A 56,182-nucleotide genomic window follows, 5' to 3' on the forward strand; every position below is an offset into this window, starting at 1 on the left:
CCATCATCACCATGCCGGGCCCACCCCCAAACGGGCGATCGTCCACACGTCGGTAGTTACCACTGGCAAAGTCTCTGGGGTTGGTCAGTTGCACCCGCACCTGCCCGGTCTCGTAGGCGCGGCGGGTGATGCCGACCTTGAGAAACGGCTCAAACAGCTCGGGAAACAGCGTGATGACGTCAAAGCGCATGCGCTTGTCGCTCAGTAGTCGGCAAGCCAGTCCACTCGGATGCGCTTGCCAGCCAGGTCCACCTCGTCCACATAGGCGGAGACGAACGGAATCATGCGTTCTTGGGGTTTGCCATCTTGCTGGTACTCGAGCACCAGCACGGTTTGCGGACCAGTGGACAGCAGTTCACGCACGACGCCCAAGTCCTCATCCTGACGATTGACCACGTTCAGGCCAATCAGGTCGACCCAGTAGTACTCGTCTTGGGCGGCAGTGGGAAAGCTGGCACGTGAAATAAAGATACGCGCACCGCGCAGTGCCTCGGCGGCATTGCGGTCATCGACGTCGTGGGCACAGGCCACCACGGTGTCGGAGTGTTCTTTCACTTCCTTGACAGCCACTTGCACCGTGCCCGTGAAGGTTTTGACACCTTTTTCAGTCGGCAACAGAAACCAGCGCTTGGAAGAGAAAAGCGCTTCAGGATCGGCGCTATAGGGCAGGACTTTGAACCAGCCCTTGATCCCCCACGCATCTGCGATGCGCCCTACTTCAATGGCGTCCGCTGGCAGTTCAGCAGCTTCGAGGCCAGCAAGCATGTTTGGGGGGAAATGGTGTCGGTCAGGCAGCTTGCACCGCGCGACCGACAGGACCCATTAGGCTGCTTTTTTAGCAGCTTGGTTGATCAGGCGTTCCACGGTGGGAGACGCTTGGGCGCCAACGCCCTTCCAGTACGTCAGGCGATCCTGGGCAATGCGGATGCTTTCTTCGTTGGCTGTGGCGATCGGGTTGTAAAAACCGATACGCTCAATGAAGCGGCCGTCACGACGGGTGCGCTTGTCTGCAACAACAATATTGAAAAACGGGCGAGCTTTTGCACCGCCACGGGCGAGTCGAATGACGACCATGATTTATCCTTTGGGTGACTGAAAAAAATTCAGCCATTAAATTCAGAGTTGAGACACGCAACTGACCACCCGGCCAGTGACACTCTGAATAGCTCCCCATTATAACGTTTTCCATCTTCATGACAAAAATTCGCCCCAGCACCGATGCCGACGTCGCTGCGATGACCGCTATTTACGCCCACCACGTGCTCCATGGCACCGGTACTTTCGAGATCACGCCCCCTACGGAAGCGGATATAAGCGGTCGCCGGGCCGACGTGTTGTCCAAAGGGCTGCCCTACCTGGTACTGGAAGATGCCACCGGCGTCATCGGCTTTGCCTACTGCAACTGGTTCAAGCCCCGCCCGGCCTACCGTTTCTCGGCTGAAGACTCGATTTACCTGGCACCGGCAGCTGCAGGGCGGGGTCTGGGGCGCCTGCTGCTGCAGGAGCTGATGGCCCAGGCCGAGCGCGCCGGCGTGCGCAAACTGATCGCGGTGATTGGCGACTCTGCCAACCAGGGCTCCATCGGAGTGCACCGCAGCTGCGGTTTTTCGCAGGTGGGCGTGCTCTCGTCGTGTGGCTGGAAGTTTGAGCGCTGGCTGGATGTGGTGCTGATGGAGCGCTTTATCGGTGCAGGCAACAGCACCCCGGCTGCGGATGTGGCCGCATGAAAAACAAGACACTGGCTGTGTGGCTGACTTTTTTGCTGGGCGCACTGGGCCTGCACCGCTGGTACCTGCTGGGGCGCTATGACACGTTGGCACGCCTGCTGCCCATTCCGACGCTGCTGGGGGCTTACGGGGTGTGGCGCGCACGCACCTTGGGCGTGGATGATCTGTGGAGCTGGCTGCTAATCCCAATGCTGGGCTTTACTTTAGCGGGCTGCGCGCTGAACGCCATCGTCTATGGGCTGATGGCGCCTGAGAAGTGGAACCAACGCTTCAACGCACAAGCCCCTGAGGATGCGCCAGCTGGCGCCACCCACTGGCTCACCATTGTGGGCGTGGGTGCCGCGCTGGCGGTGGGCACCACGGTGCTGATGGCCAGCATTGCCTTCAGCTTTCAGCGCTACTTTGAATACCAGATCGAGGGTGCCCAGTCGCTGTCGCAACCGGCTCCGGTTAAAAAATCTGCAGACTGAACCAGTAGGCAATCGCGGCAACAAAGGCTGCAGCAGGAATCGTCAGCACCCAAGCCCACACGATGTTGCCCGCCACGCCCCAGCGCACGGCGCTGGCGCGTTGGGTGGAGCCCACCCCCACGATGGCACCGGTGATGGTATGCGTGGTAGACACGGGCACGCCTAGCGCCGTGGCCAGGAACAGGGTCAACGCCCCACCGGTCTCGGCGCAGAAGCCGCCCACGGGCTTGAGCTTGGTGATTTTTTGGCCCATGGTTTTCACAATGCGCCAGCCACCAAACATGGTGCCCGCGCCGATGGCCATGTAGCAGGAGATGATCACCCAGGAAGGCGGCGACTTGTCTTCAGCGGCCACGTAGCCCGTGGCGATGAGCATCATCCAGATGATGCCGATGGTTTTTTGCGCGTCATTGCCGCCGTGTCCTAGGCTGTAGGCGCCGGCGGACAGCAACTGCAAGCGGCGGAACCACTTGTCGATGCGCGAAGGCCGGGTGCGCCGGAAAACCCAAGCCACCAACACCATCATCATCGACCCCAGGATGAAGCCCAGCAAAGGCGAGATGAAGATGAAAGCGACCGTTTTCAAAATGCCTTCGGAGACCAAAGCGCTCGCCCCGGACTTGGCAATCACCGCACCTACGATGCCACCAATCAGCGCGTGCGACGACGAACTGGGGATGCCGTAGATCCAGGTAATGACGTTCCAAGAGATGGCGCCCACCAGAGCACCAAACACCACGTGCACATCGACCACACCGGGCTGCACGATCCCCTTGCCCACCGTAGCAGCCACGCTCAGGTGGAAGATAAAAATGGCAATCAGGTTGAAGAAGGCGGCGAACAGCACCGCCTGACCGGGCTTGAGCACACCGGTGGAGACCACGGTGGCAATCGAGTTCGCGGCATCATGAAACCCGTTCATGAAGTCGAACATGATGGCCAGCGCCACCAGCAACATCACCACCCACAGGGCTGCCTGTACGTTTTGCATAACTAGGTACCGCAGTCGGGATCAGGAATTTTCGAGAATGATGCCTTCGATCACGTTGGCCACATCCTCGCACTTGTCGGTGATGGTTTCCAGCAGCTCGTAAATGGCCTTGAGCTTGATCAGCTCGCGCACATCGGGTTCTTCGCGGAACAACTTGCTCATGGCCGTGCGCATCACGCGATCGGCATCGGACTCCAGGCGGTCGATCTCTTCGCAGGTCTTGAGCGCAGCTTCGGCCGTGTGGTGGTCGGCAATGTGGTCCAACAGCTTGACGGCGTCACGCAGGCGCTCGCAGCACTTCACGCTCAGGTCGGTCAAGCGCACGATTTCTTCGGTCATGTGGCGCACGTCGTACAGCGCCATGGTTTCGGCCGAATCCTGAATCAGATCGGCCACGTCGTCCATGGTGTTGATCAGGGAATGGATCTGCTCACGGTCGATCGGCGTGATGAAAGTGATGTGGATGGCTTTGTTGACATCGTGCGTGACGCGGTCAGCAGCGCGCTCGGCGTCGTCCACTTCTTGGTTGTACTTGGCACGCAAGTCCAGGTCGTTGTAGTTGGCCACCAGCTTGGAGAAAGCGTGGGCAGCCTCCACGATGCGGTCCGCGTGCTGGTTGAACATCTCAAAAAAATTGCCTTCACGCGGCAACAACTTACCAAACAGCATCACGGGCTCCTAACGATGAAATATGTCGGTCTTGTGACCAAATCTAGACTGCGCGGAGTTTAACCGCCCGTAACCCGGGGGTATCTGGCGCGATTCAGGCGCTGCGGAAAATAAAGTAGACGGCACCCACCATGCACAGTCCGGCCCAGACGAAGTCCAGCTTGAAGGGCTGCTTCAGGTAAATCATGGCAAATGGCAAAAACACCGTCAGGGTGATGATTTCCTGCATGATTTTCAGCTGCGCCACCGAAAATCCAGCCTGCTGAAAGCCAATGCGGTTGGCCGGCACCTGCAACAGGTACTCAAACAGGGCGATGCCCCAGCTCACCAGCGCGGCGGTGTACCAAGGCACCGTGGCCAGGCTTTTCAGGTGGCCGTACCAGGCAAATGTCATGAACACATTGCTGGCCACCAAGAGCAAAATGGTTTGCAGAGAGAGGGGGATGCTGCTGAGAAAGTTCATCTCCCAATTATCTCCACCCAAGAAAAAAGCCCCCTGGTTTACACCACGGGGCTTTTGCGTCAGGAGACTCGCAGTCTTACGCAGCCACGCCTTCTGTGACCGTGGCAGCCGACTCGGTGTAGTCACCGATCTTGTCGAAGTTCAGGTACTGGTACACCGTGTCGCTGGCCGCGGTCAGCACGCCCATGTCGGTCAGGTACTCTTCCTTGGTGGGGATGCGACCCAGCTTGGAACAGATGGCGGCCAGTTCGGCCGAGCCCAGGTACACATTGCTGTTTTTGCCCAAGCGGTTGGGGAAATTGCGGGTGGAGGTGGAGAACACAGTGGCGCCCTCCTTCACCTGCGCCTGGTTGCCCATGCACAAACTGCAACCCGGCATTTCCATGCGCGCACCGGCACTGCCCAGCACGCCATAGTGGCCTTCGTCGCTGAGTTGCTTGGCGTCCATCTTGGTGGGCGGGGCCACCCACAGCTTGACCGGAATATCGCGCTTGTTTTCCAGCAGCTTGGACGCCGCGCGGAAGTGGCCAATGTTGGTCATGCAGGAGCCGATGAACACTTCATCGATCTTGGCGCCAGCGACGTCGGCCAAAGTCTTCACGTCGTCCGGATCGTTCGGGCAGGCCACGATGGGTTCGTGGATGTCGGCCAGATCAATCTCGATGACGGCTGCGTAATCGGCATCGTCGTCACCCTTGAGCAACTGGGGATCGCGCAACCAGGCTTCTTGCGCTGCAATGCGGCGGGCCAAGGTGCGGGCATCGGAGTACCCATTGGCAATCATCCACTTCATCATGGTGATGTTGCTGTTGATGTACTCAATGATGGGTTCTTTGTTCAGGTGCACGGTGCAACCGGCGGCAGAGCGTTCGGCGGAAGCGTCGGACAACTCGAATGCCTGCTCGACCTTCAGGTCTGGCAGACCTTCGATTTCGAGAATGCGGCCAGAGAAGATGTTCTTTTTGCCCTTCTTCTCGACGGTCAGCAGACCGGCCTTGATGGCGTACAGCGGGATGGCGTTGACCAGGTCACGCAGGGTGACGCCGTTTTGCATCTTGCCTTTGAAACGCACCAAGACGGACTCGGGCATGTCCAAAGGCATCACGCCTGTGGCAGCGGCAAATGCCACCAAACCGGAGCCTGCGGGGAAACTGATGCCGATGGGGAAGCGCGTGTGGCTATCGCCACCGGTGCCCACGGTGTCGGGGAGCAGCAGGCGGTTCAACCAAGAGTGAATCACACCATCACCGGGGCGCAGCGAGATACCGCCGCGCGTGCTGATGAAGTCGGGCAGCTCGTGGTGCATCTTCACGTCCACGGGCTTGGGGTACGCAGCCGTGTGGCAGAAGGATTGCATGACCAGGTCAGCGCTGAAGCCCAGGCAGGCCAGGTCCTTCAGCTCGTCGCGGGTCATGGGGCCGGTGGTGTCTTGCGAACCGACGGATGTCATCTTGGGTTCGCAGTAAGTACCGGGGCGCACGCCCTGCTGCACACCGTCGATAGCGGGCAGACCGCAGGCGCGGCCGACCATCTTCTGCGCCAGGCTGAAGCCCTTGTTGGTGTTGGCGGGGTTTTGCGGCAGGCGGAACAGCTCGGACGGAGGCAGGCCCAGGGTCTCGCGGGCTTTGGCGGTCAGGCCACGGCCAACGATCAGGGGAATACGGCCACCGGCGCGCACTTCGTCAAACAGCACGTCGCTCTTCACCTGGAAGGAGGCGATCTCTTTGCCGTCCTTGAAGGCCTTGCCGTCGTAGGGGCGCAGCTCCACCGTATCGCCCATGTTCATCTGGCTCACGTCGAGCTCGATAGGCAAGGCGCCCGCGTCTTCCATGGTGTTGTAGAAGATGGGCGCGATTTTGGTACCCAGGCAAACGCCACCGAAACGCTTGTTCGGCACAAAGGGGATGTCTTCGCCGGTAAACCACAGCACGCTGTTGGTAGCGGACTTGCGGCTGGAGCCGGTGCCCACCACGTCGCCCACGTAGGCCACCAGGTTGCCACGGGCGCGCAGGTCTTCGATGAACTTGACCGGGCCGCGCTTGCCGTCTTCTTCGGGCGCTGCTTCTACTGGTTGGCCATCGCGCTTGTTCTTCAGCATCGCCAAAGCGTGCAGCGGGATGTCGGGGCGGCTCCAGGCGTCGGGCGCGGGAGACAGGTCGTCGGTGTTGGTCTCGCCGGTCACCTTGAGGATGGTGACTGTGATGGACTGGGGCACTTCGGGGCGGCTGGTGAACCACTCGGCGTCGGCCCAGCTTTGCAGCACGGACTTGGCGTTGGGGTTGTCGGCCTTGGCTTTTTCGGCCACGTCGTGGAACTGGTCGAACATCAGCAAAGTCTTCTTCAGGCCATTGCCTGCGACAGCGCCCACATCGGGATCGTCCAGCAGCTCAATCAGCGGGCTGATGTTGTAGCCGCCCAGCATGGTGCCCAGCAGTTCGGTCGCTTTTTCGCGGCTGATCAGATCGCACTTTTGGGTGCCATGGGCCAGAGCGGCCAGGTAGCTGGCCTTGACCTTGGCAGCGTCATCCACGCCCGCGGGCACGCGGTAGGTGATCAGGTCTACCAGCGTGGCTGCTTCGCCGGCGGGCGGGTTCTTCAGCAACTCAATCAGTTCGCCGGTCTGTTGGGCAGACAGGGGCAGCGGGGGAATCCCCAGCGCAGCGCGTTCGGCCACATGGTCTCGGTAGGCTTTCAACATCATTTTCTCCTTCAGTAACAATAAAATACCGCGCTAGCCCCCGTGGGATATGCGCGAGCAGCTATCTATTTGGTAGCGGTTGCCACCGCTTCGGGTTGGGGTTCGGCAGCCGCCACAGCAGGTGCGTTGACCAAGGGCTCAAGCAAACTCGGTGCCGGTGTGCGCAGCAGGGCTTCGGCCACCACTGCCTGCCCGGAGTTCATGCACTCGTCCGCCAGACGCCGGCCCAACTTTTGGTCCATCAACATCGATTTATTGGCCAGCTGCAGCCACACGGCGCCGCTGACCGGATCTTCCAGGCGCACAGCGCCGGTGCTGGTGGGCACGGGGGCCATCTGGTACTTCTGGCGCCCATGCTCCAGTACAAAGCGCCCAGCCCAAGTCTGGTGCGCAGAAATCTTCACCTGCGCGCCCAGTTCGCAGGGCACGGTGCCCACAGCCACGCGCTGGGCCACGGCCAAGTGCTCAGGCGGCAGCTCGGCAGGTGCGGCCTCTGCCACCGCTGGCTGCACCACCACTAGGCGGGGCTTGGCAGCTTTCTTCACTTTGGCCACCGGGCCAGCGGCCTGCGCCAAAGGCGCCATCAGCAGCACCAGCAACACACCCGACAGTGACAACTTCAGCATGATGAACCCTGACCTCAATGGACTGACGTAGAAAAATAGGCCGCCGCGTCTGCGGGGAGCGCCCGGCCGGTCTGGTGCGCGCGCTCCAGTACCTGCCAGAAATACCGGTAGCTGGCGCGGTCGTGCAACTTGCCTGCGACGGAGATCGGCGCCCACTCCTGGCGCTGGGCTTGCTGCACGATGTGTGCGGCCAGCGCCACTTCGTCTTCCGTGGGGGCAAAAGCTTCCAGGATCGGGCGGATCTGGTCGGGGTGGATGCTCCACATCCGGGTGAAACCCAGGGCCTGGGCCGCCGTTGTGGCGGCGCGCAACAGTGCGGCGGAGTCCTTGAACTCGGTCACCACGCAGTGCGAAGGCACCTTGCCATGGGCATGGCAGGCGCTGGAAATATCTGTCTTGGCCCGCAGCACCAACGGGTGGTGAAACTGGTCCAGCGAGGTGCCGTCATCCGCGGCACGCACACCCATGGCGGACGAGGGAATTGCCCCCCCGTGGCTGGAGACAAAGTCCATCAGGCCAAAGCTGATCGACTGCACCCGAGGGTGGGCCGCGATCTCAAAAGCACGGTGTGCCGCGGCGGGCGACTCGATCAGCACATGCAGAGGTAAAGGCGGGACACCGGGTGCAGTGGCGGCATCGATTGCGGCAACAGCGCTATCCACATCCCTGACCGACTCCACTTTGGGCACCATGAGGTAGCTCAGCGCCGCACCGGCTAAGCCCACCACGGTTCGTACATCGGACGCAAACTCCGCATGGTCGACGGCGTGCACACGCACACCGACTCTGCGGCGCAGGCCTTTTGCTATTAAATTGGGAGCTGCTTGCGCAGCATTGGCGAGGGCTACGACCATATTTGCATGGTCATCTTCGCCCCCGACAGGGGCGCCATCCTCGCAGTCCAGGGTCACGTCAAAGACGCAGGCCCCGAACTCTTCCGTCATCTCGGCCTGCAGTTGCAGGCTTTTGACCATCCGCGCTTCCACGCCGCTGTAGTGGTCGCACACAGGCAAGCTGCCTGCCGCGCCCTGAGCGCCAAGAAGAACGTCACGCGGATGGGTCACGTCCGTCGATTACAGCAGGTGGGCGACGCCAGCTTGCTCGTCTTGCAGCTCTTTGAGCGTGATGTTGATGCGCTCTTGGCTGAACGCGTCCACTTCCAGGCCTTCCACCAGCTTGTACTCGCCACCTTCGCAGGTCACGGCAAAGCCGAACATGGTGTCCTTGGGGATGCCGTACTGGCCGTCCGAAGGAATACCCATGGTCACCCACTTGCCATTGGTGCCCAAGGCCCAATCACGCATGTGGTCGATGGCGGCGTTGGCTGCAGAAGCGGCGGAAGACACGCCACGGGCCGCGATGATGGCCGCGCCGCGCTTGCCCACGGTGGGAAGGAAGGTGTCTTTGTTCCACACTTCGTCGTTGATCAGGGTCTTGACGCTTTGTCCGTTGATGGTGGCAAAGCGGTAGTCGGCGTACATGGTGGGCGAGTGGTTGCCCCACACGGCCATCTTTTCGATGTCGGCCACGGCCTTGCCGGTCTTGGCGGCGATCTGGCTCAGGGCACGGTTGTGGTCCAGGCGCAGCATGGCAGTGAAGTTCTTGCGTGGCAGGTCAGGCGCACTCTTCATGGCGATGTAGGCGTTGGTGTTGGCGGGGTTGCCCACCACCAGCACCTTGACATTGCGGCTGGCCACAGCGTTCAGGGCCTTGCCTTGCGCGGTGAAAATTTCTGCGTTCACGGCCAACAATTCGGCACGCTCCATGCCGGGGCCGCGAGGACGCGAACCAATCAGCAGCGCGTAGTCCACATCTTTGAACGCAGCCAGGGGATCGCTGTGCGCTTCAATGCCCACCAACAGAGGGAATGCGCAATCTTGCAACTCCATGATCACGCCTTGCAAAGCCTGCTGCGCCTTCTCGACAGGCACTTCCAACAGGCTCAGAATGACGGGCTGGTCCTTGCCCAACATTTCGCCGGAGGCGATGCGAAACAGAATGGCGTATCCGATTTGGCCAGCTGCGCCGGTAACGGCAACGCGGACGGGTTTCTTGCTCATGGTAAAACTCCAGGAAGTGTGGTGAAAACGGCGTGGGACCAGCGCTTTTCGCAATCCGTGTTGCGCTGCAGAATGCGCCGGAGTTTACTCCCGAATTCCGCACTGCGTCAATTTGTCTTATGTCTTATATAAGATATGATTGCGCCAGTTTAAAGACTGACCCGACGCTGACTCCACCCCTCTGCACCATGGCCGCCACCCCACCCCATTCGAGCGATAGTTCTGCCTCCGCAGATGCCGATGCGGGCACGACCACGGGCGCCGGCCTCACGCCCGCTTTCAGCCCGCTGTACCAGCAAATCAAGGTGCTGATGCTGCAAAGCCTGCAAAGCGGTGAGTGGAAGCCCAGCGCCGCGATCCCCAGTGAACTGGAACTGGCTGCACGCTTCAAGGTGAGCCAGGGCACGGTGCGCAAGGCGATTGACGAACTGGCCGCAGAAAACCTGCTGGTACGCCGCCAGGGCAAAGGCACCTTTGTGGCTACCCATGCCGAGCACCATGTGCAGTACCGCTTCTTGAAGCTCTTCCCTGACAACGGCGACCCCAACAGCGAAGGCCCTGCCCAGCGCAAGATCATCGACTGCAAGCGCCTGCGCGCCTCGGCCGAAGTGGCGCGGGCCCTGGCACTGCGCCCGGCCGATGCGGTGCTGCAGGTGCGGCGCGTGCTGTCGTTCGCGGGCGTACCCACGATTCTGGAAGACCTGTGGTTGCCCGGCACCCCTTTCAAAGGGCTGACAGCAGAACGCCTGGCGGGCTACAACGGCCCGATGTATGCGCTGTTTGAAACCGAATTTGGCGTGCGCATGGTGCGTGCCGAAGAAAAAATTCGCGCGGTGCTGCCGGATGCTGAGCAATGCCAGCTGCTGCACACCACGCAACAAACACCGCTGCTGAGCGTGGAACGCACAGCGTTCACCTACAACGACACGCCCATGGAAATGCGCCGCGGCCTGTACCTGACCGACACACATTACTATCGAAATGCGCTAAATTGAGCGGCCTTTACCGTGCAAGTCCAACGTCAGATTGGTGCGGTGCAATAGAATTTTGGCTGGCTGCGCCAAAAATTACATACCAGTTACCACCAAGAAAGCCCATCCATGACTGAGCTCGCCTCTGCATCCAAACGCCCACGGCCCGAATTCCGCAACATCAACGCCCTCTCGGATCTACCCACCTACCGTTTGCCCCCCGCAGGCTGGGTGTCCATCCTGCACCGCGTCAGTGGCGTCATCATGTTCATCCTGATGCCTTTCATTATCTGGATGTTTGACACCTCCGTATCCTCGGAAATCTCATTTGCTAAGTTCAGCAGCGCATTCACTGTGGGCCTGGGTTTTGTTCCGGGCTGGTTCATCAAACTGGTGGCACTGGCCATCATCTGGGCCTACCTGCACCACTTCATCGCAGGCCTGCGCCATCTGTGGATGGACATCAACCACGCCGTGAGCAAAGAATTTGGTCGCTCCTCGGCCATCGTGACACTGACCTTGGGCTCGGTGCTGACACTGGCCCTAGCGCTCAAGCTGTTTGGCGCCTACTAATTCAAAAAAGGAAATCAAAAAATGGCAGTGAATTACGGTTCCAAGCGTGTCGTCGTTGGCGCGCACTACGGTCTGCGCGACTGGTTGGCGCAGCGCGTCACCGCGGTGTTGATGGCCCTGTTCACCCTGGTGGTGCTGGCCCAGGTGATCTTTTCCAAAGGCCCCATTGGCTACGACAAATGGGCAGGCATTTTCTCCTCCCAGTGGATGAAGGTTTTGACCTTCTCGGTCATCGTGGCCATGCTGTACCACGTGTGGGTCGGCATCCGTGATGTCTGGATGGACTATGTCAAACCCGTCTCTATCCGCCTGTCTCTGCAGGTGTTTGCCATTGTCTGGCTCGTCGGCTGCGCCGGCTGGGCCATCCAGGTCCTGTGGCGTCTCTGATCTCCCTTCCTAACAGGCAATCCATTCATGTCTTACTCCGTATCCAAACGTAAATTTGACGTTGTCATCGTCGGCGCAGGTGGCTCCGGCATGCGCGCGTCCCTGCAACTGGCCCGTGCCGGGCTGAACGTCGCTGTTCTCTCCAAAGTGTTCCCCACCCGTTCGCACACCGTGGCAGCCCAGGGCGGCATCGGTGCCTCGCTGGGCAACATGAACGACGACAACTGGCATTACCACTTCTACGACACCGTCAAGGGCTCCGACTGGCTCGGCGACCAGGACGCGATCGAATTCATGTGCCGCGAAGCACCCAAGGTCGTGTACGACCTGGAGCACATGGGCATGCCATTTGACCGCAACCCCGATGGCACGATTTACCAGCGCCCATTCGGTGGCCACACCGCCAACTACGGTGAAAAAGCCGTGGAGCGCGCCTGCGCGGCGGCCGACCGCACCGGTCATGCCATGCTGCACACGCTGTACCAGCAAAACGTTGCAGCCAAGACCAGCTTCTTTGTGGAGTGGATGGCACTCGATCTGATCCGTGACGCCGAAGGCGACGTGGTCGGCGTGACCGCACTGGAAATGGAAACAGGCGACATCCACATCCTGGAAGCTAAGACCACGCTGTTGGCCACCGGTGGCGCAGGCCGCATCTTTGCCGCCTCCACCAACGCCTTCATCAACACCGGCGACGGTCTGGGCATGGCAGCACGCGCTGGCATCCCGTTGGAAGACATGGAGTTCTGGCAGTTCCACCCCACTGGCGTCGCCGGTGCCGGCGTGTTGCTGACCGAGGGCTGCCGCGGCGAAGGCGCCATTCTGCTCAACAGCAATGGCGAACGCTTTATGGAGCGCTATGCGCCCACCTTGAAAGACTTGGCACCGCGCGACTTCGTGTCCCGCTCCATGGACCAGGAAATCAAGGAAGGCCGCGGCTGTGGCCCGAACAAAGACTACGTGCTGCTGAAGCTGGACCACCTGGGTGCCGACACCATCCACAAGCGCCTGCCTTCGGTATACGAGATCGGCGTCAACTTCGCCAACGTGGACATCACCAAAGAACCGATTCCTGTTGTGCCTACCATCCATTACCAAATGGGTGGCATTCCCACCAACGTGAACGGCCAGGTGGTCGTGCAAAACGGTGATGTGCACAACCAGGTCGTCAACGGCTTGTACGCCGTGGGCGAATGCTCTTGCGTGAGCGTGCATGGCGCCAACCGCCTGGGCACCAACTCGCTGCTCGACTTGCTGGTGTTTGGCCGCGCAGCCGGCAACCACATCGTCAACTACATCAAGACCAGCAAGTCGCACAAAGACTTGCCCAAGGATGCGGCAGACCGCACCCTGGCCCGCGTTTCCCGCCTGGACAATGCCACCAGCGGCGAATACGCCCAGGACGTGGCCAACGACATGCGCGCCTCGATGCAGCAACACGCGGGTGTGTTCCGCACGCAGAAGAGCATGGACGAAGGCGTGGAGAAAATCGCAGCCCTGCGTGACCGCGTCAATGCGATCAACCTGAAAGACAAGTCCAAGGTGTTCAACACTGCGCGCATCGAAGCGCTGGAAGTGGAGAACCTGATCGAAGCGGCACAGGCCACTATCGTGTCTGCCGCTGCCCGCCACGAGAGCCGTGGCGCGCACACGGTGGACGACTACAGCGACTCCGTCGAGCACCCCAACGGCCGCAACGACAAGGAATGGCACAAGCACACGCTGTGGTACAGCGAAGGCAACCGCCTCTCTTACAAGCCTGTGCAGATGAAGCCTTTGACGGTGGATTCCGTGCCACTCAAAGTCCGGACATTTTGAGGAATTGCAGGACAGATCTTTAGCTCTGTCCCCAACTGACTAAGGAACACTTATGACCAAACGCACTTTCTCCATCTACCGCTACGATCCGGACAAGGACGCCAAGCCCTATATGCAGGACATCGAGGTGGAACTCGATGGCCATGAGCGCATGCTGCTGGATGCTTTGATGAAGCTCAAGGCCGTGGATCCCACGATCTCCTTCCGCCGCTCTTGCCGCGAAGGCGTGTGCGGCTCGGATGCGATGAACATCAACGGCAAAAACGGCCTGGCCTGCCTGACCAACATGCTGACTTTGCCCGGCAAGATCGTGTTGAAGCCCCTGCCCGGCCTGCCTGTCATCCGCGACCTGATCGTCGATATGACCGACTTCTTCAAACAGTACAACTCGATCAAGCCCTACCTGATCAACGACACCGTACCGCCCGAAAAAGAACGTCTGCAAAGCCCAGAAGAGCGCGAAGAGCTCAACGGCCTGTACGAATGCATCTTGTGCGCGAGCTGCTCCACCTCCTGTCCCAGCTTCTGGTGGAACCCCGACAAGTTCGTGGGCCCCGCCGGTTTGCTGCAGGCCTACCGCTTTATTGCGGACAGCCGCGACGAAGCCACCGCCGAGCGCCTGGACAACCTGGAAGACCCCTACCGCCTGTTCCGCTGCCACACCATCATGAACTGCGTCGATGTGTGCCCTAAAGGACTGAACCCGACCAAGGCGATTGGCAAAATCAAGGAAATGATGGTCCTGCGGACCGTCTGACCTTTACCAGGCAAGTAGCACGTGACTGAAGCACTGATCGACGAACGGGCATTGAGCAAGCTGCAGTGGCGTTGCCGCCGCGGCCTGCTGGAAAACGACTTGTTCATCGAGCGCTTCTTTCAGCGGTTCAGCCCCACTTTGACGGCCCGCCAGGGCGATGCCTTGGCAGCCCTGATGGACCTGAGCGACAACGACCTGCTGGACGTGCAATTGGCACGCAAGTCGCTTGCCCAGGTGGACGCGCAATTGGACCGTGCGGACGTGCACGAAGTTTTGAAAATGTTGAGAGAACCTCTCTGAAAGGCGAAAGATGAAACTAGCTGACAACAAAGCCACCCTGTCGTTCAGTAACGGCAGCCCCAGCGTCGATTTGCCGGTGTACCACGGCAACGTCGGCCCCGATGTGGTGGACATCCGCAAGCTGTACGCGCAAACGGGCATGTTCACCTATGACCCAGGCTTTTTGTCAACGGCATCCTGCCAGTCCGCCATTACGTACATCGATGGTGACAAGGGCGAACTGCTGTACCGCGGCTACCCCATCGAGCAGTTGGCCACCAACTGCGACTTCATGGAAACCTGCCACCTGCTGCTGTACGGCAACCTGCCCAATGCCGCCGGCAAGGCCGACTTCACCAAGCGCGTGACCCAGCACACCATGGTCAACGAGCAGATGCAGTTCTTCTTGCGTGGTTTCCGCCGCGACGCGCACCCTATGGCCATCATGACCGGCTTGGTCGGCGCAATGTCTGCCTTCTACCATGACAGCACGGACATCAACAATCCTGAGCACCGCGAGATCTCGGCCATTCGCCTGATCGCCAAGATGCCCACGCTGGTCGCCATGGCCTACAAATACAGTGCAGGTCAGCCCTACATGTACCCCAAGAACAACCTGAGCTACGCAGGTAACTTCTTGCACATGATGTTCGCCACACCGTGCGAAGAGTATGTGGTGAACCCCGTGATCGAACGTGCGCTGGACCGCATCTTCATCCTGCACGCGGACCACGAGCAAAACGCATCCACCTCCACCGTGCGCCTGTGTGGCTCGTCCGGCACCAACCCGTTTGCGGCCATTGCCGCTGGTGTGGCCTGCCTGTGGGGCCCTTCCCACGGTGGCGCCAACGAAGCCTGCCTGAACATGCTGGAAGACATCCAGCGCATGGGCGGCATCTCCAAGGTCGGCCAGTTCATGGAACAGGTCAAGGACAAGAGCTCCGGCGTCAAGCTGATGGGCTTTGGCCACCGCGTGTACAAGAACTACGACCCCCGCGCCAAGCTCATGCAAGAGACTTGCAAGGAAGTGCTGACCGCCTTGGGTCTGGAAAACGATCCTCTGTTCAAGCTGGCCATGGCCCTGGAAAAGATCGCCCTGGAAGACGACTACTTCGTGCAGCGCAAGCTCTACCCCAATGTGGACTTCTACTCCGGCATCGTGCAGCGCGCCATTGGTATCCCGGTGAGCCTGTTCACCGCGATCTTCGCGCTGGCCCGCACCGTGGGCTGGATTGCCCAATTGAACGAGATGATTGGCGACCCCGAGTACAAGATTGGCCGCCCGCGCCAGCTGTTCACTGGCTCCGAAAAGCGCGACGTGGTGCCTATCGGCCAACGCTGATTTCCCAGGTATCCCGCTAGAACAACCGCCAGGTGGCAACACCGGGCGGTTTTTTTTACGTCCGACCCCGGATCCGAGGGCGATGGCGGGCATCGCGGCGCCATGTCAGCCATCGCAAAATGCGATGACAAAGTAACAATAGCCGTTGCAAAATCGCAATTCATCGCAAACCGCGATGCCATTAGTCCCATGAAAAGCACAGAACGCAGTTTTGCCCGCCGCATCGACCTGACATCGCTTCAGTTGTTCGTGGCCGTCTGCGAGTTGGGCAGCATTGCCAAGGCGGCGGAGCGTGAGTTCATCGCCCCTTCCGCTGTCAGCAAGCGCCTGAGCGATTTGGAGGCTACGCTGGACACCACGCTGCTGTACCGCCACACGCGCGGTGTGGACCTGACCCCGGCCGGCGAAAGCCTGCTGCACCATGCGCGTACCGTGCTGTTCAGCCTGGAAAAAATGCAAGGTGAGCTCAGCGAATACGCGGACGGCGTGCGCGGCCACGTGCGCATCCACGCCAGCATCTCCGCCATCGTGCAGTTTCTTCCCGAAGACCTGGGAGCCTTTAGCCGCGAGCACCGCGAAGTCAAAATCGACCTTGAAGAGCACCTGAGCAGCGAGGTGATTCGCGCCGTGCAGGAAGGCGCCGCGGACCTGGGCATTTGCAACACCGCAGGCGGCACCGGAGAGTTGCAGCGCCTGCCTTACCGCCAAGACCAGCTGGTGCTGATCGTGCCCGCCGGGCATCCGCTGACCGCGCACGACGCCCTCGCCTTTGAAGACGCCCTCGCGTTTGACTTGGTCGGCTTGCACTCCAACAGCTCCATTTACCTGACCATGCGCCAGGCCGCCGCCCAACTGGGCCGCACACTCAAACTGCGCATCCAAGTGACTGGCCTGGATGCCATGTGCCGCATGATCCACAACGGCCTGGGCATTGGCGTGATGCCGCAACAGGCTTTTACCCTCATGCAGGGCGTGGGCGCGCTGGTGTCCATCCCCCTGACTGACACCTGGGCTCAGCGCAGCATCGATTTGGTGGCACGCGATTTTTCCACCCTGCCGCGCACCGCGCGGCTGCTGGTCGACCACCTGACGCAACCCCCAACCATCCCCAGCCCCACGGCATAAAATCGAACACTCACAAGGAACACCATGGCAAGCACCAGCACGCAGACAAGTGGCCGTACGCTGTACGACAAATTGTGGGACGACCACGTCGTCCACACGGAAGAGGACGGCACGTCCATCCTCTACATTGACCGCCACCTGGTCCACGAAGTGACCAGCCCCCAAGCCTTTGAAGGCCTGCGCGTGGCCGGCCGCAAAGTCTGGCGCGTGAGCTCCATCGTGGCCACGGCCGACCACAACACGCCCACCACCGGCTGGGAACGCGGTTACGACGGCATCACCGACCCCACCAGCAAAGAACAGGTCATGACGCTGGACTCCAACATCAGCGAGTTCGGCTCTGCGGCTTACTTCCCTTTTCTGTCCAAACGCCAAGGCATCGTCCACGTTATCGGGCCTGAGAACGGCGCGACCTTGCCGGGCATGACCGTGGTCTGCGGCGACTCGCACACGTCCACCCACGGCGCATTTGGTGCGCTGGCCCACGGCATTGGCACCAGTGAGGTCGAGCACGTGATGGCAACTCAAACGCTGCTGGCAAAAAAAGCCAAGAACATGCTGGTGAAGGTAGACGGCGCGGTCGCCCACGGCATCACCGCGAAGGACATTGTCTTGGCCATCATCGGCAAGATCGGCACGGCCGGCGGCACGGGCTACACCATCGAATTTGGCGGCACCGCCATCCGTGCGCTGAGCATGGAAGGCCGCATGACCGTCTGCAACATGGCCATCGAAGCGGGCGCACGCGCGGGCTTGGTGGCTGTGGACGAAAAAACCATTGACTACGTCAAAGGCCGCCCACTGGCCCCCGGCGCGAACGCGGCCAGCCCCGAAGCCGCTGCCGTGGAATGGGACCAGGCTGTGGCGTTCTGGAAGACGCTGCATTCCGATGCGGGTGCGCATTTCGACACTGTGGTCGAACTGGATGCCAACCAAATCGTGCCGCAAGTGACCTGGGGCACCTCGCCCGAGATGGTGCTTGGGATCGACGCCCGCGTACCTGATCCGGACAAAGAAAAGGACGCCAACAAACGCGGCGCCATCGAACGTGCATTGACCTATATGGGCTTGGAGCCCGGCAAGGCGCTGGACGATCTGTTTGTCGACAAGGTCTTCATTGGCTCCTGCACCAACAGCCGCATCGAAGACATGCGCGAAGCTGCCGCAGTGGTGAAGAAGCTGGGCCAAAAAGTCGCCAAAAACATCAAACTGGCGATGGTGGTGCCGGGCTCCGGCCTGGTCAAGGACCAAGCGGAGCGCGAAGGCCTGCACGAAATCTTCAAGGCCGCGGGCTTTGAGTGGCGCGAGCCCGGTTGCTCCATGTGCCTGGCGATGAATGCGGACCGGCTGGAACCGGGTGAGCGCTGTGCCTCTACCAGCAACCGCAATTTTGAAGGCCGCCAGGGCGCCGGTGGTCGCACCCACCTGGTCAGCCCGGCGATGGCCGCCGCAGCCGCCATCCACGGCCACTTTGTCGACATCCGTAAGTTCAGCTAAGCCTTTGCACTCTAGGAGTACCCCTATGAAAACACTCATCACCCTGATCGCCGCATCGTTCCTGCTCATGCTGACCGCTTGCAATACCGTCAAAGGCGTGGGCCAGGACATCCAGAAGGCCGGCGAAAAAATTGAAGGCGCAGCCAAGAAATGAACAAATTCACCATCCACAAGGGCCTGGTTGCGCCCATGGACCGCGAGAACGTGGACACGGATGCCATCATCCCCAAACAGTTTCTCAAGTCCATCCGCAAGACAGGCTTCGGCCAAAACCTGTTTGACGAATGGCGCTACCTGGATGCGGGCTTTCCCGGTCAGGACCCGGCCAGCCGCAAACCCAACCCCGACTTTGTGCTGAACCAGCCGCGCTACGCGGGCGCATCCATCCTGCTGGCGCGCAAGAATTTCGGCTGCGGCTCCTCACGCGAACACGCGCCCTGGGCGCTGGACCAGTATGGCTTTCGCGCCATCATCGCGCCCAGCTACGCCGACATCTTCTTCAACAACAGCTTCAAAAACGGCATGTTGCCTATCGTGCTGACGGAAGCCCAGGTGGACCAGTTGTTCAACGAGGCCTTGGCGTTCCCCGGCTACCAGCTCACCATCGATCTGGAGCGCCAAGTCATCGTAAAGCCCCAGGGCGAAGAGATTCCTTTTGATGTGCAGGCCTTCCGCAAGTACTGCCTGATCAACGGCTTTGACGACATTGGTCTGACCCTGCGCCATGCTGACAAGATCAAGGCCTTCGAAGCCCAGCGTTTGGCACAAAAATCGTGGCTAGCCCGCACGATGACTGCGTGAGCAGCTACCAATTTAATAGCGAAATTTTGCGAGACAGATCTTTAGCTCTGTCCCCAACTGACCAGGAATATTTATGAAGATCGCAGTGTTGCCGGGTGACGGCATTGGTACCGAAATCGTCGCAGAAGCCGTCAAGGTGCTGAACGCGTTGGCCCTCCCCCTGGAAATGGAAACCGCTTTAGTGGGCGGTGTGGCTTACGACGCATATGGCCATCCCCTGCCCGAAGCCACTCTAAAGCTGGCCAAGGAAGCCGACGCCGTGCTGTTCGGCGCCGTAGGCGACTGGAAGTACGACAAGCTGGAGCGCCAGTTCCGCCCCGAACAGGCCATCCTGGGCCTGCGCAAGAACCTGGGCCTGTTCGCCAATTTCCGCCCCGCCATTTGTTACGAGCAACTGGTCGGTGCCTCCAGCCTCAAGCCTGAGCTGATTGCTGGTCTGGACATTCTCATCATCCGCGAACTGACGGGTGACATTTACTTCGGCCAGCCGCGCGGCCGCCGCATCGCCACCGATGGCCACTTCCCCGGTGCGGAAGAAGCCTTCGACACCATGCGCTACAGCCGCCCTGAGATCGAACGTATCGCCCACGTGGCCTTCCAGGCGGCCCAGAAGCGCAACAAGCGCGTGACCAGCGTGGACAAAAACAATGTGCTGGAAACCTCGCAGCTGTGGAAGGACGTGATGGTCGAAGTGGGCCAGCAGTACCCTGACGTAGAACTGGACCACATGCTGGTGGACAACGCCGCCATGCAACTGGTCAAGGCGCCCAAGAAGTTTGACGTGCTGGTGACCGGCAACATGTTCGGCGACATTCTCTCGGACGAAGCCTCGATGCTGACCGGCTCCATTGGCATGCTGCCTTCGGCCAGCCTGAACAGCAGCAACCAGGGCCTGTACGAACCCAGCCACGGCAGCGCGCCCGACATTGCCGGCAAAGGTATTGCCAACCCGCTGGCCACCATCTTGAGTGCCGCCATGATGCTGCGCTTCAGCCTGAACCAGGAAGCTGCCGCCTTGCGCATTGAAGCCGCGGTGAAAAAGGTGTTGGAGCAAGGGTTCCGCACGGCCGATATCTACAGCGAAGGCACCACCCGCACCAGCACCAAGGAGATGGGCGACGCCGTGGTGAAGGCGCTGGTGTAACGACCATCCGCAGGGCGACACACCGCGTTGTTGCCCTGCCACTTCAAAACCAATTCAGTCCGCGCGGGGCAAAAAATTCTTGTTTTGGGCTACAATAAACCCATGTTTGCCGCCCGCCCCCTCTCCTTGAGCATTGCTTCTGCCGCCCTGGCAAGCAAGGCCGCGCGCGCAACCATCACCAAAACCACGACCATTAAGGGCTGACCCAGCCTGGTTCGTCGTGCGCCCACCCGGCCAGACGAGCCGGGCAAACAGTCCATAAACACCCGTGTAAGAGCATCGTTTGTTTAACTATTTGAAAAGGCGTTGATATGAGCAAGTTGGTAGGTTTGGTCGGCTGGCGCGGCATGGTCGGCTCGGTTTTGATGGACCGCATGGTGCAAGAGAAGGATTTCGACCTGATCGAACCCCTGTTCTTCTCCACCAGCAACTCCGGCGGCAAGGCTCCGGCCTGGGCCAAGAACGAAACCACGCTGCAAGACGCCTTCAACATCGATGCGCTCAAGCGATGCGACATCATCATTTCTGCCCAAGGCGGTGACTACACCAGCGAAGTCTTCCCCAAGCTGCGTGCCGCCGGCTGGAATGGCCACTGGATTGACGCCGCCTCCACCCTGCGCATGGAAAAAGACGCGGTCATCATCCTGGACCCGGTCAACATGCCCGTCATCAAGGACGCGCTGGCCAAGGGCGGCAAGAACTGGGTCGGCGGCAACTGCACCGTGAGCTGCATGCTGATGGGTGTGGGCGCCCTCTACAAGGCCGGTCTGGTCGAGTGGATGAGCACCCAGACCTACCAGGCGGCTTCCGGCGGCGGTGCCCAGCACATGCGCGAACTGCTCACGCAATACGGCACGCTGAACGCCGAAGTCAAAGCCCTGCTGGACGACCCCAAGAGCGCGATTCTGGAGATTGACCGCAAGGTCATCGCCAAGCAGCGCGCGCTGACCAGCGCCGAAACCGCCAACTTCGGTGTGCCCCTGGGCGGCAGCCTGATCCCGTGGATCGACAAGGACCTGGGCAACGGCATGTCCAAGGAAGAGTGGAAAGGCATGGCCGAAACCAACAAGATTCTGGGCTTGGGCGAAGGCTTTGGCTCCAGCGCTATTCCTGTGGACGGCTTCTGCGTGCGTGTAGGTGCGATGCGCTGCCACAGCCAGGCCCTGACCTTCAAACTGAAGAAGGATGTGCCCGTGGCTGACATTGAGGCCATGATCGCCGCCGACAACGAGTGGGTCAAAGTGGTGCCCAACACCCGCGAAGCCACCATCCAGGACCTGACCCCCGTGGCGGTGACCGGCACCATGACCATTCCGGTGGGCCGCATCCGCAAGCTGGCCATGGGGCCGGAATACGTGGGCGCCTTCACCATCGGCGACCAGCTTTTGTGGGGCGCCGCAGAGCCTTTGCGCCGCATGTTGCGCATCCTGCTGGACGCGTAACAAGCTGTTACAGGACGTTGTCGCAAGGCAACATAAAGACCACCGGCAGATAGCGGACGGGGCAAGCTTTGAAAGTTAAAAGCTTTCTTAGCTTGTCAGCCTAAGACATTGATGTTATGGTACTTTTTACGTTTTGAGAGTCGGGCTTTATTGCCCGAAAACAGATAAGTAAATTGCCGCTCGCCTGAGCACCGGAGGCTAATAAATTGATCGCTAAGTCACATCGTTGGCAGAAGACCGCTGTTGCGGCTGCAGCCATTGCGCTACTCGGCTTGTCGGGAACCGGGGCATATGCGCTTTCGCTCGGTCGCCTTACGGTCCAGTCAGCGCTGGGCGAGCCCTTGCGTGCCGAAATCGAGATCCCGGACATCAACGCCGAAGAAGCTGCGTCCCTGAAAGCAGGCGTTGCCTTGCCAGACGCCTTTGTCGCTGCCGGGTTGGACTACAACCCCGCCATGTCCAGCCTGCAAGCCACGCTGGTACGCCGCGATGGCCGTTCTTTCCTGCGCCTGAGCAGTGACCGCACTATCAACGACCCCTTTGTCGATCTGATTTTGGAGGCCACCTGGTCGTCCGGGCGCATCGTGCGGGACTACACCCTGCTGTTTGACCCACCCGCCCTGCGCAAAGCACCCGCGGCACCCACGCTGGCCCAGACGCCTGCGGCACCAGCCACCAGCAACATCCCGCCGCGCACAGCACCTGCAACCAATGCCCAGCCTGCGGTCGAACCGGCTCCGCGCGTAGCAGCCACCAGCAAACCCAGCGCCCCACGTCCGGCCGCACCCGTGGCCGTCGCCAAAGCGCCCGCTGCCCCTGCAGACGGCGACAAGCAATTGGTTGTCAAAAAGGGCGACACCGCCAGCAAGATCGCTGGCAGCATTAAGCCCGCCGATGTGTCGCTAGACCAAATGTTGGTAGCCATGTTGCGTGCCAACCCCGATGCCTTTGTCCATGACAACCTGAACCGCATCCGCGCTGGCGCTGTCTTGAACGTGCCTACGGCCGAGAGCGCCCAAAGCGTGAGCGCCGCCGAAGCGTCCAAGCTGGTGGTGGCCCAAAGCAAGGACTTCAACGACTTCCGCCGCAACCTCGCGACCAATGCGCCCGCGGCTACCGTAGGCGCGGCCGACCGCAAAGCCAGCGGTGCCATCGAAGCCAAGGTTGAGGACAAAAAACCTGCGAGCACGACGCCCGACAAGCTCACGCTGTCCAAGGGCTCGGTCCAGAGCAAGGCCGATGAGGCCAAGATTGCCAAAGACCGCGAAGCCAAAGACGCTGCAGCGCGCGCCGCAGAAATCAACAAGAACATCAGCGATCTGAACAAGCTGGGCGCGGCCACCAAGCCCGCGGCAGCTGCACCCGCCGAGCCAGCACCTGCGGCCAAGCCAGCAACGCCCGCGCCTGCGGTTGCTGTGGCACCCGTACCCGCTCCAGTGGCAGCTACACCTGCGCCCGCAGCCTCTGCACCGGTAGCAGCCGTGTCGGCACCTGCTCCACAAGCAGCCGCTCCTGCCCCTAAGCCCAAAGTGGCCGTACCAGCGCCGGTGCAAGAAGAACCCGGACTGCTCGACGAGTTGCTGGCGGACCCCTTGGTGCCGGCAGGTGCTGTCGGTCTGCTGGCGTTGCTGGGCGGTTTTGCCGCCTACCGCATTCGCCAACGCAAGAAAAATTCCGCCCAGGTGGACAGCGCCTTCCTGGAAAGTCGCCTGCAACCAGACTCGTTCTTCGGCGCCAGCGGCGGACAGCGCATTGACACCAGCAACGGCCCTCCCAGCGCCTCCTCCATGGTGTACTCCGCCAGCCAACTGGATGCCGCCGATGACGTGGATCCGGTCGCTGAAGCCGATGTGTACCTGGCCTATGGCCGCGACCTGCAGGCTGAGGAAATCCTCAAAGAGGCGGTGCGTACCAACCCTGGGCGCCTGGCCATCCACACCAAGCTGCTGGAGATCTTCTCGAAACGCCGCGACACCCGCAGCTTTGAGACCACCGCAGCCCAAGCCTACAAGCTGACCGGTGCCAACAGCCCTGACTGGACCCGCATTTGCGAAATGGGCTTGGCGATTGACCCGACCAACGCGCTGTACCAACCAGGTGGCGCACCTGCGTCTGCCGGCGCAGCCCCAGCAGCCAGTGGAAACTCCAGCTTTGGTGCCAGCACCGTAGCCATGCCGGCCAGCGCGGCGGTGGCAGACAGCGGGGCCTCCGGCGTTGACCTCGATCTGGACCTGGACTTCTCGCTGGACGACGAACCCGCCAGCGCCATCAGCGATGTGACCGGTGGCACGATGAGCCCGTCCCCGTCCGCAGAACAGACGGTCAAGATGGAAGCCCAACCCCAGGACAACAGCCTGGACATGGACTTTGACCTGCCCGATACACCTGCCGTACAAGCAGCCCCCGTGCCCGTGCCCGTGCCGTCCATGCCCGAGATTTCCCTCTCGCTCGACGAGCTGGAAACCCCAATGTCGGCAGACGATGTACCCGCACCCAAGTTTGAACCCACAGGCCCCGCTCCCGTAGAGCCCGTGCTCGCGGCCAGCCCGACAGCGGACACCGGTTTGATGGAATTCGACCTGGGCTCCTTGTCCCTGGATCTGGATCCTCCGGCCGCTGCGCAAGCGCCTGACAGCGTTGGCGAAGACCCGCTGGAAACCAAGCTGGCGCTGGCCGAAGAGTTCATCTCCATCGGCGACGAAGATGGCGCCCGAGCGTTGATCGAAGAAGTGGTGTCCGAGGCCAGCGGCGACATGCGCGCCAAAGCCCAACGCGCCCTGGCCAAACTGAGCTAAGCCCTCCCCATGGAGGCTTGGCGCAAAACAGGATCCAGAGCTTGTGCGGATTGCCTTAGGCGTTAGCTACAACGGTGGGGCCTACCAGGGCTGGCAAAGCCAGTCATCCGGCCTCACCATCCAGGACAAACTAGAAACCGCGCTGGGCAAGTTCACTGCCCAGCGCGTTTCTACCTTGTGCGCTGGCCGCACCGATGCTGGGGTACACGGCCTGATGCAGGTGGTGCACTTCGACACCGAGCTGGACCGCGACACCTACTCCTGGGTACGCGGCACCAACGCCAACCTGCCGCGCGACATCGCGGTGCAGTGGGCCGTCAAAACCTCCCGAGAATTCCATTGCCGCGCCTCGGCCTTGTCGCGCCGCTATGCCTATGTGCTGCTCGAATCGACGATTCGCCCCAGCGTGGAATTTGGCCGCGTAGGCTGGACCTTTGGCGCCTTGGACCACGATGCGATGCGCCAGGCCGCTGACATTTTGCTGGGCGAACACGACTTCAGCTCCTTCCGTGCCTCGCAATGCCAGGCGCTCAGCCCGGTGAAAAACCTGCTGGAGATCAGCCTGAACAAGCGCGGCGCCTACTGGCGCATCGAGTTCGAGGCCAATGCCTTCCTGCACCACATGATCCGCAACATCATGGGCTGCCTGGTGCAGATTGGCCAGGGCAAGAAGCCGCCCGAATGGATGGCCGAGGTGCTGGCCGCGCGCGACCGCAAGGCCGCGGCGCCCACCTTTTCGCCCGACGGTCTGTACTTTCTGGGCCCACGCTACGACGCCCAGTGGGGCATGCCCGACCGCACGCCTGCGTATGATGCGTTGCCATGAGGACCCGAATCAAGATCTGCGGCCTGACCCGCGAACAGGATGTAGACGCTGCCGTGGCCGCGGGCGCCGATGCCATCGGTTTTGTGCTGTACCCCAAGAGCCCACGCGCCATCACGCCGCAGCGCGCGGCTGAACTGGCCAAGCGCTTGCCGCCCTTCATCACCCCCGTGCTGCTGTTCGTCAATGCATCTGCTACAGAAGTGATAGCTGCCAGCGCAATGATTCCGGGGGCCACCATCCAATTTCATGGTGATGAGAGCCCGCAGGACTGCCTGGATGCCACCGGCAACGGTGCACGCCCCTACCTGCGCGCGGCCCGTATTCCGCTGGGGGATGACGCGCAGGCCTTTGACCTCGTAAAATACGCACACGATTATTCGAACGCCCAAGCCATCCTGTTAGACGCCCATGTGGACGGCTACGGTGGTGGTGGCAAAACATTCAATTGGTCACTTCTTCCTCCAAGCGTCAACGCTCACCTCGTCTTGAGTGGTGGACTCACCAGTGCAAACGTGGGCGATGGCATCACGTCGGTACGGCCGCGCTGTAAAACGCTGGCCGTGGACGTGAGCTCCGGCGTGGAAGCCGTGGACGCTCAGGGCAAGCCCAAGAAGGGCATCAAAGACCCCGCAAAGATTTTCCAGTTCGTAGCCGCCGTGCGCGCTGCGGACCAGTCATTTCAATAATCTCCGGTACGGACGGCACCCAGTGCCAGATCCGTCCGGTCACGGATGGAAAACCATGTACGACTACCAGCAACCCGACGCCAAAGGCCACTTTGGTAAATACGGCGGCAGCTTTGTCTCCGAAACGTTGACGCACGCGATCAATGAGCTGAAAGATGCTTACGCCAAGTACCAGCACGACCCGGCCTTCCTGGCCGAATTCCAGTCCGAGCTAGCGCACTACGTAGGCCGCCCTTCCCCGGTCTACCACGCGGACCGCATGAGCCGTGAAATGGGCGGCGCGCAGATCTTTTTGAAACGCGAAGACCTGAACCACACCGGCGCCCACAAGGTGAACAACACCATCGGCCAAGCCATGCTCGCCAAACGCATGGGCAAGCCGCGTGTGATTGCCGAAACCGGCGCTGGCCAGCACGGTGTGGCTACCGCCACCATCTGCGCCCGCTACGGCCTGGAATGTGTGGTCTACATGGGCAGCGAAGACGTGAAACGCCAAAGCCCCAACGTCTACCGCATGAAACTGCTGGGCGCGACGGTTGTGCCCGTGACCAGCGGCAGCAAGACGCTGAAGGATGCTCTGAATGAAGCCATGCGCGACTGGGTCGCCAATGTGGACAACACCTTCTACATCATTGGCACCGTGGCCGGCCCACACCCTTATCCCATGATGGTGCGCGACTTCCAGAGCGTGATCGGCAACGAGTGTTTGGTGCAGATGCCAGAAATGCTGAAGGCAGCGGGTTGCAAGACCGAGCAGCCCGACGCGGTGATCGCCTGCGTAGGCGGTGGCTCCAACGCCATGGGTATCTTCTACCCCTACATTCCGTTCGAGAACACCCGCCTGATCGGCGTGGAAGCGGCTGGTGAAGGCCTGGACAGTGGCAAACACAGCGCCAGCATCCAGCGCGGCAGCCCGGGCGTGCTGCACGGCAACCGCACCTATGTGCTGCAGGACGACAACGGCCAGGTGACCGAGACGCACAGCATCAGCGCCGGCCTGGACTACCCTGGCGTAGGCCCGGAACACGCTTTCTTGGGTGATATCGGTCGCGCAGAGTACGTGGGCATCACCGACAAGGAGGCCTTGGACGCTTTCCACTACCTGTGCCGCACCGAGGGCATCATCCCCGCGCTCGAATCCAGCCACGCAGTCGCCTATGGCATGAAGCTGGCCAAGACCATGCGCGCGGACCAGTCCGTGTTGATCAACCTCTCTGGCCGCGGTGACAAGGACATTGGTACTGTCGCCGATCTGTCGGGTGATGACGTCTATGACCGCCCTTCGATGCGCGGCCACGTGGTGAAGGGAGCATGAGCATGGGACGCATTGACTCTACTTTCTCCGCCCTCAAAGCCCAGGGCCGCAAGGCGCTGATTCCTTTTGTTACCGCGGGCTACCCCTACGCGGACGTGACACCCGAACTCATGCACGCCATGGTGGCGGGCGGCGCCGATGTGATCGAGCTGGGCGTGCCCTTCTCCGACCCCAGTGCCGACGGCCCGGTGATCCAGAAGGCCGGCGACAAGGCGCTGGCCTTTGGCATTGGCCTAGTGCAGGTGATTGCCATGGTGCGCGAATTCCGCAAGACCAACAGCACCACGCCCGTCGTGCTGATGGGCTACGCCAACCCCGTGGAGCGCTACGACCAGAAACACGCCAAGGCCGGCATCAGTAGCCCGTTCGTCAAGGACGCAGCTGAAGCCGGTGTAGATGGCGTCTTGATCGTCGACTACCCGCCCGAAGAATGCGAGGCCTTTGCGGCCGACCTGCGCGCACATGGCATGGACTTGATATTTTTGCTGGCACCCACCAGTACCGATGAACGCATGGCCCAGGTGGCGCGTGTGGCAAGCGGCTATGTGTATTACGTGTCGCTGAAGGGCGTGACTGGCTCGGGTGCTCTGGATGTGGGCGCCGTGGAAGCCATGCTGCCACGCATCCGCCAGCACATCAGCACGCCCGTGGGCGTGGGCTTTGGCATCCGCGATGCGGCCACGGCACAGACGATTGCCAAGGTATCGGACGCCGTAGTGATTGGCAGCAAGATCATCCAGCTGCTGGAAGACCAGCCGCGCGACCAAGTAGGCCCTACAGCGCAGGCCTTCCTGCGCGAAATCCGCACGGCCATGGACCAGGGCTAAGCCCTAAAAAGCACCGGGGGCGGTTTCGCGGATAATCGCCCCCTGTTGGTTGGACGCCCGCTTGGGCACTGCAAGGAGACCTGAAATGAGCTGGTTGGAAAAACTGCTACCCCCGAAGATTCAGCAAACCGATCCTGCGGATCGCCGCAGCGTGCCAGAAGGCCTGTGGATCAAGTGCCCCAGCTGCGAAACCGTGCTTTACAAGACCGATCTGGAGCAAAACCAGAACGTTTGCCCCAGCTGCAGCCACCACCACCGCATTGGCGCCCGCGCGCGCCTCAACGCATTCCTGGACAACGAAGGCCGTTTCGAAATTGGCCAGGAAGTCCTGCCCGTGGATGCCCTGAAGTTCAAGGACAGCCGCAAATACCCAGAACGCCTGAAAGAAGCGCTGGAAAACACCGGTGAGACCGATGCACTGATCGTCATGGGCGGTGCCGTGCACGGCATCAGCCTGGTGGCCGCGTGCTTTGAATTCGAATTCATGGGCGGATCGATGGGTTCCGTGGTGGGCGAGCGCTTTGTGCGCGGCGTCGAAACCGCCATCGAACAAAAAGTGCCCTTCCTGTGCTTCACCGCCACTGGCGGTGCGCGCATGCAGGAAGGTTTGCTGTCGCTCATGCAAATGGCCAAGACCAACGCATCGTTGACCCGCCTGGCCAAGAAGGGCCTGCCCTATATCAGCGTGCTGACCGACCCGACTATGGGCGGCGTGAGTGCGGGCTTTGCCTTCCTGGGCGATGTGGTGATTGCCGAGCCCAAGGCGCTGATCGGCTTTGCGGGCCCGCGCGTGATCGAATCCACCGTGCGCGTGACGCTGCCCGAAGGCTTCCAGCGCGCTGAGTTTTTGCAGACCAAGGGTGCGATCGACTTCATCTGCGACCGCCGCGAACTGCGCAAGACCGTGGCCGACACCCTGGCCATGCTGCAGCGCCAGCCGGCGGATGCGGTGATCTAAACCAGATCGACACTACCAAAACAAAGAGGCCCAAATGGGCCTCTTTTGCTTGGCGCCAGGACGCCTATCCGGCCGTGGCCACCAGCACCATGGCCTGCAACGAGCCCAGCACGATCATGGCGATCTGGATCAGCACCAACAGAACCAGGGGCGACAGGTCGACACCGCCCACCAGCGGCAACACCCGGCGGATGGGGGTTAGCGGCGGCTGCACCAGGCGCTCCAGCACATCCGACAAATAGGACTGGGTTTGCACCCACGACAGCACGGCGTAGACCAGCACCAGGCCCGTCAGAGCGGACAGCCCCATGCGCACCACGCCGAACAGGGCGAGCACCACGACTGACACCAGGCTGGCGCCCAGGCCATTGAGTAGCCACAGGATGGAGAACTGCGCCAGCTGAATCAAAAAGGCGCCCACCAGGCTGGCCGTGTCCCACCGGCCCATAGCGGGCAGCACCCGGCGCAGCGGCAGCACCAACCAGTCGGTCAGGGCGAACACAAAGCGCCCCAGCGGGTTGCCCGAGCGCGCGGACAGGGGAATGCGCTGGTGCTGCATATACAGCCGCAGTAGACAGGTGCTGGTGAGCAAACCGGCGGCAACTTCGAGCAACAGGGAAATGATTTGGTAGAGCATGGCGAGATTGGGGCAGTGCGTGCGCATCATAGCGGCAGCCACCCCTCTTACAATGGAGGGTTACGGCCAAAGCCCCACGGCTTGGCTGGTTCTGCCACCGTACACCTACCACCCCATGTCTGACCAAAACCAAGCTGCTCCCGCCCCGCAAGACGAAAACCAGTTGATCCTGGAGCGCCGTGAAAAACTCAAGGTCTTGCGCCAGCAGCAGGCCGAGGGCAAGGGTGTGGCCTTCCCCAACGACTTCCAGCCCGAGAACAAGGCGGCGGAGCTGTTTGAGGCCTACAACGAGAAGACGGCCGAAGAGCTGGTGGCCCTGGGCACCACAGCCAAGGTGGCCGGCCGCATGATGCTCAAGCGCGTGATGGGCAAGGCCAGCTTCTGCACGCTGCAGGATGCGTCCTTTGGCCCCAGCGGTGGCCGCATCCAGCTCTATGTGCGCGGTGAAGACGTGGGCGTGGACCTGTACGCCGCCTTCAAACACTGGGACCTGGGCGACATCGTGGCCGCCGAGGGCACGCTGTTCAAGACCAAGACCGGCGAGCTGTCCATCCACGCCACCAGCATCCGCCTGCTGACCAAAAGCCTGCGCCCCATGCCCGACAAGTTCCACGGCATGGCGGACCAGGAAACCAAGTACCGCCAGCGCTATGTGGACTTGATGACCGATGTGGAGGCGCGCAAGCGCTTTGTGGCACGCAGCAAGGCCGTCAGCGCGCTGCGCGAGTTCATGGTCGGCCACAACTTCCTGGAAGTGGAAACGCCCATGCTGCACCCCATTCCCGGTGGTGCCAACGCCAAGCCCTTCAAGACCCACCACAACGCGCTGGACCAGGAAATGTTCCTGCGCATTGCGCCCGAGCTATACCTCAAGCGCCTGATCGTCGGTGGCTTTGACCGCGTGTTCGAGATCAACCGCAGCTACCGCAACGAAGGCATCTCGGTGCGCCACAACCCCGAGTTCACCATGATGGAGTTCTACGCGGCGTACTGGAACTACCAGGACCTGATGGACTACACCGAGAAGCTGATCCGCGACGCGGCCCAGCGCGCCACCGGCTCGCTGCAGCTGACCTACGCCGGCAAGCCGGTGGACCTGGCCCAGCCGTTTGAACGCCTGACGATTGTGGAAGCCATCCGCAAATACACCGAAGCGGGTGACAACGTCGAGAACGCCGAGTGGCTGACCAACGCGCTCAAGAAGCTGGGCCTGAACGAAGCCAAAAACAAGCTCGCCGGCCGTACGCTGGCCAGCCTGCAAGTGCTGTACTTTGAAGAGACCGTGGAAGAGAAGCTCTGGAACCCCACCTTCATCATGGAGCACCCCACCGAGATCTCGCCGCTGGCCCGCGCCAACGACGACCGCCCCGAGGTGACAGAGCGCTTTGAGCTCTACATCACGGGCCGCGAATTCGGCAACGGCTTCTCCGAGCTGAACGACGCCGAAGACCAGGCCGCCCGCTTCAATGCGCAGGTGGCCGCCAAGGACAGTGGCGACGACGAAGCCATGTTCTACGACCACGACTTTGTCCGCGCGCTGGAATACGGCATGCCCCCCACCGGCGGCTGCGGCATTGGTATCGACCGCCTGATGATGCTGCTGACAGACAGCGCCAGCATCCGTGACGTGATTCTGTTCCCCGCCCTGCGCCGCGAGGTTTGACTCAGGTTTGAAGCAAAATAGGCCCCTAGCCCCCGCGGAATCTGCGCGAGCAGCTATGAAAACGGTAGCAACGCCCACGCTGCGCTACCTGAATGGCTACCCCGCAGACGCGCTGGGCCAGGTGCAACGCATGTTGGAAGAAGGCCGCGTAGACAGCTGGCTGACCCAGCGCTACCCACAGGCCCATGGCGTGCGAACCGACAAGGTGCTGTACGACTATGTGCAGGACATCAAGTCGGATTACCTGCGCAGCGCCGAACCACTCTCCAAGGTCGCGTTTGACAGCAAGCTGCATGTGGTGAAGAACGCGTTGGGCACGCACACCACCGTCTCCCGCGTGCAGGGCAACAAGCTCAAAAGCAAACGCGAGATCCGCGTGGCCAGCCTGTTCAAGGATACGCCCGAACCCTTCCTCAAGATGATTGTGGTGCACGAGCTGGCCCACTTGCGTGAGCGCGAGCACGACAAGGCCTTCTACCAGCTCTGCACCCACATGGAGCCCAGCTACCACCAGCTGGAGTTTGAGGTGCGCATCTACCTCACGCACCTGGAAGCCACGGGCGAGCGGTTATGGACAGCCGCCTGATCTGCTTCAACAAACCCTATGGGGTGCTGAGCCAGTTCACGCCCGAGGGCCGCTGGCGCGGGCTCAAAGACTTTATCGATATTCCCGGCGTATACGTGGCCGGTCGGCTGGATGCGGACAGTGAAGGCCTGCTGCTGCTCACCAACAACGGCAAGCTACAGGCCCGCATCAGCGACCCGCGCCACAAGATGGAAAAGACCTACTGGGTGCAGGTGGAGGGCGAGCCCGATGAGGCCGCGCTGGAAGCCCTGCGCCGTGGTGTGCAGCTCAACGATGGCCCCACCCTGCCCGCCCACGCACAATTGATTGCAGAGCCCGCCCCACTCTGGGAACGCACACCGCCCGTACGTGTGCGCCAGTCCATCCCCACCCATTGGCTGGAGCTGGTGATCCGTGAGGGCCGCAATCGCCAGGTGCGCCGCATGACGGCAGCCGTGGGCTATCCCACGCTGCGGCTGATTCGCGCGGCGATTGGGCCCTACACGCTGGAAGGCTTGGCACCGGGAGCGCTGCGCGATGCGCCACTCCCTTAGAAGTTAGCGTGGCTTACGCAGCGGCGTGAGCAAGTCGCTCAGCCCGTTGTGGTCTATCTCGTGCATCAATTGCAGCAAGCGGCCGATCTCGCTCTTTGGAAAACCCTCGCGCGCAAACCAGTTCAGGTAGTCGCCGGGCAGGTCGGCAATCAGGCGGCCCTCGTACTTGCCAAAGGGCATGGCCCGCTCCACCAACCTCTGAAGATCTTCGGCTTGCATGCCTAGCCACCCGCCCGCTTGACCGTGTGGCCCTGCGCCTGCAGCAGCTGCATCACGCGCTCCACATGGTCGCCCTGTACTTCAATCACACCGTCTTTCACGGTGCCGCCCGAACCACAGGCCGCCTTGAGCTGCTTGCCCAGTGCCACCAGCTCGGCATCGTCCAGCGGCACGCCACGCACCAGGGTTACGCCCTTGCCGGCCCGACCCTTGGTCTCGCGCGACACGCGCACCACGCCATCGCCAGCCGGACGCTTGGGCGTGTTGCAGGTGCAAGCAGCGATGGCTTGACGGCACACCGGGCAGGTGCGTCCCACCTCAGTGGAGTACACCAGGCCGCCCAGATCGGACAAGGAAAGTTTCGCCATAGCGATGTGTGCCCCGAAAACGCCAAAATCAAAGATCGGCAATGGTAACGGATGCCCCTTGCGCTCACAGCGACCCAGCCGTCCTATTCACTATCATTTTGATAGCTGTCCGCGCACCAAAGACGTGTGCTGTGTGCGAAAATGGTGCCTACTCTGTCCGCTATGTCCAAAAACTCACCCACCTCCCGCCAAAGCGTTTGGGCCACCAAGGTCCTGGCCATCGTTCAAGGTGGCAACAGCCAGGCCGCGCTGGCACAAATCAAGGTCGCCCCGACCGTAAAAGACCTGCAACAGCTGCGCAAACTGATGCTTGCCAACAACCTGCTGGCCAAGCACCGCCTGCTGGAAGAGGCCATCGATGCCAACTTGGCGTTGTTGGCCGCACCGCGCCTCCACCGCTCCCCTTGACCATGTTCCAGACACCCCACCCCGACATCCTGCGGGGGCCCGAGCGCGCCGACCTGGTGCGCTCCGAAGTGCTGGCCGACCTGTTTGAGGCAACCGCCCAGCAATACCCCGACAGCACGGCCCTGGTGTTTGGCGACCAGTCGCTGAGCTACCTGGCGCTAGACACGCACGCTGACACCGTGGCCGCGCACCTGCTGGTGGCCGGTGTGGCGGCGGGCGACATCGTAGGCCTGTGGCTGCCGCGGGGGCTGGACCTGCTGGTCATGCAACTCGGCATTGCCAAAGCAGGTGCCGCCTGGCTGCCGCTGGATGCCGACACCCCGGTGGACCGCATTGCAGTGTGCCTGGAGGACGCAGGAGCCAAAGGCCTGGTGAGCTGCGCAGCATTCGCGCCGCGCATGGCGCACACCCCCCATACGGTGTGGACCGCAGAAGCACTGAGCGAACCGATAGCCCAGCCGCAGCGGCGCAGTGGCGTGCTGCCCACGCACCCAGCCTACGTGATTTACACCTCTGGCTCCACAGGGAGGCCCAAGGGCATTGCCATCAACCAGGGCAGTATTTGCCACTTTTTGCGCAGCGAGAACACGCAGTTGGGCGTGCGCCATGGGGACCGGGTGTACCAGGGCTTCTCGGTGGCGTTTGACATGTCGTTCGAGGAGATCTGGATCAGCTACCTGGCAGGCGCCACCGTGTGGATTGCGCCCAAGGAAATCGCGTCGGACCCCGAAAACCTGCCTGGTGTGCTGGCTGCCAACGGCATCACCGTGCTACACGCCGTGCCCACACTCTTGGCCCTGTTCAACCAGGACGTGCCTAACCTGCGCACCATCAACCTGGGTGGCGAAATGTGCCCGCCCGCGCTGGTGGAGCGCTGGGCACGGCCAGGCCGCCAGGTGTTCAATACCTATGGCCCGACGGAGGCCACCGTGTCGGCCAGCCTGGCTGAACTGCACGCGGGCGAGCCCGTCACCATTGGCCGCCCCCTGCCCAACTACAGCCTGCTGGTCATCGCTCCGCAAACCGAATCTGGGCTCACGCTGCTGCCCTGCGGCGAAGTGGGAGAACTCTGCATCACCGGCCCCGGCGTGGCTGCAGGCTACCTGGGCCGGCCCGATCTGACGGCCGACAAATTTCTGCCCAATCCCTGGGCCAACAGCGAACAAGACGCGCGCCTGTACCGCACGGGTGACCTGGCCCGCATCGACGCCGACGGCCAGGTGCAGTGCTTGGGCCGCACGGACGACCAGGTGAAGATCCGCGGCTTCCGCGTGGAGCTGGGCGAGATCGAATCGGCGCTGGCCGACCAGGCCGGCGTGGGCGCGGCGGCCGTGGTGCTGCGCCCCGAAGACGGTGTGGACCAGTTGATCGCCTTCATCACCCCCGACACAGGCGCGACGCTGAGCAGCAGCGCCCTGCGCGCAGCGCTGGCCCGGCGGCTACCGCCATATATGGTGCCCGGCTATTTTGAGACGGTAGCCACCATGCCGCGGCTTACCTCCGGCAAGATTGACCGCAATGCGCTCAAGGTGCGGCCGCTCACCGCGGCCAACACATCCGAGGCGTCCGACACACCGACTACGCCGGCGGAAGAGGTGCTGTTTTCCTCACTGGCCAAGCTGTTTCCCGGCCAGGCCATCGTGCGCAGCGCCGACTTTTTTGCCGACCTGGGCGGCCACTCACTATTCGCTGCGCGCCTGGCGTCCAGCTTGCGCGCCCACCCAGGCTTTGCGCATGTGACGGTGCGCGATATTTACCAGCACCGCAGCGTGGGGGCCATTGCGCAAGCCATCGGCGCCGCCCATGGCAAGGCCCAGGCGGTGGATACCACCTGGACACCACCCAGTGCCTTTCAGCGCTGGCGCTGCGGCTTGGCCCAGGCGGCGGCAGTGCCCTGGCTAGTGGCCATGCGCATGGCGCAGTGGCTGGCTCCGTTTTTTGCATACCACTTCTTTACCGGTGAACCCGAAGACTCGCTGTGGGTAGCCACGGGCGCCTCGGTGCTGGCCTACCTGGTCGCCACGCTGCTGGAATTTGCCGTGGCCATCGCGGGCAAGTGGCTGCTGGTTGGCAGGCTGCAAGCGGGCCAGTACCCGCTGTGGGGCCTGACCTACTACCGCTGGTGGCTGTCCGACCGCCTGCTGGAAGCCGCACCCACCTATTTGCTCAGCGGCTCGTCGCTCTATGTGTGGTGGCTGCGCGCACTGGGTGCACGCATTGGCGATGAGGTGGTGATTGGCTCCATGACGCTGCGTGCGCCCGACCTGCTGCAGGTGGGCAACGGCGCCAGCATTGGCAACGCCGTGAACCTGGAAAACGCCCGCGTGGAACATGGCGTGCTGCACCTGGGCACCATCGCTCTGGGCAACCACAGCTGCGTGGGCTCTTATGCAATTCTGGAAGGCAACACCACGGTGCAAGACTGGGGCCACCTGGAGGGCCAGTCGGCACTCTGCGATGGAGACACCGTGCCCGCAGGGCGCGTCTGGCAAGGCTCGCCCGCGCGAGATGCAGGCGCGTTTGATACCGCGAGCCTACGGCCGCGTCCTGCGGTCACGGGCTTGCGCAGCATGGTGGAAGGCACGTACTTTGTGCTGGGCGCCTTGTTGATCACCACCTTGTTCTTCTTGCCCGTGTTTCCCTCTTTTGTGCTGATCGACTGGATTGACGACGTGGAGCGCTTCCCGTTTCTGGCGAGCACCGATATCTGGTTTCAGCTGACCAAGTATTTCCTGCTGGCCTTCCCAGCTGCCGCCGTGTTGATTGTTTGTACCGCACTGCTCTCGGCCGGCATCCGCTGGTCAGTGTTGCCGCGCCTGAAGCCGGGCAGCTGGCCGGTGCACAGCACGCTGTACTGCGCCAAGTGGCTGGTAAACCAGATTCAGGAGTCCAGCTTGCATGTACTGCACGGTGTGTACGCCACGCTGTACGCACCCTGGTGGTACCGCCTGCTGGGTGCCAAGGTGGGCCGCGATGCCGAGATTTCGTCGGCTCTGGGCTTGGTGCCCGACATGCTGACACTGGGCGACGAAACTTTCATCGCCGACGCGGTGATGCTGGGCGATGAACACATTGACGGCGGCTGGATGACCATGCGGCCTACCGTCATTTCCAAGCGCAGCTTTGTGGGCAACGGTGCGTACATCCCCGACGGCACCACGCTGCCCGAGAACGTGCTGATTGGTGTGCACTCTACGGTGCCAGCCAATGACCGTATCCGCAGTGGCGACACTTGGCTGGGGTCACCACCCTTGCACTTGCCTGCACGCGAAGAGACCGCCGGTTTCCCGGAGCGACTGACCTTTCACCCCTCCGCTACGCGGCGCTTGGCGCGGGGGCTGATTGAGGCCTTCCGCATCGTGTCGCCACACGCCATCGTGATCTCGGTGGGCTACACCATCGTGCTGAACGTGATGCCACTGGCCGGGGACGGACGCTGGGGCCAGGTCATTGCCTACCTGACGCTCACGGGCCTGCTCTATGGCCTGGGGACGTTTGTATTTGTGTGGGTACTCAAGTGGCTGTTGATGGGTCGCTACCGCCAGCGCAGCATGCCCATGTGGACCCCGTTTGTCTGGTTATCCGAAGGCGTGACCAATTTGTACGAGGGCATTGCCGTGCCCAACTTCATGCGCTACCTGCGCGGAACGCCGTGGTTGCCTTTGGCGTTCAACCTGCTGGGCAGCCGCATCGGCAAGGGTGTGTACATGGACACCACGGACATCACCGAATTTGACTGTGTGCACATCGGAGACCACAGCGAACTGAACGCGCTGAGCTGCCCCCAAACCCATTTGTTTGAAGACCGCGTGATGAAGATTGACCACGTGCACATTGGTGCCCGTGTGTACATCGGACCGCGCGGCGCGGTGCTGTACAGCGCCAGCGTGGCCGACGATGCATGGTTGGGACCCCTGACCCTGGTGATGAAGGGCGAGAGCATTCCCGCTGCATCGCGCTGGAGCGGCTGCCCTGCGGCGCCTACGCAGGCCGGGGCCTAGCGCCTCAGAAAACATGGGCACCACGGCGGCACACCCTTGGCATGCCTATGCGTGGCCGGGTGAGACTGACCAAGTGCTGGCGGCTTTGCAGCAAGACCAGGGCGTTGTGATCTACCTCCTGCTGCCGCACGGCATACCTCGCGATGAAGCACGTGGCGCCATGCGCCTGGCACTGCGCCAAGCACTGGCCTTGTGGCTGGATTGCTCCATGGACAGCGTGGCGTTGTCCGCACATGCCGGTGCGCCTCTGCGCATTGAGCACCCCAGTACCGCCACACAGGTGTCCATCAGCCATGAAGATGGACTGTCGGTCGCCGCCATCCACCCCTACCGTGCCATAGGCGTAGATGTACTCGCCACCACCACACCTCCTTGGGCGAATGAATGCCACGCACTGGCGCGCGACTACCTGGGCCCACAAACGACGGCGCAATTGGCTACGCTGCCAGCAGCGCAAAGCATCACCGCATTTGGCGCCGCATGGACGCAATGGGAAGCTGGCTTGAAGAGCTGCGGCCTGGGATTAAGCGAATGGACTTCAACGCTGCAAGGCAATGCGGACCGCTGCGACATCAGGTGGTTGGAACTGCCGGAGGGCTACTGCGGGGCAGTGTCTTTACATCCCGGCGGAGCGCCCTAAAGAAGGGACACAGTGTCTTCTACAATGCCTGGGATAGTTGGATACAAAAGCCTTGCGTAAACACAATAAAAAGCGACGCAAGGCCATGTCTAACAAATCTCAGGGGCAGTCCATTTGAAACACCACCATTGGGTTGGCGCAGGCCTGCTCGCGCTGGGCCTTGTCGCGTGCGCTGAGTCTCCGGCCTCTGCTGCGAAAACATCCCAAGTCCTACCGGCCGCGGTGCGCTTGGTCATCCGCTTCAAAGAAGCAAACAGTGTGTGGACCGCGTCGGACCTCGCTCAATTGCAAACGCGCCTGTTGGCGGACATCAGCCCCATTGCTGCGGTGTCCGAGAACACGTGGACATATCGGGTAGTGCCGCCAGCGGGGCGTGATCTGGACAGGATTCTCGGTATCTTGCGTACCCGTCCAGAGGTGGTTCACGTGGATGTGGACAGCAAAGCCCGCAACCCTTGAAAATCCAACACATGCCTCGAATGAAAACGGCGTTGATCGCCACAGTGATTGCGGGTGGGCTTGGAGCATCCTGGCTGGCCACTTCGCAAACCGATGGATGGCAGGAGTCGAAGTTCACAGCAAGCCCTGCTACATCGGTGGCCAAAGCATCCATGACTGGCTACAGCCGCCTGATCGTGAAATTCAAGGAAGAGACGCAAGCAAAGACCGATCAAACTGCCGCCGGACAAGTCGATGCGCATACCCGCATCAACACTTTCAATGCCGGAGGCGGCATGCAAGTCTTGGGACAAAAGGCAATCACGCTGACCTACCTGAAGTCGGTATCGGAACAAGCCCAGGTGGTGCAAACCGACCAACCTTTGAGCCGGGCCGAGATGAAAGCACTGACACAACAGCTCGCACAGGACGCACGGGTGGAATATGCCGAAATCGACGAAAAGGTTTTTGCCCATTTTGCCCCCAATGATCCGGACTATGCGGCCAGCCAATGGGCCTGGAAATCATCGGGCAGCAACCTGGGTGCCACCAACACCGACAGTGCCTGGAATAAAAGCACGGGCGGACAACCCGTCAGTGGGGCTGGGGTGGTGGTTGCAGTGCTGGATACCGGCTATGTGACCCATGCAGATTTGACGGCCAACCTCTTGCTGACTGGCTACGATTTTGTCTCTGCCGACACTTTGCCCTATTCGCCCTTCAGCACCGCCAACGATGGCAATGGACGAGATTCGGATGCCGCAGACCCTGGCAACTGGAATACCAACACAGGCAACGGTTGCTCCGTCTCTAACTCTGGTTGGCACGGTACCCGGGTCGCCGGCATCGTAAGTGCAGTGGGCAACAACAGTACGGGCATGATCGGCGTCGCATATGGTGCAAAAGTGTTGCCCGTGCGCGTATTGGGCGTATGCGGTGGCTACGTGTCTGACATCGCTGCCGGCATGCGTTGGGCAGCGGGCATCGCGCTCAGCGGGGTTCCGGCAAATGCTCACCCGGCCAAAATTCTCAACCTCAGCCTGGGCAGCTCTGGCACATGCCTGAGCACATTCCAGGATGCCGTCAACGATGTGCGCGCAGCCGGCAGCATCGTGGTGGCGTCGACGGGCAACGACGGCAGCATCACCAGCATCAGCCAACCGGCCAACTGCCAAGGAGTGATTGCTGTCACGGCCCACATGCTGACTGGGGATAGTCCCAGTTTTGCAAATGACGGGCCTGGCACAACCCTCAGCGCACCAGGCGTCAGCATCTACGGCACCTTGAACTCCGGCACGACCACTCCAGCCGCATCCCCGGGCGGGGATAGCTATGTCGCTGCGAACGGCACCAGCTTCGCCGCTCCCATGGTGTCTGGCGTTGCAGCCTTGCTGTTGCAAATCAAGCCGACCATGGGCGTCAACGAACTGACTTCACGCTTAGTCGATTCCGTGCGTGCCTTTCCTTCGGGCACTTACTGCTTCAACAAGACAAGTTGTGGCGCTGGCATGCTGGACACTGATGCTGCCACTGCCCTGGTTTTGGCAGACACCGCCCCGACGACCACCGCCACCGCCAACAAAACCGACCCCGTGGCGCGGAGCACCTTGGTCACGTTGACGGGTACAGCCACTGCGGGGGCAAACGGCACGGGGATCAGTACCGTGGGCTGGACGCAGGTCTCCGGACCCACCGTGTCCCTGTCTGGGGCCAACACCAGCACGGCCACGTTCACGACCCCGGCCACATCAGACACTGTCGGCCTGACCTTCCGGTTTCAAGCCACCTCGGTATCTTCCGGCAATTCCAATAGCCTAGTCTCTATCAACATGGTCTCGGCCCCCAACCCGGTGGCCAGCTCGGGCGGAGGCGGTGGAGGCGGCTCCATGAACTGGATGGACATCCTCGCGCTGTTGATGATCGGGCTAGCGAGTATGGCGCTGCGCCGCCTGCCAGTTGCGCCACAGCAAGGGGAGTAGCACGGCAACTACCCCACCGGTCGCGCCTGCCGCATGTGCAGGGTAGTACGTGGGGATGCCCAGCCATCCGGGTGTAGCCGCTGCGCCCGCCAAGGGCTGGACGAGCAGTTTGACCAGCAACGCCAGAAGAAGGCCTGCCCCCACAGCACGCCGTCGCCAGTCTGACTTTATTGCGCACAACGCCCCTACGGCAGCCCCGGCCAGCACACCGTGCAACGCCCCCGAAGCGCCGGCGTAGTACTGACAGTTGCGGTCTAACACCAGCACCACCGCCACACCCGCGTAGCCGCCCAGTAACGCCAACAGCTGCTGGCGCACCGGCACCCATGGCGCCAGCAACCAGCACAGCAGCACGGCCGCCATCGCGTTGAGGGCTGCATGCGCTTGGCTCAAATGCACCCACTGCGCGGTGAGCAATTGCCAAACCGCCCCGTCGGCAAAGGCCGGGCGAGATAAGCGAAGTGCCTCAGCCAGCCCGGGCCACAGCTGCAGCCCGATAGCCACCGCCGCAAACGCCCCACCCCAGCACACGCGGCCGGGGCGCAAGGCATTGGGCACGGGCGCCGTCCTCAGGCAATCCAGTCCAACGCCTGCATGTATTCGGGGTGCACCATCAGGTCGTCCCAGGCTAATGCAGGCGTGGTGGGGAGCAAAGCGCGGCGGCGGGCTTCGCTGGCTTCCAGCGCTTGCCACTGGCCTTTCAGTTGGGCTTCTGTCAGCCCTTCGATCAGCTCGTCCACTGCCTTGCCACCGCCCTCTGCGCTGGGCAGGGACTGGTTGCACAGCAGCACCAGGTCGCAACCCGCGTTCAGTGCCACCACAGCCGCCTCGGTGTAGCTAACCTGCTTGCCGTCAATCAGCCGCGCGCCAGCCATAGACAGGTCGTCGCTGAAGATGGCGCCCGTGAAGCCCAGTTGGGCGCGCAGGATGTCGTTGAGCCAAGTGCTGGAGAAGCCGGCCGGCCGGGCGTCCACCTTGGGATAGATCACGTGGGCGGGCATCACGCTGCTGGTCACGGTGTTGAGCCAGCGGTAAGGAGCGGCATCGTCGGCCAGGATGGCCTTGAGGCTGCGCTTGTCCACCGGGATCTCGGTGTGCGAATCGGCTTTGACGAAGCCGTGGCCAGGGAAGTGTTTGCCGCAGTTGCCCATGCCGCTTTTGTGTAAACCATGCATCAGGCTCTTGGCCAGCAGGCTGACAACGCGTGGGTCGCGGGCAAAGGCGCGGTCACCAATGACGCTGCTCTCGCCATAGTCCAGGTCCAGCACGGGGGTGAAGCTCAGGTCCACACCGCAGGCGCGCAGCTCAGCCCCCAGCACATACCCGGTGGCTGTGGCGGCGTTGGTAGCGTCCAGCGGGCCGGCTTTCTTGGTCGATACGGTGCCAGCTGCTTCACGCAACCACATCTCACCCAGGGCGCGCATGGGCGGCAGGTGGGTGAAGCCATCGGTCTTGAAGCGCTGTACGCGCCCGCCTTCATGGTCCACGCAGATCAGCAGATCAGCGCGCACCTTTTTGATGTCACGGCACAAGGCGGTGAGCTGTTCGCGGTTCTGCCAGTTGCGGGCGAACAGGATCATGCCGCCCACCAGCGGGTGTTTAAGGCGCTGGCGATCCAGCTTGGTCAGGCTGGTGCCAGCGATATCGATGATCAGGGGAGCGTGAAAGGCCATGGTTCGGGATTCCAGTTGCTATTTATTTAGGAGCTGCTCGCACATATTTTACGGGGGCTAGAGACCTTTTTACCTCCAAAACCCCGAGCACAAAGTGTTGTTTCCTGTCCATAGTCAAAAAAATGGCCGAACTCTGCCAATTTGTTACAGACAGAAAAAAGCGGTGGCTGATAGACTTATTTCGCGCAGATGACTTCGTCAGCAAGTCAGCGCATGGCTCCCCTACTAAAACAACTGCCATTTACCGTGTTTGAATTCTTAAAAAAACGTGCGCGCACCGCACCCGAGTCGTTGGAGACTACCAGTGCAGAACCCGCCGTCCGGCGCATGGAATTGGAAGAGCGCAAGGCCTACCGCCGCGAGCGGCTTTACCAGTCCATCCGCGAGACATTTCTGTCGATGGAGGTGGTCTCGCAGATGTACCGCTTCAAGGTCATGCCCGTGGACGAGCGCCACCACCGCTTCATTGCGATGATCGATGTGGCCAAGTCCTTTGTGACCGGCGCGGAGAGCAAAACCAAAAGCTTTGCGGCCATGGAGCACAGCATGCGCATCAACACCTATAAACGCTTTGGCGTGTTGATTGATGGCATCTATTGGCGCGTGAGCGAAACGGAAGACCACTTTGAGCGCCATTCCCGCGCTGGCGACCCCGCCCGCGCCGATGGATTTGCAACCCCAACCGCTGAGAACCCACACACGGCCCCCACCCGCAGTGCCAAGGGAACCCTGGCGCGCGATGCCTACCAGGCCATCTCGCCCGAAGAAGAAGCCGCATTCATGGAAGCCCTGCGCCTGGGCGGCGCCCTGCCCGCGGTGCATGTGGGCGATCTGGAATACCAGTCTGATCTGGCGCCGCTGGACGGCGGCATCATGATTGGTGGCACCCAGTACGGCAAGCTGTAGCTGACGCGATAAGGCCTGCTAGGGCGTGGTCTCCACCACGCAAAAACTGGCGGCGTAATCGGTCTCATCGGTCACGGTCACGTGCACCGTCAGCGCCTGTGCCTCGAACCAGTCTTTCAGTCCGCCGTACAACACGATGACGGGCTTGCCGCTGCGCTCATTGGCGATCTCGCAAAGCTTCCAGGTCATGGGCATGCGCATGCCCATGCCGATGGCCTTGCTGAAGGCCTCTTTGGCGCTGAAACGGGTGGCGAGGTAGCGCACACCGCGCTCGGGCCAGCGCGCGCTGCGCGCTTTCCAGGTTTTGAATTCGGCATCTGACAGCACCTTCGCCGCAAAGCGGTCGCCGTGCTTCTCCAGGCTGGCGCGGATACGGCGCACATCGCAAATATCGGTGCCAATGCCGTAGATCACGTGCCGTCCCTCACTGCCCCAAGCAGGCCAGGTAGGCCTTGACCGTGGCGTTGTAGCCCAGCTCCAGCGCATCGGCAATCAGTGCGTGGCCGATGGACACCTCTTGCAGGCCGGGTACCTGCTGGGCGAACGCCGTGAGGTTGTCTCGGTTCAAGTCATGGCCGGCATTCACACCCAAGCCCACATCCAAAGCGGCCTGTGCCGCGGCGGCAAAGCGTGCGAGTTGGACGCCCTGCTCTGCCGTGCCCCAGGCGGCGGCATAGGGCTCGGTGTAGAGCTCGATGCGGTCCGCACCCACGGCCTTGGCAGTGACCATGGCGGCGGGGTCGGCATCCATGAACAGGCTGACACGCAGGCCCAGTGCGTGGGCATCGTCAATCAAGGGCTTCAGGCGCGCGGCATCGTCGGGGAAGACCCAGCCATGGTCGCTGGTGAACTGGCCCTCGCTGTCCGGCACAAAGGTCACCTGGTGCACCGGCAGACCGCGCGCGCGCAGGTCGCGCACGCAGTCCATCAGGTTGTGGAACGGATTGCCCTCGACGTTGTATTCACGGTCGGGCCAGGCCTTCAGCAACTCGGCCAAGTCCAGCACGTCCTGCGTGCGGATGTGGCGCGCATCGGGTCGTGGGTGGACGGTGATGCCTGCCGCACCTGCCTGCAAACACAGCGTGGCCGCGCGCGTGACGCTGGGGATGCCCAGGTGGCGGGTGTTGCGAACCAACGCAACTTTGTTGAGGTTGACCGAGAGATGGGTTGTCATAGGCTTTGTATGTCGATCATCATCTGCCGCGTGCGCAGCGTCTTTACGCCGCAATGGTAGTGCAGCAGCGCGCGCAGCTGGGGTTTGAGCTCGCCCATCATCTCGGCACAGGCGCGCAGCGTGGCGGTGAAGGGTGCCTGGTTCTGCAGCGTCTCGTGCAAGCGCATCCACTGTACGCCGCTCAGGCTGGCCCGGTCGTCCGCATGCGCTTGGCGCAAACCGCCTTCGGGCACCAGCACATAGGGCTTGTCAGCATCCAGCGCACGCAAGGTCATGGTCTGCACATCCAGCGGGGGTAAAAACCCGGTCTCGCGCAGCAGCAGCAGCTCAAAGGTGCGCAGCGCGCCTTGCAGCACCTCGCCATGCTCGCTGGCAATGATCTCGACCACGCGGGCATAGATGTCAAACAGCTCAGCGTGTGGATCATCACGTGCCAGCAGGGTCATCAGCAGCTCGTTGAGGTAGTAGCCCGATAGCAGCGCATCGCCCGTGGGCATCACATGGCCACCCTGCCATTCGGCACCGCGCAGCGTGCGGATTTCAGCATCACCGCCAAACGCCACATGCAGGGGCTGCAATGGCAACAAGATGGGGCGGAAGCTGGAGCTGGGCTTCTTCGCCCCCTTGGCCACCAGCGCAATGCGCCCGTAGTGGCGGGTGAAGACTTCCAGAATCAGGCTGGACTCGCTCCAGTCGTAGCGGTGCAGCACATACGCGGGCTCGTCAGCAATGCGTTTGGTTGCCATACGCTAGCGTGCCTTCCATCCAGTGAACGCCGTGGAAGCGGCTACGCGAAGCGAGCAAGCCGGGGGGTATGCTCATTCATACCCGAAGCTGCGCACGCGCGCTTCATCATCAGCCCAGCCCGAGCGCACTTTCACCCACATCTCCAGGAAGACTTTGGCATTGGCCAGTTTTTCCAGTTCCACGCGGGTTTCCATGCCGATGCGCTTGATGCGCTCGCCCTTGTCGCCGATCACCATGGCTTTATGCGTGTCGCGTTCCACCACGATGGTGGCAGCAATGCGCAGCAGGCGCTTCTGGCCTTTTTTCTGCGGTGGCTCTTCTTCAAACTTATCGATGATGACGGTGGAGGTGTACGGCAGTTCATCACCGGTGAGGCGGAACAGTTTTTCGCGCACCAGCTCGCTGGCCAGAAATTTTTCGCTGCGGTCGGTCAGCTCGTCTTCGGCATACCACCAGGCCTGCTCAGGCAGGTACTTCTCACAGATAGTGAGCAAGCGTGGAATGTCTTTGGCGTTCTTCGCCGACATAGGCACAAACTCGGCAAACTGGTGTTTGTCGGTCATGGTTTGCAGCCAGGGCGCGATGTCGCCACGGCGGTGAATGTTGTCGAGCTTGTTGGCGATCAGCAATGTGGGAATGTCCTTGCCCAGCAACGTCAATACGCGCGCGTCTGCGGGGGTAAAGCTGCCAGCCTCCACCACAAACAAAATCAAATCGACATCTGCCACTGCACCTTGCACGGCTTTGTTCAATGACTTGTTGAGCGCATTGGCATGCAGGGTCTGAAAACCCGGCGTATCCACAAACACAAATTGGGTGTTGGCCAGCGTGTGCATGCCAGTGATCCGGTGGCGTGTGGTCTGCGCCTTGCGGGATGTAATGCTGATCTTTTGACCCACCAGGGCGTTCAGCAGCGTGGACTTGCCCACGTTGGGCTTGCCCACGATGGCCACCAGGCCACAGCGCTGGCCTGCGCCGTCGGCACCAGGGAGGGCCAGCTTGGGCGTGCTCTTCAGCAGGCCTTGCAGCATGGCATCCAGGTCTTCCTGGACCTCAGGCTTAGCGTCTTTTGGACCGCTAGCCCCCGTGGATTCTGCGCCAGCAGCTATTTTTTTAGGAGCATTCATGGTTTTACCTTTGACTTGATGGTTTGCAGCATGGCAGCCGCTGCGGCCTGTTCACCGGCACGGCGCGAACCACCAATGCCCCGTTCGGCCAGACGCAGCTCGGCAATTTCACACTCCACGTCAAAGCTCTGTTTGTGGGCGGCACCGATGGTGCCCACCACCTTGTAGAGTGGCAGTTTCATTTTGCGACCCTGCAGCCACTCCTGCAACTCGGTTTTAGGGTCCTTACCGATAGCGTCCATCTGCGGGTTGATCTCCACCGCTTCAAACAAGCGGTGTACCAAGGCCTGTGCAGGCGTAAAGCCCGCGTCCAGATAGACCGCACCGATGATGGCTTCCAGCGCATCGGCCAGGATGGACGCACGCTTTTGCCCGCCAGAGCGCATCTCACCCTCGCCCAACTTCAGTACATCGGGCAAGCCCAGACCGAGTGCCAATTGGTGCAGGGTCTCCTGCTTGACCAAGTTGGCACGTACGCGCGACAAATCGCCCTCGGGCAAAGCACCCAGGCGGGAATACAGCAAATCGGAAATCGCCAGACCCAGCACCGAGTCGCCCAAAAATTCGAGGCGCTCGTAATGGTCGCTTGAAAAGCTGCGGTGGGTCAGTGCCCTGGCTAGCAGGGCGGGATTGGAGAACTGGTGTTGCAACCGAAGCTGCAACGCTGCCAAAGCATCACCCACGTTATTTGGAGCGGCCGGCGTACTTCAGCGTGAGAAACGCCGGACCCGCCAGATGGATTTCACGCTCATAGGCAAAGGCCACCACCACTTTGTCACCTTCTTTGGTGACTTCCAAGTCTTTGCCCTTGATGGACGAAATCGCGTCGATTTCTGTCGCCTTGTCAAAGATGCTGCGAATTTCGGCCACCGACTGACCCGTAGCCGCGCGTTGCACCGCTTTCTGAACGGCCATCAACTCGACCACGGTGGGAAACACCTGCGCTGCAATCACGCCAGCCATGGCAAGTACACCGCCCACAAAAATCAGTCCGAAGAAGGAGATGCCGCGTTGCTTGGATTTGCGCTGAAATGTCATCATTGTTCCCTTATCACTTGCACGGAGTTTCAATTGAATCCACCGATGCGCTTGAGGTTGCCAAAGTTCATCCAGACAAAGAACGCCTTGCCCACGATGTTTTTCTCTGGCACAAAGCCCCAGTAGCGCGAATCCAGCGAATTATCGCGATTGTCGCCCATCATGAAGTAGTGGCCTGCTGGCACTTTGCAGGTCACGCCTTCCACGGTGTAGCTGCAAGCCTCAAACCCTTCAAACTTGTCGGCACCTGGCACAAAGGCTGGGCGATCGGCATCGTTCAGCAGCCGGTGCTTTTTGTCACCCAAGGTTTCTTCAAACTGTTTGAAATAACGCATGACATCTTCGTCAAAGAAGTCCGGCAGCGCATTGGTTTCCAGGGCCTTGCCATTGATGGTCAGGCGCTTGTTCAGATACGCGACGGTGTCTCCGGGTACGCCCACCACCCGCTTGATGTAGTCCAAGCTGGGTTTGGGAGGGTAGCGAAACACCATCACGTCACCGCGCTGGGGCGGGGTGCCTTCGGTGATCTTGGTATTGAGCACCGGTAGGCGCAGGCCGTAGGTGAATTTGTTGACCAATATCAGGTCGCCGACAAGCAAAGTCGGAATCATGGAACCCGAGGGAATTTTGAACGGCTCGAACAGGAACGAACGCAGCAGGAACACCACGATGATCACGGGGAACAAGCCCGCGGTCCAGTCCAGCCACCAGGGTTGCATGAGCAAACGCACCTTGGCCTCGGTAATGTCGCCGTCAACCTGGCTGATGCCCATCTTGCTCAGCTCCGCACGGCGCTGGATGTCATTGGCCTCCAGGGCCGCCACGGTCTGTTGGCGCTGGGGCAAAAAGTAGAAGCGCTCGGCCACCCAATAGATACCGGTCACTAGCGTTGCCAGGAACAACAGCAGCGCGAAGTTACCTTCAACCAGCCCAAAATACCAGGATGCGGCGTACACGCCAAAGGCCGCAAGAACGGCGGATGTCAAAGCTTGCATCAGTCTTCCACCTGCAAAATGGCCAAGAATGCTTCTTGTGGAACCTCCACAGAGCCGATTTGTTTCATGCGCTTTTTACCTGCTTTTTGTTTCTCAAGGAGCTTGCGTTTGCGCGAAATATCACCGCCATAGCACTTGGCCAAAACGTTCTTGCGCAGCGCTTTGATTGTCTCACGCGCAATGATGTTGGCCCCAATGGCGGCCTGGATCGCCACGTCGTACATCTGGCGTGAAATGATCTCGCGCATCTTGCCCACCACGGCCCGGCCACGGTACTGGCTTTGGCTGCGGTGCAGCATGATGGACAGCGCGTCCACCTTCTCCGCGTTCAGCAAAATATCTACCTTCACGACATCAGCCGCGCGGTATTCCTTGAAGTCGTAGTCCATCGAGGCATAGCCACGGCTCACACTTTTGAGCTTGTCAAAGAAGTCGAGCACGATTTCGGCCAACGGCATCTCGTACGTCAGCACCACTTGGCGGCCCTTGTAGGCCATGTTCATTTGCACGCCACGCTTCTGGTTGGCCAGCGTCATGACCACGCCCACATACTCCTGCGGCATGTAGAGGTGCATGGTGACGATGGGCTCGCGGATCTCGGCGGTCTTGCCGACTTCGGGCATCTTGGAGGGGTTCTCCACCATGATGACTTCGCCGTCGTTCTTCATCACCTCGTAGACCACGCTGGGCGCTGTCGTGATCAGGTCTTGGTCGAACTCGCGCTCCAGACGCTCCTGCACAATTTCCATGTGCAGCAGGCCGAGGAAGCCGCAACGGAAGCCAAAGCCCAGCGCTTGCGAAACTTCGGGCTCGTAGTGCAGGGATGCGTCGTTGAGCTTGAGCTTTTCCAGTGCGTCGCGCAGCGAGTCGTATTCGCTGGCTTCGGTCGGGTACAGCCCCGCAAACACCTGAGGCTGAATTTCCTTGAAGCCAGGCAAGGCTTCCGTGGCGGTCAAAGCCGCACCACCGGTGCCTGGCTTGATCAAGGTCACGGTGTCGCCCACTTTGGCGGCCTGCAATTCCTTGATGCCCGCGATGATGTAACCCACTTCGCCGGCTTCCAGAGATTGGCGCGGCTCGTTGGCAGGGGTGAACACACCCAGGTTGTCGGCGTTGTACATGGCACCGGACGCCATCATCTTGATGCGCTCGCCTTTGGCCAAGCGGCCATCGACCACACGCACCAGCATCACCACGCCCACGTAGCTGTCGAACCAGCTGTCGATGATCATGGCGCGCAACGGGCCATCGGGGTTGCCCTTGGGCGCGGGGATCTTGGCGACGATGGCTTCCAGAATGTCGTCGATGCCCAAGCCAGTTTTGGCGGAACAGACAATCGCGTCGGTCGCATCGATGCCAATCACATCCTCGATTTCGCTGCGCGCGTTGTCGGGGTCTGCATTCGGCAAGTCAATCTTGTTGAGTACAGGGAGCACTTCCACATTGAGGTCGAGTGCGGTGTAGCAGTTGGCCACCGTCTGCGCTTCCACACCCTGACTCGCATCCACCACCAACAGCGCGCCCTCGCACGCGGAGAGCGAACGACTCACTTCATACGAGAAGTCCACATGCCCAGGTGTGTCGATCAAATTGAGGTTGTAGACCTTGCCATCGAGCGCCTTGTATTTGAGCGCAGCAGTCTGTGCCTTGATGGTTATCCCACGCTCTTTCTCGATGTCCATCGAGTCCAGAACCTGTGCCTCCATATCGCGGGCCTCAAGCCCACCACAACGCTGGATCAAGCGGTCTGCCAACGTGGACTTGCCATGGTCAATGTGGGCAATGATCGAAAAATTTCTGATGTGATTCATCAACGACGTGCTTCAAGTGATTGAATTAAAACGAACAGGCAAGAAAAAAGGGCGCATCGTAAAACGACGCGCCCTGAACCAACAATCTTTGGCAACTGCGAAGGTTGGAAGCCCATTGTAGGCAAAAAGTCCAGAGAGCACAGTCCAAAAAACCCGGTTCAGGGGTCGTTGCGACATCGCAACAATTATCTTATACACATCTTATCCACAAAATATCAAACAAACAGATGAACAAGGTGTGGGTGAGTTGTGGATCAGCTGTGGGGCGTTTTTAGACATCCCACATGATGGACTTTGAGCCCATCCATATACCCACAATCTTCCTTAAGACCCCTATATTCTAACCAAGGCTTTCAACGACCTCTTTAAGTTAGCGCCCGCACACTTTTGAGTCCGGGCGAGAGGGTGGTCGATAAATATTTTTCTACCCTGCCTTAACAACCCCAAACCCTGCTCTGGTTTAGGGTTGTTGCCCATCTATTCACTTGCCGGGGCGAATCACCGCGTACTGCGTCCACTCCCCACGACGGAAGAGCACATTCACTGGCTTGCTCTTGTCCAGCTTGGCCACCACGGCATCGAACTCTTTGACCGATGCCACTTCGGTATTCGCCAGCTGGGTGATGACATCGCCTTCGCGCAGGCCCGCGCGACCAGCGGCTTCCACAGCAGCCTCCACCCGCACACCGCCCTTAACGCCAGCTTCTTTCTTTTGCGCGTCGGTCAATTCACTGACCGCCAGTCCGTACACCTGCGCTGCGGTAGAGGCTTTGGGTTTGGTCTCGGCACGACCTGGGGTTTTGCTGGCCACTGCCGTATCAGGTTCGATCTCCGCAATCACCACGCTCAGGTCCTTGCTGTTGCCCCGGCGAAACACCGTGACGACACTCTTGGTACCGGGCTTGGTGCTGCCAACCAACCGTGGCAGATCACTGGATTTCTCGATCACCTTGCCATCGAATTTGGTAATGATGTCGCCGGCCTCCACACCAGCCTTCTCGGCGGGCGAGCCCACCTCCACCGCACGCACCAAAGCACCCACGGGTTTGCCCAAGCCAATGGATTCGGCGACCTCTTTGCTGACCTGGTCAATCTGCACGCCAATACGTCCGCGTGTCACACGGCCCGCGTTGCGCAGCTGGTCGCTCACGCGCACCGCTTCGTCCATGGGGATGGAAAAGGAAATACCCATGAAGCCACCCGAACGGGAATAAATCTGGCTGTTGATGCCCACCACCTCGCCGCGCATATTGATCAGAGGCCCACCGGAGTTTCCGGGGTTGATCGCCACGTCGGTCTGGATGAACGGCAGGTAGTCACCCGTGTCGCGTTGCTTGGCACTCACGATGCCGGCGGTCACGGTGTTCTCCAGACCAAACGGTGACCCAATGGCCATCACCCACTCACCCACGCGCAAGCGGCTGACATCGCCCACCTTGACGGCAGGCAGGCCCGAGGCATCGATCTTCACGACGGCCACATCGGTGCGCTTGTCCGAGCCAATGATGCGGGCTTTGAACTCGCGCTTGTCGGTCAACGTGACCAGCACTTCATCGGCGCCTTCCACCACATGGGCGTTGGTCATGATCACGCCATCCGACGTCAGGATAAAACCAGACCCCACGCCACGGGGCTGCTCCTCGTCGGGTTGGGGGCGGCTTTGGCGCGGTGCCTGGCGCGGGATATTCGGAATCGGCAAGCCGAAACGCTTGAAGAACTCCAGCATCTCTTCTTCGCCGGGCGCACCCTGTTGGGAACGTGCGACCACTTTCTCCAGCGTGCGGATATTGACCACCGAGGGACCTACCTGGTCCACCAAATCGGTGAAATCGGGCAGCGCCCGCGCCTGCGCATGCGCGGGCGTCACGGGGGCCAAGCTGACCACACCGGCAGCGGCCAGCATGGCAGCCATGCCCAACACCCGTACCGATTGCATATTCAAAGTTCTCATCGTTTGTCTTTCCGTCAAAGTCACAAGAAAACCACGCAACGCCCCGACTCCACAGGGCGCTGACCTACTTTTTGCGTTCCAGCCCCAGCGCAAATGCGCTCAGGGTTGCAGCAGGTACCTCGCCCACTGCGGTGATCCACCAGGCGCCCAAATGGCGAGTAACGGTGCGCGTAGCACCACCCAACTCGGTCGCCCCCTCACGGGTATGGCGGCGCGGATCAAACGCCTCTACAAACAGCGAGACCGTGGCCAACCCGTCCGAAAACATCCATTGCATGGTTTGGTCCGCGCGGCCCGAGGCTCCGGCCAACAAAGCTACGGGACGCGTATAGCAGCCCATGGGTTTGAACCCGGGCACGCCCTTGGGCATGTCCCAGCCCTGGGCCTTGGCCGTAGTTTTTTGCAGATCACGGTGCTCTACCCGGTAGCCCTCGGTGTGGGACATCATCTGCGCCAGCTTGCCCATGCTCACGGGTACGTCCATCTGCAGTTCGGAAAAGGCGGATTGCTCCAGCACCTTGCCGTCCGGGTCCAGCGTCTGCAGCTGCACCACCAGGCCAGAGCGCTTCTCGCTCCAGACGCGGTAGCCGTAGCGCAGGTTGTCTTTGGGCTGCAGCTGCACGACGTCCGCGTCCAACCCGGCCACGCGCTCAGCACCCAGCTGCTTCAGCTGGTAAAACTCTTCAATGGTCGAATCCTGCGACTTGAGCAGGTTGGGAAACAGCCCCAGCGACTCCCGCGTTTCAGCGACCGCCACGCGGGCCTCGGGGAAAAATGTCAGCACCTGGTCATTGCGGCGGAAGGTGCTGCGTGGCGTTCCGCTCAGTGATTCGACACGCTCCATCTGCTGCGCACCATCGCACACGTGCCAGATGCGTGCACTGGCCATCTGCCCGCCTGCCGACACCACAAAGGTACCGGTGTAGGTGCGGTGGCGTGACGCTTCATGCAAGCGCATCAACCAGGCATTCACGGGCGCGTCTTCTGCGTGCACGATCCACGGTAGACCGCACAGGGCCAACGCCAGCCAACTACCCCACAAAAGATGCCGCCATGGCTTCATCGTGCCGGTCTCTCAAAGGTCGCGTTGCGCAAAAAACCCGACGGCATCTGCCAAGCCGAATGCCCGCCCATTTGCTGGTGCGCCGCCATCAGCGCATCCAGTTGCGGGTCACGCAACATCACAGCGGGAGCATCCTGCGCCAGGACCACGGACGGTGCAACTTCGGCAGGCGAGGCTGGGCTAGCAGCAGGCACCAAGGCCAACTGCGGCGCATCGGTGGGCTCTGCCTGACGCCAGACGGCGAGCGACAGCACACTGAGCATGGCCACGCCCGCCAATCCGGCCACCCATGCCCAGCGCTGGTTCGCAGCACCGGCTGATGACACGACCACGTCGGGTTGAACTACGGCTTGCGCGGGGCGGACAGGCTCAACATCCAGCCGCAACTGCAAACGGTCCCAAAACGCCAATTCCGACACACTGGGAGCCAGGGCATCGCTGCGCAGCACATCGCCAGTCAAGTGGTACAAGTGCCAGGCTTGGCGTCCTTCTTCCGACGCATGCAGTTCTGCCAACAACTCTGGCAACTGGTCAAATGGCACGGCACCATCCGCCAAGGCGGAGATGCGCTCGTTCAAAGGGGTGTGGGGCGTGTTCATCGTCGTGTTCCTGGCGTCGGCCTACCAACGTTTCCCGGTCTGTTTTTCCAGCAAGGGCCGCACTTTGGCAGAAATGGCCTCGCGCGCCCGGAAGATGCGGGAGCGGACCGTTCCAATGGGGCAATCCATGGCCATGGCAATTTCCTCGTAACTCAGACCTTCAATTTCCCGCAGCGTGACTGCCTGCTTCAGCTCCTCGGGCAAATCGTCCATGGCGGCATTCACCACCGAAGCAATTTCCTTGGCCGCCAGCACGGATTCCGGGGTTTCGTCGGTGGTTGGTTCGTGTTTGGGCCGGGAAGTTTCATCTTCATCGTCATTGGCCAAAAAACTCTCGGTCACCGTGGGGTCGCGTTTGAGCTCCAGCAAGAACTTTTTGGCCGTATTCACCGCAATGCGGTACAGCCAGGTGTAGAACTGGGCATCGCCACGGAACTGGTGCAGAGCCCGGTAAGCTCGCACAAAGGTCTCCTGGGCAATGTCTTCCACCAGGTCCACATCGCGCACCATGCGCCCAATCAGACGCTGGATGCGGCGCTGGTACTTGAGGACCAGCAGGCCATAGGCACGCTGGTCCCCTGCCACGGTCCGTTCTACCAGGGCCAAGTCAGAATCATTGGAGGACAACAGTGGATCGCTCACGGCAGCTGCTCGTAGGGCAGTGCCGATGGACCAGCCTGGGGTGGCGGCGTGTGGCCAGCCACCAAAGCACGGCGCAGCGCCAGCCAACGCGCATGCGTGACCGAAGCACTCTCCAGCCACAGCCAGACGCGAGCCGGTCCAGGGCCTTGCACAGAGACCAGCACCACAGCCTGAAAATCAAAATGACCCGTCACCTGGCGCGCAGGCACCTCAGCGTATCCGGACCAATGCCAGCAGTCACCATCCCACCGCAACAGCCCTTGCGGCGCAGTACGCCAGGCCCAGACAGCCCAGAGGCCTGCGGCCAGGCAGGAAAGCTCCATGGTGAGGACGGCAGTGCCAGAGTAGTCGTAGCGCCACAGCGCCACCTGAACCAAGACAGCGCCCAAGCCCCACAACACGCCCAGTGTGCGAGCGTGCCAGTGAGAGCGGACTACGCTGTAACTGACCGCAGGTGGTCGGTGCATAGTCCGTTTGGAACGTGCAACAGGAAGTTAGACGCGCTTGAACACCAACGTGCCGTTGGTTCCACCAAAGCCGAAGTTGTTCTTCACGGCCACATCGATCTTCAGGTCCCGCGCGGTATTGGCGCAGTAGTCCAGGTCGCACTCGGGGTCCTGGTTGAAGATGTTGATGGTGGGGGGGCTCTTCTGGTGGTGCACAGCCAGCACCGTGAACACTGACTCCAGACCACCTGCACCACCCAAGAGGTGACCCGTCATGGACTTGGTGGAGTTAACCACCGTCTTCTTGGCATGGTCCCCCAGCGCCGCCTTGATGGCGTTGGATTCGTTGATATCGCCCAGCGGCGTGGAGGTGCCGTGCGCGTTCAGGTAATTCACCTGGTCCGGGTTCACACCAGCGTTGCGCATGGCGCTCAGCATGGCACGGCGTGGGCCGTCCATGTTGGGGGCAGTCATGTGGCCGGCGTCGGCGCTCATGCCAAAGCCTGCCAACTCGGCGTAAATCTTGGCGCCACGGGCCTTGGCGTGTTCATACTCTTCGAGCACCATCACGCCACCGCCCTCGCCCAGCACAAAGCCATCGCGGTCCTTGTCCCAGGGGCGCGAGGCCGTCGCGGGGTCATCGTTGCGGGTGGAGAGTGCGCGCATGGCAGCAAAACCGCCAATGCCCAGTGGCGACACCGTGGCTTCGGAGCCACCGGCAATCATCACGTCGGCGTCACCGTACTCGATCATGCGGCCCGCTTCACCAATGCAGTGCAGGCCGGTGGTGCAAGCGGTCACGATGGCGATGTTTGGGCCCTTGAAGCCAAAACGCATGGAGACGTGACCGGCCGTCATGTTGATGATGGAGGCCGGTACGAAAAATGGGGAAATGCGGCGTGGGCCGCGGTTGGTGTACTCGGTGTGGGTGTTCTCGATCATCGGCAAACCGCCAATGCCGGAACCAATCACACAGCCGATGCGGGTGGCTTCTTCCTCACCCAGCGCGTCACCGGTCTTCAAGCCGCTGTCGTTCACGGCCTGCACCGCGGCGGCAATGCCGTAATGGATGAAGGTATCCATGGTGCGGGCTTCTTTGGTGCTGATGTAGGACTCCAGATCGAAGTTCCGCACCTCACCGGCGATCTTGCAGGCAAACGCTTCAGGATCGAATTTGGTAATCGTGGCAATGCCCGACTTGCCAGCCAGCACATTCGACCACGCTTCGGCCACCGTGTTTCCCACGGGGCTGATGCAACCTAAACCTGTAACAACAACGCGGCGACGGGAC

The 56,182-nt window shown here is 61.2% G+C and carries 58 protein-coding genes (2 of these 58 running past the window's edge); 29 read left to right on the forward strand and 29 right to left on the reverse strand.

The features are described from left to right. The 3 genes in view from trmD to rpsP are tightly spaced (at most 57 nt apart) and all read right to left on the reverse strand, a layout consistent with a single transcriptional unit that may run on beyond the window. A protein-coding gene (gene trmD / locus AC097R_RS15560; protein WP_479599039.1) for a tRNA (guanosine(37)-N1)-methyltransferase TrmD crosses the window boundary here: on the reverse strand, window positions 1–190 show its start. It extends 557 nt beyond the left edge of the window; only the first 190 of its 747 coding nucleotides appear in the window; its start codon is at window positions 188–190; its stop codon lies beyond the left edge, outside the window. Between the two features lie 11 nt (window positions 191–201). Next, window positions 202–765 (reverse strand): ribosome maturation factor RimM, encoded by a 564-nt coding sequence (gene rimM / locus AC097R_RS15565; RefSeq protein WP_479599041.1) that lies wholly within the window; start codon window positions 763–765, stop codon window positions 202–204. A 57-nt stretch (window positions 766–822) separates the two neighbouring features. Further along, window positions 823–1,074 carry a 30S ribosomal protein S16 gene (gene rpsP, locus AC097R_RS15570; protein ID WP_310341612.1) on the reverse strand — a complete coding sequence of 84 codons (252 nt, stop codon included), beginning with the start codon at window positions 1,072–1,074 and terminating at the stop codon, window positions 823–825. Between the two features lie 119 nt (window positions 1,075–1,193). Here rpsP and AC097R_RS15575 point away from each other — a divergent pair, with 119 nt between their 5' ends. Together AC097R_RS15575 and AC097R_RS15580 are read left to right on the forward strand one after the other, a co-directional pair. Further along, complete coding sequence (locus tag AC097R_RS15575; protein ID WP_479599042.1) at window positions 1,194–1,727, forward strand: N-acetyltransferase family protein; 534 nt, start codon at window positions 1,194–1,196, stop codon at window positions 1,725–1,727. Then, window positions 1,724–2,197, forward strand: coding sequence for a TM2 domain-containing protein (locus tag AC097R_RS15580; protein WP_479599043.1), 474 nt, complete (start codon window positions 1,724–1,726; stop codon window positions 2,195–2,197). Before AC097R_RS15575 ends, AC097R_RS15580 begins: the two co-directional genes overlap by 4 nt. Here AC097R_RS15580 and AC097R_RS15585 read toward each other — a convergent pair. The 7 genes from AC097R_RS15585 to AC097R_RS15615 all read right to left on the reverse strand — a co-directional run bounded on the left by AC097R_RS15585 (window position 2,178) and on the right by AC097R_RS15615 (window position 9,704). After that, window positions 2,178–3,188, reverse strand: coding sequence for an inorganic phosphate transporter (locus tag AC097R_RS15585; protein ID WP_479599044.1), 1,011 nt, complete (start codon window positions 3,186–3,188; stop codon window positions 2,178–2,180). The genes AC097R_RS15580 and AC097R_RS15585 overlap by 20 nt on opposite strands. 21 nt (window positions 3,189–3,209) lie before the next feature. Continuing rightward, on the reverse strand, window positions 3,210–3,857 hold the full coding sequence (locus AC097R_RS15590) for a DUF47 domain-containing protein (protein WP_479599045.1): 648 nt from the start codon (window positions 3,855–3,857) through the stop codon (window positions 3,210–3,212). Window positions 3,858–3,951: 94 nt separating this feature from the next. Further along, a complete protein-coding gene (locus AC097R_RS15595) occupies window positions 3,952–4,320 on the reverse strand; it encodes a DMT family protein (protein WP_479599046.1) in 369 nt (122 codons plus the stop codon). 76 nt (window positions 4,321–4,396) lie between these two features. Next, window positions 4,397–7,018, reverse strand: coding sequence for a bifunctional aconitate hydratase 2/2-methylisocitrate dehydratase (locus AC097R_RS15600; protein ID WP_479599047.1), 2,622 nt, complete (start codon window positions 7,016–7,018; stop codon window positions 4,397–4,399). Window positions 7,019–7,083: 65 nt separating this feature from the next. Further along, the gene (locus AC097R_RS15605) at window positions 7,084–7,644 is read right to left on the reverse strand and encodes a hypothetical protein (protein WP_479599048.1); all 561 of its coding nucleotides are present in this window, start codon (window positions 7,642–7,644) and stop codon (window positions 7,084–7,086) included. 14 nt (window positions 7,645–7,658) lie between these two features. Beyond that, the gene (locus AC097R_RS15610; protein WP_479599049.1) at window positions 7,659–8,708 is read right to left on the reverse strand and encodes an HpcH/HpaI aldolase/citrate lyase family protein; all 1,050 of its coding nucleotides are present in this window, start codon (window positions 8,706–8,708) and stop codon (window positions 7,659–7,661) included. Between the two features lie 9 nt (window positions 8,709–8,717). Continuing rightward, a complete protein-coding gene (locus tag AC097R_RS15615) occupies window positions 8,718–9,704 on the reverse strand; it encodes a malate dehydrogenase (RefSeq protein ID WP_479599050.1) in 987 nt (328 codons plus the stop codon). Between the two features lie 188 nt (window positions 9,705–9,892). On the opposite strand from AC097R_RS15615, the gene AC097R_RS15620 reads away from it, so the two are divergent. The 19 genes from AC097R_RS15620 to accD all read left to right on the forward strand — a co-directional run bounded on the left by AC097R_RS15620 (window position 9,893) and on the right by accD (window position 29,247). Continuing rightward, window positions 9,893–10,699, forward strand: a complete 807-nt coding sequence (locus tag AC097R_RS15620; protein WP_479599051.1) for a GntR family transcriptional regulator — start codon at window positions 9,893–9,895, stop codon at window positions 10,697–10,699. Window positions 10,700–10,804: 105 nt separating this feature from the next. Beyond that, on the forward strand, window positions 10,805–11,248 hold the full coding sequence (gene sdhC, locus AC097R_RS15625; protein WP_310341590.1) for a succinate dehydrogenase, cytochrome b556 subunit: 444 nt from the start codon (window positions 10,805–10,807) through the stop codon (window positions 11,246–11,248). Window positions 11,249–11,269: 21 nt separating this feature from the next. Further along, on the forward strand, window positions 11,270–11,635 hold the full coding sequence (gene sdhD / locus AC097R_RS15630; RefSeq protein WP_479599052.1) for a succinate dehydrogenase, hydrophobic membrane anchor protein: 366 nt from the start codon (window positions 11,270–11,272) through the stop codon (window positions 11,633–11,635). A 27-nt stretch (window positions 11,636–11,662) separates the two neighbouring features. After that, the gene (gene sdhA, locus AC097R_RS15635) at window positions 11,663–13,453 is read left to right on the forward strand and encodes a succinate dehydrogenase flavoprotein subunit (protein ID WP_479599053.1); all 1,791 of its coding nucleotides are present in this window, start codon (window positions 11,663–11,665) and stop codon (window positions 13,451–13,453) included. Between the two features lie 52 nt (window positions 13,454–13,505). Further along, the gene (locus tag AC097R_RS15640) at window positions 13,506–14,210 is read left to right on the forward strand and encodes a succinate dehydrogenase iron-sulfur subunit (RefSeq protein WP_479599054.1); all 705 of its coding nucleotides are present in this window, start codon (window positions 13,506–13,508) and stop codon (window positions 14,208–14,210) included. 21 nt (window positions 14,211–14,231) lie between these two features. Then, complete coding sequence (locus tag AC097R_RS15645; protein ID WP_479599055.1) at window positions 14,232–14,510, forward strand: FAD assembly factor SdhE; 279 nt, start codon at window positions 14,232–14,234, stop codon at window positions 14,508–14,510. A gap of 10 nt (window positions 14,511–14,520) precedes the next feature. After that, window positions 14,521–15,831: a citrate synthase gene (gene gltA, locus AC097R_RS15650; protein ID WP_479599056.1), complete on the forward strand. Its 1,311-nt coding sequence runs from the start codon at window positions 14,521–14,523 to the stop codon at window positions 15,829–15,831. Between the two features lie 189 nt (window positions 15,832–16,020). Next, window positions 16,021–16,956 (forward strand): LysR family transcriptional regulator, encoded by a 936-nt coding sequence (locus AC097R_RS15655; protein WP_479599057.1) that lies wholly within the window; start codon window positions 16,021–16,023, stop codon window positions 16,954–16,956. A gap of 24 nt (window positions 16,957–16,980) precedes the next feature. Next, a complete protein-coding gene (gene leuC, locus AC097R_RS15660; protein ID WP_479599058.1) occupies window positions 16,981–18,453 on the forward strand; it encodes a 3-isopropylmalate dehydratase large subunit in 1,473 nt (490 codons plus the stop codon). 25 nt (window positions 18,454–18,478) lie between these two features. Continuing rightward, on the forward strand, window positions 18,479–18,607 hold the full coding sequence (locus AC097R_RS15665; protein ID WP_479599059.1) for an entericidin A/B family lipoprotein: 129 nt from the start codon (window positions 18,479–18,481) through the stop codon (window positions 18,605–18,607). Further along, entirely contained in the window at window positions 18,604–19,254 is a 651-nt protein-coding gene (gene leuD / locus AC097R_RS15670; protein ID WP_479599060.1) for a 3-isopropylmalate dehydratase small subunit, read from the forward strand. The genes AC097R_RS15665 and leuD overlap by 4 nt, the downstream gene beginning before the upstream one ends. A 73-nt stretch (window positions 19,255–19,327) precedes the next feature. Next, the gene (gene leuB / locus AC097R_RS15675; protein ID WP_479599061.1) at window positions 19,328–20,398 is read left to right on the forward strand and encodes a 3-isopropylmalate dehydrogenase; all 1,071 of its coding nucleotides are present in this window, start codon (window positions 19,328–19,330) and stop codon (window positions 20,396–20,398) included. A 311-nt stretch (window positions 20,399–20,709) separates the two neighbouring features. Continuing rightward, the gene (gene asd, locus AC097R_RS15680; RefSeq protein ID WP_479599062.1) at window positions 20,710–21,840 is read left to right on the forward strand and encodes an aspartate-semialdehyde dehydrogenase; all 1,131 of its coding nucleotides are present in this window, start codon (window positions 20,710–20,712) and stop codon (window positions 21,838–21,840) included. Between the two features lie 272 nt (window positions 21,841–22,112). After that, complete coding sequence (locus tag AC097R_RS15685; RefSeq protein WP_479599560.1) at window positions 22,113–24,635, forward strand: motility hub landmark protein FimV; 2,523 nt, start codon at window positions 22,113–22,115, stop codon at window positions 24,633–24,635. A 43-nt stretch (window positions 24,636–24,678) separates the two neighbouring features. Beyond that, window positions 24,679–25,461, forward strand: coding sequence for a tRNA pseudouridine(38-40) synthase TruA (gene truA, locus AC097R_RS15690; protein ID WP_479599063.1), 783 nt, complete (start codon window positions 24,679–24,681; stop codon window positions 25,459–25,461). After that, complete coding sequence (locus AC097R_RS15695) at window positions 25,458–26,147, forward strand: phosphoribosylanthranilate isomerase (protein ID WP_479599064.1); 690 nt, start codon at window positions 25,458–25,460, stop codon at window positions 26,145–26,147. The genes truA and AC097R_RS15695 overlap by 4 nt, the downstream gene beginning before the upstream one ends. 55 nt (window positions 26,148–26,202) lie before the next feature. After that, window positions 26,203–27,462 carry a tryptophan synthase subunit beta gene (gene trpB, locus AC097R_RS15700; RefSeq protein ID WP_479599065.1) on the forward strand — a complete coding sequence of 420 codons (1,260 nt, stop codon included), beginning with the start codon at window positions 26,203–26,205 and terminating at the stop codon, window positions 27,460–27,462. 2 nt (window positions 27,463–27,464) lie between these two features. Further along, window positions 27,465–28,289 (forward strand): tryptophan synthase subunit alpha, encoded by an 825-nt coding sequence (gene trpA / locus AC097R_RS15705; RefSeq protein ID WP_479599066.1) that lies wholly within the window; start codon window positions 27,465–27,467, stop codon window positions 28,287–28,289. 85 nt (window positions 28,290–28,374) lie between these two features. Then, window positions 28,375–29,247 carry an acetyl-CoA carboxylase, carboxyltransferase subunit beta gene (gene accD / locus AC097R_RS15710; RefSeq protein ID WP_315493901.1) on the forward strand — a complete coding sequence of 291 codons (873 nt, stop codon included), beginning with the start codon at window positions 28,375–28,377 and terminating at the stop codon, window positions 29,245–29,247. Between the two features lie 64 nt (window positions 29,248–29,311). Here the strand turns inward: accD and AC097R_RS15715 are convergent, their stop codons facing one another. Further along, window positions 29,312–29,884, reverse strand: coding sequence for a YggT family protein (locus tag AC097R_RS15715; RefSeq protein WP_479599068.1), 573 nt, complete (start codon window positions 29,882–29,884; stop codon window positions 29,312–29,314). Between the two features lie 115 nt (window positions 29,885–29,999). On the opposite strand from AC097R_RS15715, the gene lysS reads away from it, so the two are divergent. From lysS to AC097R_RS15730, 3 genes are read left to right on the forward strand one after another with little or no spacing between them, the layout of a single operon-like run. Continuing rightward, window positions 30,000–31,547 carry a lysine--tRNA ligase gene (gene lysS, locus AC097R_RS15720; RefSeq protein WP_479599069.1) on the forward strand — a complete coding sequence of 516 codons (1,548 nt, stop codon included), beginning with the start codon at window positions 30,000–30,002 and terminating at the stop codon, window positions 31,545–31,547. A 55-nt stretch (window positions 31,548–31,602) separates the two neighbouring features. Then, window positions 31,603–32,133 (forward strand): YgjP-like metallopeptidase domain-containing protein, encoded by a 531-nt coding sequence (locus AC097R_RS15725; RefSeq protein ID WP_479599070.1) that lies wholly within the window; start codon window positions 31,603–31,605, stop codon window positions 32,131–32,133. Beyond that, window positions 32,118–32,666: a pseudouridine synthase gene (locus AC097R_RS15730; protein ID WP_479599071.1), complete on the forward strand. Its 549-nt coding sequence runs from the start codon at window positions 32,118–32,120 to the stop codon at window positions 32,664–32,666. Before AC097R_RS15725 ends, AC097R_RS15730 begins: the two co-directional genes overlap by 16 nt. Window positions 32,667–32,669: 3 nt before the next feature. On the opposite strand, the gene AC097R_RS15735 is transcribed toward AC097R_RS15730, so the two are convergent. Next, window positions 32,670–32,885, reverse strand: a complete 216-nt coding sequence (locus tag AC097R_RS15735) for a DUF3820 family protein (protein ID WP_479599072.1) — start codon at window positions 32,883–32,885, stop codon at window positions 32,670–32,672. A gap of 2 nt (window positions 32,886–32,887) precedes the next feature. Next, window positions 32,888–33,253, reverse strand: coding sequence for a translation initiation factor Sui1 (locus tag AC097R_RS15740; RefSeq protein ID WP_479599073.1), 366 nt, complete (start codon window positions 33,251–33,253; stop codon window positions 32,888–32,890). Between the two features lie 162 nt (window positions 33,254–33,415). Here AC097R_RS15740 and AC097R_RS15745 point away from each other — a divergent pair, with 162 nt between their 5' ends. The 4 genes from AC097R_RS15745 (at window position 33,416) to AC097R_RS15760 (ending at window position 40,719) form a co-directional block, all read left to right on the forward strand. Continuing rightward, window positions 33,416–33,661, forward strand: coding sequence for a hypothetical protein (locus tag AC097R_RS15745; protein ID WP_310341541.1), 246 nt, complete (start codon window positions 33,416–33,418; stop codon window positions 33,659–33,661). Window positions 33,662–33,663: 2 nt separating this feature from the next. Further along, window positions 33,664–37,662: a Pls/PosA family non-ribosomal peptide synthetase gene (locus tag AC097R_RS15750; protein ID WP_479599074.1), complete on the forward strand. Its 3,999-nt coding sequence runs from the start codon at window positions 33,664–33,666 to the stop codon at window positions 37,660–37,662. Between the two features lie 13 nt (window positions 37,663–37,675). Next, the gene (locus AC097R_RS15755) at window positions 37,676–38,302 is read left to right on the forward strand and encodes a 4'-phosphopantetheinyl transferase family protein (RefSeq protein WP_479599075.1); all 627 of its coding nucleotides are present in this window, start codon (window positions 37,676–37,678) and stop codon (window positions 38,300–38,302) included. Window positions 38,303–38,772: 470 nt separating this feature from the next. After that, window positions 38,773–40,719 carry a S8 family peptidase gene (locus AC097R_RS15760; RefSeq protein WP_479599076.1) on the forward strand — a complete coding sequence of 649 codons (1,947 nt, stop codon included), beginning with the start codon at window positions 38,773–38,775 and terminating at the stop codon, window positions 40,717–40,719. On the opposite strand, the gene rrtA is transcribed toward AC097R_RS15760, so the two are convergent. Next, on the reverse strand, window positions 40,666–41,277 hold the full coding sequence (gene rrtA, locus AC097R_RS15765; protein WP_479599077.1) for a rhombosortase: 612 nt from the start codon (window positions 41,275–41,277) through the stop codon (window positions 40,666–40,668). The genes AC097R_RS15760 and rrtA overlap by 54 nt on opposite strands. Before the next feature lie 11 nt (window positions 41,278–41,288). Continuing rightward, window positions 41,289–42,392, reverse strand: coding sequence for a beta-N-acetylhexosaminidase (gene nagZ, locus AC097R_RS15770; RefSeq protein ID WP_479599078.1), 1,104 nt, complete (start codon window positions 42,390–42,392; stop codon window positions 41,289–41,291). A 213-nt stretch (window positions 42,393–42,605) separates the two neighbouring features. Between nagZ and AC097R_RS15775 the strand changes: the two genes are divergently transcribed. After that, entirely contained in the window at window positions 42,606–43,298 is a 693-nt protein-coding gene (locus AC097R_RS15775) for a hypothetical protein (protein WP_479599079.1), read from the forward strand. Window positions 43,299–43,316: 18 nt separating this feature from the next. On the opposite strand, the gene acpS is transcribed toward AC097R_RS15775, so the two are convergent. The 14 genes from acpS to fabF all read right to left on the reverse strand — a co-directional run. Then, complete coding sequence (acpS, locus tag AC097R_RS15780; protein ID WP_479599080.1) at window positions 43,317–43,712, reverse strand: holo-ACP synthase; 396 nt, start codon at window positions 43,710–43,712, stop codon at window positions 43,317–43,319. 10 nt (window positions 43,713–43,722) lie between these two features. Next, window positions 43,723–44,472 (reverse strand): pyridoxine 5'-phosphate synthase, encoded by a 750-nt coding sequence (locus tag AC097R_RS15785; protein ID WP_479599081.1) that lies wholly within the window; start codon window positions 44,470–44,472, stop codon window positions 43,723–43,725. Further along, entirely contained in the window at window positions 44,469–45,218 is a 750-nt protein-coding gene (gene recO / locus AC097R_RS15790) for a DNA repair protein RecO (RefSeq protein ID WP_479599082.1), read from the reverse strand. Before recO ends, AC097R_RS15785 begins: the two co-directional genes overlap by 4 nt. 72 nt (window positions 45,219–45,290) lie before the next feature. After that, a complete protein-coding gene (gene era, locus AC097R_RS15795; RefSeq protein WP_479599561.1) occupies window positions 45,291–46,250 on the reverse strand; it encodes a GTPase Era in 960 nt (319 codons plus the stop codon). A 92-nt stretch (window positions 46,251–46,342) separates the two neighbouring features. Beyond that, window positions 46,343–47,029, reverse strand: a complete 687-nt coding sequence (rnc, locus tag AC097R_RS15800; RefSeq protein WP_479599083.1) for a ribonuclease III — start codon at window positions 47,027–47,029, stop codon at window positions 46,343–46,345. 1 nt (window position 47,030) lies between these two features. After that, window positions 47,031–47,384: a DUF4845 domain-containing protein gene (locus tag AC097R_RS15805; protein ID WP_479599084.1), complete on the reverse strand. Its 354-nt coding sequence runs from the start codon at window positions 47,382–47,384 to the stop codon at window positions 47,031–47,033. A 29-nt stretch (window positions 47,385–47,413) separates the two neighbouring features. After that, window positions 47,414–48,379: a signal peptidase I gene (gene lepB, locus AC097R_RS15810; RefSeq protein WP_479599085.1), complete on the reverse strand. Its 966-nt coding sequence runs from the start codon at window positions 48,377–48,379 to the stop codon at window positions 47,414–47,416. Beyond that, a complete protein-coding gene (gene lepA, locus AC097R_RS15815) occupies window positions 48,379–50,190 on the reverse strand; it encodes a translation elongation factor 4 (RefSeq protein WP_479599086.1) in 1,812 nt (603 codons plus the stop codon). Before lepA ends, lepB begins: the two co-directional genes overlap by 1 nt. 481 nt (window positions 50,191–50,671) lie before the next feature. Further along, window positions 50,672–52,141 carry a DegQ family serine endoprotease gene (locus AC097R_RS15820; RefSeq protein ID WP_479599087.1) on the reverse strand — a complete coding sequence of 490 codons (1,470 nt, stop codon included), beginning with the start codon at window positions 52,139–52,141 and terminating at the stop codon, window positions 50,672–50,674. A 64-nt stretch (window positions 52,142–52,205) separates the two neighbouring features. Continuing rightward, entirely contained in the window at window positions 52,206–53,135 is a 930-nt protein-coding gene (locus AC097R_RS15825; protein WP_479599088.1) for a MucB/RseB C-terminal domain-containing protein, read from the reverse strand. 65 nt (window positions 53,136–53,200) lie between these two features. Continuing rightward, complete coding sequence (locus tag AC097R_RS15830; RefSeq protein ID WP_479599089.1) at window positions 53,201–53,803, reverse strand: sigma-E factor negative regulatory protein; 603 nt, start codon at window positions 53,801–53,803, stop codon at window positions 53,201–53,203. Window positions 53,804–53,824: 21 nt separating this feature from the next. Continuing rightward, entirely contained in the window at window positions 53,825–54,445 is a 621-nt protein-coding gene (rpoE, locus tag AC097R_RS15835; protein ID WP_479599090.1) for an RNA polymerase sigma factor RpoE, read from the reverse strand. Beyond that, window positions 54,442–54,912: a hypothetical protein gene (locus AC097R_RS15840; RefSeq protein ID WP_479599091.1), complete on the reverse strand. Its 471-nt coding sequence runs from the start codon at window positions 54,910–54,912 to the stop codon at window positions 54,442–54,444. The genes rpoE and AC097R_RS15840 overlap by 4 nt, the downstream gene beginning before the upstream one ends. A gap of 27 nt (window positions 54,913–54,939) precedes the next feature. Next, a protein-coding gene (fabF, locus tag AC097R_RS15845) for a beta-ketoacyl-ACP synthase II (protein ID WP_479599092.1) crosses the window boundary here: on the reverse strand, window positions 54,940–56,182 show its 3' portion. It continues 2 nt past the right edge of the window; 1,243 of the gene's 1,245 nt are visible here — the last part of the coding sequence; only part of the start codon is in view: it crosses the right edge, with 1 base visible at window position 56,182; the stop codon is at window positions 54,940–54,942.

Source organism: Rhodoferax sp. ZS1R25 (assembly GCF_056521335.1).

Excerpts from the sequence above, each read along its gene's own strand:
- gltA (WP_479599056.1), top strand. The coding sequence starts at position 14,521 with ATGAAACTAGCTGACAACAAAGCCACCCTGTCGTTCAGTAACGGCAGC.
- asd (WP_479599062.1), top strand. The coding sequence starts at position 20,710 with ATGAGCAAGTTGGTAGGTTTGGTCGGCTGGCGCGGCATGGTCGGCTCG.
- AC097R_RS15605 (WP_479599048.1), bottom strand. The coding sequence starts at position 7,644 with ATGCTGAAGTTGTCACTGTCGGGTGTGTTGCTGGTGCTGCTGATGGCG.
- AC097R_RS15760 (WP_479599076.1), top strand. The coding sequence starts at position 38,773 with ATGCCTCGAATGAAAACGGCGTTGATCGCCACAGTGATTGCGGGTGGG.
- trpA (WP_479599066.1), top strand. The coding sequence starts at position 27,465 with ATGGGACGCATTGACTCTACTTTCTCCGCCCTCAAAGCCCAGGGCCGC.
- AC097R_RS15735 (WP_479599072.1), bottom strand. The coding sequence starts at position 32,885 with ATGCAAGCCGAAGATCTTCAGAGGTTGGTGGAGCGGGCCATGCCCTTT.
- AC097R_RS15755 (WP_479599075.1), top strand. The coding sequence starts at position 37,676 with ATGGGCACCACGGCGGCACACCCTTGGCATGCCTATGCGTGGCCGGGT.
- AC097R_RS15590 (WP_479599045.1), bottom strand. The coding sequence starts at position 3,857 with ATGCTGTTTGGTAAGTTGTTGCCGCGTGAAGGCAATTTTTTTGAGATG.
- AC097R_RS15740 (WP_479599073.1), bottom strand. The coding sequence starts at position 33,253 with ATGGCGAAACTTTCCTTGTCCGATCTGGGCGGCCTGGTGTACTCCACT.
- AC097R_RS15745 (WP_310341541.1), top strand. The coding sequence starts at position 33,416 with ATGTCCAAAAACTCACCCACCTCCCGCCAAAGCGTTTGGGCCACCAAG.
- nagZ (WP_479599078.1), bottom strand. The coding sequence starts at position 42,392 with ATGGCCTTTCACGCTCCCCTGATCATCGATATCGCTGGCACCAGCCTG.
- lysS (WP_479599069.1), top strand. The coding sequence starts at position 30,000 with ATGTCTGACCAAAACCAAGCTGCTCCCGCCCCGCAAGACGAAAACCAG.
- AC097R_RS15620 (WP_479599051.1), top strand. The coding sequence starts at position 9,893 with ATGGCCGCCACCCCACCCCATTCGAGCGATAGTTCTGCCTCCGCAGAT.
- leuB (WP_479599061.1), top strand. The coding sequence starts at position 19,328 with ATGAAGATCGCAGTGTTGCCGGGTGACGGCATTGGTACCGAAATCGTC.
- rpsP (WP_310341612.1), bottom strand. The coding sequence starts at position 1,074 with ATGGTCGTCATTCGACTCGCCCGTGGCGGTGCAAAAGCTCGCCCGTTT.
- AC097R_RS15785 (WP_479599081.1), bottom strand. The coding sequence starts at position 44,472 with ATGACAACCCATCTCTCGGTCAACCTCAACAAAGTTGCGTTGGTTCGC.
- AC097R_RS15695 (WP_479599064.1), top strand. The coding sequence starts at position 25,458 with ATGAGGACCCGAATCAAGATCTGCGGCCTGACCCGCGAACAGGATGTA.
- accD (WP_315493901.1), top strand. The coding sequence starts at position 28,375 with ATGAGCTGGTTGGAAAAACTGCTACCCCCGAAGATTCAGCAAACCGAT.
- AC097R_RS15840 (WP_479599091.1), bottom strand. The coding sequence starts at position 54,912 with ATGCACCGACCACCTGCGGTCAGTTACAGCGTAGTCCGCTCTCACTGG.
- AC097R_RS15580 (WP_479599043.1), top strand. The coding sequence starts at position 1,724 with ATGAAAAACAAGACACTGGCTGTGTGGCTGACTTTTTTGCTGGGCGCA.
- sdhD (WP_479599052.1), top strand. The coding sequence starts at position 11,270 with ATGGCAGTGAATTACGGTTCCAAGCGTGTCGTCGTTGGCGCGCACTAC.
- rimM (WP_479599041.1), bottom strand. The coding sequence starts at position 765 with ATGCTTGCTGGCCTCGAAGCTGCTGAACTGCCAGCGGACGCCATTGAA.
- AC097R_RS15715 (WP_479599068.1), bottom strand. The coding sequence starts at position 29,884 with ATGCTCTACCAAATCATTTCCCTGTTGCTCGAAGTTGCCGCCGGTTTG.
- AC097R_RS15595 (WP_479599046.1), bottom strand. The coding sequence starts at position 4,320 with ATGAACTTTCTCAGCAGCATCCCCCTCTCTCTGCAAACCATTTTGCTC.
- sdhA (WP_479599053.1), top strand. The coding sequence starts at position 11,663 with ATGTCTTACTCCGTATCCAAACGTAAATTTGACGTTGTCATCGTCGGC.
- AC097R_RS15655 (WP_479599057.1), top strand. The coding sequence starts at position 16,021 with ATGAAAAGCACAGAACGCAGTTTTGCCCGCCGCATCGACCTGACATCG.
- AC097R_RS15730 (WP_479599071.1), top strand. The coding sequence starts at position 32,118 with ATGGACAGCCGCCTGATCTGCTTCAACAAACCCTATGGGGTGCTGAGC.
- AC097R_RS15830 (WP_479599089.1), bottom strand. The coding sequence starts at position 53,803 with ATGAACACGCCCCACACCCCTTTGAACGAGCGCATCTCCGCCTTGGCG.
- leuC (WP_479599058.1), top strand. The coding sequence starts at position 16,981 with ATGGCAAGCACCAGCACGCAGACAAGTGGCCGTACGCTGTACGACAAA.
- leuD (WP_479599060.1), top strand. The coding sequence starts at position 18,604 with ATGAACAAATTCACCATCCACAAGGGCCTGGTTGCGCCCATGGACCGC.
- AC097R_RS15585 (WP_479599044.1), bottom strand. The coding sequence starts at position 3,188 with ATGCAAAACGTACAGGCAGCCCTGTGGGTGGTGATGTTGCTGGTGGCG.
- AC097R_RS15805 (WP_479599084.1), bottom strand. The coding sequence starts at position 47,384 with ATGACATTTCAGCGCAAATCCAAGCAACGCGGCATCTCCTTCTTCGGA.
- AC097R_RS15615 (WP_479599050.1), bottom strand. The coding sequence starts at position 9,704 with ATGAGCAAGAAACCCGTCCGCGTTGCCGTTACCGGCGCAGCTGGCCAA.
- AC097R_RS15725 (WP_479599070.1), top strand. The coding sequence starts at position 31,603 with ATGAAAACGGTAGCAACGCCCACGCTGCGCTACCTGAATGGCTACCCC.
- AC097R_RS15750 (WP_479599074.1), top strand. The coding sequence starts at position 33,664 with ATGTTCCAGACACCCCACCCCGACATCCTGCGGGGGCCCGAGCGCGCC.
- lepA (WP_479599086.1), bottom strand. The coding sequence starts at position 50,190 with ATGAATCACATCAGAAATTTTTCGATCATTGCCCACATTGACCATGGC.
- AC097R_RS15820 (WP_479599087.1), bottom strand. The coding sequence starts at position 52,141 with ATGAGAACTTTGAATATGCAATCGGTACGGGTGTTGGGCATGGCTGCC.
- AC097R_RS15575 (WP_479599042.1), top strand. The coding sequence starts at position 1,194 with ATGACAAAAATTCGCCCCAGCACCGATGCCGACGTCGCTGCGATGACC.
- AC097R_RS15640 (WP_479599054.1), top strand. The coding sequence starts at position 13,506 with ATGACCAAACGCACTTTCTCCATCTACCGCTACGATCCGGACAAGGAC.
- AC097R_RS15775 (WP_479599079.1), top strand. The coding sequence starts at position 42,606 with ATGGCTCCCCTACTAAAACAACTGCCATTTACCGTGTTTGAATTCTTA.
- sdhC (WP_310341590.1), top strand. The coding sequence starts at position 10,805 with ATGACTGAGCTCGCCTCTGCATCCAAACGCCCACGGCCCGAATTCCGC.
- lepB (WP_479599085.1), bottom strand. The coding sequence starts at position 48,379 with ATGCAAGCTTTGACATCCGCCGTTCTTGCGGCCTTTGGCGTGTACGCC.
- recO (WP_479599082.1), bottom strand. The coding sequence starts at position 45,218 with ATGGCAACCAAACGCATTGCTGACGAGCCCGCGTATGTGCTGCACCGC.
- trpB (WP_479599065.1), top strand. The coding sequence starts at position 26,203 with ATGTACGACTACCAGCAACCCGACGCCAAAGGCCACTTTGGTAAATAC.
- AC097R_RS15665 (WP_479599059.1), top strand. The coding sequence starts at position 18,479 with ATGAAAACACTCATCACCCTGATCGCCGCATCGTTCCTGCTCATGCTG.
- AC097R_RS15600 (WP_479599047.1), bottom strand. The coding sequence starts at position 7,018 with ATGTTGAAAGCCTACCGAGACCATGTGGCCGAACGCGCTGCGCTGGGG.
- era (WP_479599561.1), bottom strand. The coding sequence starts at position 46,250 with ATGCTGCAAGGCCTGCTGAAGAGCACGCCCAAGCTGGCCCTCCCTGGT.